We start from the raw sequence: 53,027 nt of genomic DNA, 5'->3' as shown, positions 1-53,027 counted from the left end.
ACGCTGTCAAGGTTGCCGTTGGTCTGCCGGCCGTAGGGATGATCGCCGAAGGCGACCTCCAGGAATTTGCGGCTCGCCAGCGAGGTCGGGTTGGTGGTCTCGCGGCGCAGGCCCGAGATGACCTGGGAGCGGATGCGTTCGACGTCGGCGGGGTTGAAATGCGGCGAGGTCAGCGCGCCCCGCAAGAGATCGAAGGCCTCGTCCTTGTTGTCGCGCAGCATGCGCAGGCTGCCGCGGAAGGTGTCGCGGGTGGCGCTGAAGGACAGCTCGATGGCGCGGCGGTCGAGCCGCTCGTGGAAGGTCTTGGAATCGAGATCGGCGGAGCCTTCGTCGAGTAGGTCGCCGACCAGATTGGCGACGCCAGGCTTGTCCTTGGGATCCTGGGCCGAGCCGCCGGCAAAGGAATATTCCATGGCGATCAGCGGCACGGTCGCGTCCTGCACGAACCAGGCCTCGATACCGCCGGGCGAGACCAGGCGCTGGATCTTTGCGGCAGCCAGCGACGGCGACACCGCAGCCAGCGCGAGTGCGGCGCCCGCGATGAACGAGACTGCAACGCGTCGAAGGAAGGGATAGGTCACGAACGCTTCTCCTCGCGCTTGGCAGCACTGGTGTCCTTGATCAGATAGCCCGTGACCGAGCGCTTCTTCTCGAGCCATTTCTGCGCGACGGCACGGACCTGCTCGGCGGTGACCGCGCGGATGCGGTCGGGCCAGCTCCTGATGTCCTCGATCGACAGGCCGGTGGTGAGCGCGCCGCCATACCAGCGTGCCAGCACTGCCTGGTTGTCCTGGGCGTAGATCGCTTCCGCGATGAGCTGGGTCTTCACGCGCTCCAGATCCTCGGCGCGGATCGGGTTCTGCGCCACGTTGGCGATGACGCCGTCGACCGCCTGCTCGATCTCCGCGAAGCTGACGCCGGCTTTCGGCGCGGCCGAGATCGCGAACTGGGTCGGGTCGAGCGCGATGCTGGAATAGCTGGCGTTGGCTGAGACCGCGAGCGGCTTGTCGACGACGAGGGCGCGGTAGAGATAGGAATTGCTGCCGCTGCCCATCAGCTGCGCCAGCACGTCGAGGGCCGCGCTCTCGCCGGCCGCAGCGGTGGTTGCCGAGGGCACGAGATAATAGCGCCGCATGTTCGGCTGCTCGACGCGCGGATCGGCCAGCGTCACGGTGCGCGGGGCAGCGGGCTCTGGCTCCTGCGGACGGACGCGCCGTGCCGGGATGGCAGGCTGCGCCGGGATCGAGCCGAAATTGCGCTCGACCAGCGGGCGGATTTCGGCGGCGTCGACGTCGCCGGCGATCACCAGGATCGCGTTGTTCGGGGCGTAGAAGCGGCGATAGAAGGCCAGCGCGTCCTCGCGATCGAGCTTCTCAATCTCCTGATGCCAGCCGATCACAGGCCGGCCGTAGGGATGATTGAGATAGAGCGCTGCCATGATCTGCTCGTTCAACCGCGCGTCGGGATTGTTGGCGACGCGCATGTTGTATTCTTCGAGCACGACATCGCGCTCGGGCAGCACGTTCTCGTCCTTGAGGATCAGGCCGGTCATGCGGTCGGCCTCGAACTCCATCATGGTCGGCAGCTGCTCTTTCGGCACACGCTGGTAGTAATTGGTGTAGTCGACCGAGGTCGAGGCGTTCTCGTTGCCGCCGACGCGGAGCACGGTCTGGGAGAATTCGCCGGCGGGATGCTTCGAGGTGCCCTTGAACATCAGGTGCTCGAGGAAATGCGCGAGCCCGGATTTTCCCGGCGTCTCGTCGGCCGAGCCGACCTTGTACCAGATCATCTCCGTGACCACGGGCGTGCGGTGATCCGGGATCACCACGACCTGCATGCCATTGCTGAGCGTGAAGCTGGCGGGCGGAGCGGATGTGACTGTGGTCTGGGCGGGGGCCGCACCTGATGTCAGGACACTGGTCGAGAGCAGCGCGGCAAGGAGGCAGGCAGCCGATCGGGAAGCGGACATCATGATCCTTTTGGAACGCCGAGGTCCGGATCGCCGGCTCGGAGGCACCGCATGCTACACCGTGCGGCTGAGGCTTCGCGTCACGAAGCAGAGAACGCCATTAACGCGGGAGCAGCCAAGCCGAAGCCATGCCAACGGCCGGCAGCCAGCTCCGCGGCCCAAAATGCTCGGGCTCGGACAGGAGTGCTATTGCACCTTCTCCTTGCCGGACAGGATGTCGAAATAAGTTCGCTTCGAGTTGTCCGGCCCGGAGCCGTAGGCGTAGTTCGGCGAGGGCGTCTGGTATCCCGGCGGCGGCTCCACCAGCGATTGGCGCGGCGGCTCCGACGTAAACTGCTTCGACTCGGGCTCGTTGCCTTTGAACAATTTGAACAGTCCACCGGTGTATCCGAGCTGGGCGGGGCTGAGAGTCGGATTGGCGGTGGTGCCCGGCTGAACCGGATCATTGCTGGTCTTTTGGGCGGCGGCCGTCTTGTGGGCGTTCATCTCGGCGGGCGAGAGCGGCCGGGCATTCTTCAGATACTCCGCTGCCTTGTCGCCGCCCCCCTTCTTCCGCGCGGCAATGGCGTCCTTGCGACGCTTCTCGTCGGGGTCCTTCGGCCAGTTCGGCGCAACCGCGGCCTCCGCCGCGGCCGGCGGCGGCAGGTCGAGCTTGGGCGGCACGACCAGCGGCGAACGCTCACGGTATTCGATGCCAGGCTTCTCCATGCTCTTGGCGCCGAGGCCGGACATCAGATTGTCGATGAGCTTCTCTTCGAAGGTCATGTCGTCGTCCTCGTCGTCATCACCAGCGCGGGCGGCGCCGATCGACATGACGAGGCCAATGCCGAGCGCGACAGCGGACAATTTCAAAGCCTGCCAGAACCCCGATTGAGGGCCTCGAGCCATTGAAGCGCTGGTCTTCGAGCTGCGCATTACGATACCTGTTCCATATTGTGGCAGATCGCCGCTCAAACGCGGCCAGTCCCTCGCAAAACCGGGTTCCGCCTGCCGGTCCGTATCGGCCGGGATCAGGGCGCTTTTGCGGCGGGTACCCCCAGGAAGGAATCATACAATAGCGCCGCCACCCCAGCAACGATCGCTACGTCGGCGAGGTTAAACACGTACCAATTATAGGTATTTCCACCGATCTCGATGTGGAACAGCGCGAAATCGACCACCGCGCCATGGATCAGGCGGTCGATGCCGTTGCCGATGGCGCCGCCGATGATCAGGCCCAGCGCAACCGTGGCGAGCCTGGTGTGCGAGCGGGCCATCCAGATCGCCAACGCGACCACGGCGAGCGCCTTGACCGCCATCAGCGCGAGCTGCGCCGCCTGGCTGTCGTGCTGCAGCCAGCCGAAGCTGATGCCGATATTCCAGGCCAGCACCAGATCGAAGAACGGCGTCACCCTGACGACGCCGCGCCGGGCGAGGTCGAAGACGTTCAGCAGCCAGAGCTTCGAGGCCTGGTCGGCCACGAGCGTGACGATTGCCGCGAGGATGCCGGCGCCAAGCGGGGTCATGCGGGGAATCAGACCGCCACTCCCAACGCCTTCCATTCGCGCAGCGCCTTGGCGTCGCGCGGGGTGACGTCGGGGTACTCAGGATCGTCGCCGACAAACGGCGAGATCTTCCAGGACCGGGCGCATTTGGTGCCGACCGCCTTCTCCACCACGACCGCGACACCGGGCACCGCGTCGAGACGGAACGCAGCAGCCGGCGCCTCGCCCTCACGCACCTCGTAGTTCGAGGTGATGCAGACTTCGGCCAGATCGATGTCGAACAACGTCGCCAGCATGCCGCGGTCGGCGACATAGATCACCGGCGAGGCCTCCAGCGAGGAGCCGATGTTCTTGGCGGCGCGTTCGAGTTCGAGCGCGCCGGTGACGACGCGGCGAACGTTGCGGATCGTCTCCCACTTCGCGGCGAGCCTGTCGTCACGCAAGCCTTCGAGATCGGTCGGGAACAGCGTCAGATGCACTGACGGCTCGGCGCCGGGGCGGTACATGCGCCAGGCTTCCTCCGCGGTGAAGCTGAGGATCGGCGCCAGCCATTTCAGCACCGAGGTGCACAACAGGTCGATCGTCGTGAGCGCCGCCTTGCGGGTCAGGGAGGACGGCGGATCGCAATACAGCGTGTCCTTGCGGATATCGAAATAGAACGCCGAGAGCTCGCTGTTGAGGAAGGCGGAGAGGGTCGCGACCACGGTCTTGTAGTCGAACTCCCGATAGGCCTTGTCGATGGCGGCTGCGCGCACCGCCAGCTCATGCAGCATCAGCCGCTCGAGCTCGGGCATCTCGGCGGGTGCGACCGCCTCGGCCGGCTTGTAATGATGCAGCGTGCCGAGCATCCAGCGCACCGTGTTGCGCAGCTTGCGATAGGTCTCGACGGTGTTCTTCAGGATCTCGGGACCGATGCGCTGGTCGTCGGTGTAGTCGCACGACGCGACCCAGAGCCGGAGGATGTCGGCGCCGGATTCCTTGATGACGGCCTGCGGCTCGATGGTGTTGCCGAGCGACTTCGACATCTTGCGGCCGTCCTCGGCCTGGGTGAAGCCATGGGTCAGCACGATGTCGTAAGGCGCGCGGCCGCGCGTGCCGCAGCTCTCCAGCAGCGACGAGTGGAACCAGCCGCGATGCTGGTCCGAGCCCTCGAGGTACATCACCGTGTCGGTGCCGCCGTCGACCTTGCGCTTGATGCCGGCGAGGCCGGGAAACTGCTCGGGGTCTTCCAGCACGAAAGCGTGGGTTGAGCCGGAATCGAACCAGACGTCGAGGATGTCGTCGACCTTCTGCCAATCCTCGCTCGCGCGCTCCCCGAGGAAGCGCTCGCGCGCGCCTGTCGCGTACCAGGCGTCGGCGCCTTCTTTCTCGAACGCCTCGCCGATGCGGGTGTTGACCGCCTCGTCCTGCAGGATCTCGGCTGAGCCGTCGCCCTTCTCGCGCACGAACACGGCGATCGGCACGCCCCAGGCGCGCTGGCGCGAGATCACCCAGTCGGGCCGCGCCTCGATCATGCCGTTGATGCGGTTCTCGCCCGAGGGCGGCACCCATTGCGTCACAGAGATCGCGTGCAGCGCGCGGGCGCGCAGCGTGTCGCCGCTCTTGGTCTTGCCGTTCACCGCAACGTCCTTGTCCATCGCGATGAACCATTGCGGCGTGTTGCGGAAGATAACCGGCTTCTTGGAGCGCCAGGAGTGCGGATATTGATGCTTCAGCCGGCCGCGCGCGAGCAGCATGCCTTTCTCGACGAGCACCTTGATCACGGCCTCGTTGGCGTCGCCCTTCTCGCCCTTGTCGGTGATGACGCGCTTGCCGGTAAATCCGGGCGCATGATCGGTGTAGGCGCCGTTCTCGTCGACGGTGTAGGGGATGGCCGTGTTGATGCCGCGCGCATCGAGATCGCGTGCATGCGCCATCCAGACATCGAAGTCCTCGCGGCCATGGCCGGGCGCCGTGTGCACGAAGCCGGTGCCGGTGTCGTCGGTGACGTGGTCGCCCGGCAGCAGCGGCACGATGAAGTCGTAGCCGCCGCCAACGCCCTTCAGCGGATGGGCGCATTCGATCGCGTCCATGGTGTCGCCGGGAACGTCGCGGAGCTTCTCGTAAGCGGTCACGCGCGCCTGCTTGAAGACCTCTTCAGCCAGCGCGTCGGCGAGGATCAGGAGATCGCCGGTCTTGGTCCAATTGTCGGCGGGCGCATCCGTCACCTTGTAAAGGCCGTAGGCGATCTTCGGCGAGAACGAGATGGCGCGGTTGCCGGGCAGCGTCCACGGCGTGGTGGTCCAGATCACGACGCTTGCGGAGGCGAGCGCACCGTGCGCGGGCGAGGTCACCGGGAATTTCACCCATACTGTATCGGAGGTGTGGTCCTCGTACTCGACCTCGGCCTCGGCCAGCGCCGTCTTCTCGACCACGCTCCACATCACCGGCTTGGAGCCGCGATAGAGCGTGCCGTTGGCGGCGAACTTCATCAGCTCGCGCGCGATCTGGGCTTCGGCCGGGAAGCTCATGGTGGCGTAGGGATGATCCCAGTCGCCGATCACGCCGAGGCGCTTGAACTCCTCGCGCTGCACGCCGAGCCAGTGCGTGGCGTAGGCGCGGCACTCCCGGCGGAAGTCGATCATCGCGGCGGAGTCGCGGAAGTCGGGCTTCTGCTTGCCCTTCTTGCGATAGTGCTCCTCCTCGACCTTCCACTCGATCGGCAGGCCGTGGCAGTCCCAGCCCGGCACGTAATTGGAATCGAAGCCGAGCATCTGCTGGCTCTTGGTGACGAGATCCTTGAGGATCTTGTTCAGCGCCGTGCCGATATGGATGTTGCCGTTAGCGTAGGGCGGGCCGTCATGCAGCACGAACTTGGCGCGGCCGTGGGCAGCCTCACGCAGCTTCTCGTAGAGACCGATCTCGTACCAGCGCTTGAGGATCTCCGGCTCGCGCTGCGGCAGGCCGGCGCGCATCGGGAATTCGGTCTGCGGCAGGAACAGGGTCTTCGAATAGTCTTTGGCTTCGGACTTTTGGGACTTTTGCGGCTTTTCGGACATGAGGCTGACTGGCTCGGAATGGCGCGGGAACGGATGGCGATGCGGAAATCGCGGGGGTGAAACGACCAAATCCCGGTCTTGCGCCGAGCTCTTAAGCTCAGGCGGAAGCCGGGCCGCTAATCCCTATGATGCGCCGCGCAAACATGGGCTCTCCATAGCAGGGGGCCAAAGGAAGCGCAAAGGTTCGGGAAGGCCGGATTCGGGGCTCAATCGACGGTGCCGAGCCGTGGAAACGCGTCCGGGGCGGCGGCCAGGATGGCGCGGGCGCGGGCGGAATCGTCGTCCATCTGCCGGATCAGGGCCTCGATGCCCTCGAATTTCAGCTCCTCGCGGATGAAGCCGATGAAGGCGCAATCCAGCGCCTGCCCGTAGAGATCGCCCTTGAAGTCGAACAGGAAGATCTCCAGCAGCGGGGCACCGTTGTCGAAGGTCGGGCGGCGGCCGAAGCTTGCCACCCCGTCCAGCCGCTCGGTGCCGCGGCCGACCCGGACCGCATAGATGCCGTGCTTCAGGCCGCAATTGGCATCGAGGCGGATGTTGGCGGTGGGATAGCCGAGATCGCGGCCGCGCTTCTCGCCGTGGATCACCTCGCCGGTGATGAACCAGGGTGCGCCCAGCATGGTGGTGGCCTCGTCGAGCTGGCCTTCGGCGAGGGCGATGCGGATCGCGCTGGAGGAGACCGGCCGCTCGTCGATATCGACATGCGGCTGCACGTCGACCTCGATGCCGAGCCGGGGCGCCTCGTTGACCAGCAGGCTCGGCGAGCCGACCCGTCCCTTGCCGAAATGGAAGTCGTAACCCACCGCGATGCCGCTGACGCCGAGCCGTCCGATCAGGTCTTGGTGAATGAAATCTTGCGCGCTGGTTCCGGCGCGTGCCTTGTCGAAGGTCATGACCACGGCGCCGGCAAGCCCGGTGCCGGCCAGAAGCCGCAGCTTGGCCGGTTCGTCCGTCAGGCGGAATTGCGGGGTGTTGGGGCTGAAGAACCGCCGCGGATGCGGCTCGAAGGTCAGCGCCAAAGCGGGGCGGCCATGGGTCCGGCCCATTTCCAGGGCGGCGGCGATCACGGCGCGGTGACCGAGATGAACCCCGTCGAAATTGCCCATGGCGACCACGGCGCCCCTTGGAATCGCGGAAACGGGCGTGGTGTCGCGGATAACGTTAAAATGCGGGGCCATCAGGGGAATTCTCGAACCGGCGGGACCGGCCGGGACCGTGGCGCGACCGGCCCGATGAAGTCAAGCGGAAGGGGGAGCGCCGAATCCCACGCGATTTCAGTTCTTTCGGGGGGCCCCCAATTAACGCGCTGTTTAACGCCTTGGTGCTAGTCCTTGCATCTGGAACAGGCGGGCCCCGGCCCGGCAGGTCCGATCGTAAATATTCCTGGGTATGCGTTGGGGGAGTCGAGATGGCGGTTGATTTGTCGATGCCGGTTCTGGTGGTGGATGACTACAGCACCATGATCCGCATCATCAGGAATCTGCTGAAGCAGCTTGGCTTCGAGAACATCGATGATGCCAGCGACGGTTCGGCAGCGCTGAACAAGATGCGCGGCAAGAAGTACGGGCTCGTGATCTCCGACTGGAACATGGAGCCGATGACGGGGTACGACCTTTTGCGCGAAGTGCGCGCGGATCCGAACCTCGCCACCACGCCGTTCATCATGATCACGGCGGAATCCAAGACCGAGAACGTGATCGCGGCCAAGAAGGCCGGCGTGAACAATTACATCGTCAAGCCGTTCAACGCGGCGACGCTGAAGACCAAGATCGAGGCGGTGTTCCCGGACATGGCGAGCGCGTAAGCGCGATCGAAGCGTCAGGTGAATTCGAAAGGCCCGGGCTCGTCCCGGGCCTTTCTATATTTGGGTGTCGTTCCGGGGCGCCCGAAGGGCGAACCCGGAATCTCGAGATTTCCGGGTTCCATGGTCCGCGTCGCCCCGGAATGACGGCCAACTCATTACCACTTCAATTCGCGCATCAGCGCCTTCGGCGGGTGGCCGAACAATTCCAGCACCGATGCCGGGTCGAGCTGGTCGAGCCCCTCGAACTCCTCGGCATGGATGCCGCGGGTCACGAACAGGCAGTCGATGCCGAATTCGCGCGCGCCGGTTAAGTCGGTGCGGACGGAATCGCCGATCGCCAGCACCTTCTTCCGGTCGATCTGGTGGCCCTGGCGTTCCCCCGCGAGCGCCATCGCGCGCTCGTAGATCGGCCGGTGCGGCTTGCCGTAGAAGATCACCTCGCCGCCGAGCTCGCGATAGAGCTCCGCGATCGCGCCGGCGCAGTAGATCAGCCGGTCGCCGCGTTCCACCACGATGTCGGGATTGGCGCAGACCAGCGTCAGCTTGCGCTCGCGCGCCTTCAGCATCATGCCGCGATAGTCTTCCGCCGTCTCGGTCTCGTCGTCATAGAGGCCGGTGCAGACGATGTAGTCGGCCTCCTCCAGCGGCGCGGTCTTCGCGTCGAGGCCGCGGTAGATCGAATTGTCGCGTTCGGGCCCGAGCCAGAACATCTTGCGGCCGGGATGCTCGGCGACATAGAGCCGGGTCAGGTCGCCCGACGAGACGATCGCGTCGTAGGTCTCGTCGGCGACGCCGAGCTTGCGCAATTGTCGCTGCACGGAATCTGCCGGCCGCGGCGCGTTGGTGATCAGGATCACCGTACCGCCGTGGCTGCGATAAGTGTGCAGCGCCTCGCAGGCTTCAGGGAAGGATTCGAGGCCGTTGTGGACGACGCCCCAGATGTCGCTGAGAACGACGTCCACACCGCCCACGAGCTCGCGCAGGCTTTCGGCGAAATGCAGCGTGGTCATGATAGGTGCGACCGATCAGATGCGGCGCGCCAGCGCCGCGTTGCCGGTGATGCGTTGTGCCGGAGCAGCGGCTGACGCCACGCCAGATGTCGCGCCAGTTGTCGTACCTTGGCTGGGGGGAGCGGAGCCATTGGATCCTTGCGTGTCCTGCGCCTGGTTCGGCGCGGCCCCGCCGGTAGCAGATGCCCCTTCCGGCCGCAATGGTCGGGGCGGCGCGAACAGGAAGCCCTGGCCGAACCGTACGTCATAGTCGAGCAGGTCCACGACCGCGCGCTCGCCCTCGATCCTTTCGGCAATCAGGTCGATGCCGAAACGGCCGAGCAGGTCGGAGAGGTCGGAGGGATGGATGTCCGAGGTCGACGCCTGCCTGGGGTCGAGCAGCAGCGCGGCCGGCACCTTGATGAAGCGCACCCCGCGGTCGGCCAGCTCGCGCGGCTCGATGCGGAGATCCGTGACGTGGTCCATCGAGAAGCGGAAGCCGCGCTGGGCGAGTGCGGCGAGATTCTCGGTCTCGGCCGCGCCGAGATTGCGGAAGGTCGATTGCTTGAACTCCAGCACCAGCGAGGGCGCCAGCGCCCGGTTGGCTTCGAGGAAGTCGAGGCATTGTGCGAAGGTGGTGGAATTTCCGAGCGTTGACGCCGCGACGTTGCAGAACACTCCGACGTCCTTGTTGCGCACCATCAGGCGCCGCAGCACCTGCACACAGCGCAGCATCACCATGTTGTCGATGCGCCCGATCAGCCCCGAAGCCTCTGCGATGCTGATGAACTCCTCGGCTGCGATCAGCTGGTCGCGTTCGTCGCGCAGGCGCGTCACCGCCTCGTAGAACCGCACTTTGCGCTGCGGCAGCGTCACCATCGGCTGCAGGAAGATGTCGATGCGGTTCTCGTCGATGGCATTGCGCAACGTCGCCAGCAACTGAGTCTGGTTGCGCCCGGTGGCCGTCTGAACCGGGTTGGAGGTCGGGGTCTGGATCGCCGGCGCCGGCCGCGGCTGCGCCGAGGGAGGCGGAGGCGGAGGCGGAGGTGAAGGGGCTGCGGCGAGCGGGGGAGGGGCGGCCGGCCGCTCCTCGAACGGCGCAACCAGCTCGATCGGCGCCTCCGGCTCGGACTTCAGCTCGGACTTCAGCTCGGACCTGGCGACCGGGGCGGGCGCCGCCGCGCCGCCGGCCAGCATGTCCTCATGAGCCGACACGGTGGTGGCGAGCTGTCTGACCAATCCGCCGAGCTCGTTGATCTCGCCGACCACCGACTGGATGCGGTCGGAGTTGGTCGAATTGGACGAGGCGATGCGTGCCTCGATCGCGGCCAGCCGGCGGCCGAACTCGGCCACCTGGCGGGCGAGGTCGGCGGTGCCGCGCGACAGATCCGTGATCTGGCCGCCGACGTCGCTGCGGTCACGCAGCCGCATCGACACGGCGTTGTAGAGGATCAGGAAGGTCAGCGCGGTGAGCGCCACGATCGCGGATTCGGTTCCGCTGATGCCGGCGACGGCGTAGAGCACCAGCCCGAGCGAGGCCGCGACCAGAACCATGCAGATGGCGATGAAAATCGTCGAAATGCGAATCATGCCGCGCGTTACGCCTCAAGAGCTGACTGCCTCACCCGGGAAAACACGGGTCGCGTTCGAACCCGTCGCGGCTCATGCTCCCCCAAAGCAATGCATGACCCTAACATCATTGTTGATTCGAGGGGATAGTGACTGTCTGGCGGCCTGCATCAGGCTCGTCGCGGCTCCCATCAGCAAATCAAGGCGCTCTCAGCGCAAAATAACGCTGCTCTCAAGGCCAGCGGACCGCATGCGCCCTATCGTCCCGGCGTTTTCAACCCCAGGAGATTTGCCCATGTCGACATCCGCAGCCCTCAAACAGCCCACATCCCAGCCCGATCTTGCCGCCGTCAAGCAGCGCCAGCACGGTGCCTGGTCGTCGGGCGACTATGCCGTTGTCGGCACCACCTTGCAGATCGTCGGCGAACAGCTCTGTGAGGCCATCGACTTGCGCGCCGGCAGCAAGGTGCTGGACGTCGCCGCCGGCAACGGCAATGCGACGCTGGCCGCGGCGCGGCGCTGGTGTGACGTCACATCCACCGACTATGTGCCGGCGCTGCTCAAGCGCGGCCAGGAGCGCGCGGCGGCGGACCATCTGACGGTCGAATTTCGCGAGGCTGACGCCGAAGCGCTGCCGTTTGCGGACGCGAGCTACGACGTCGTGCTCTCGACCTTCGGCGTGATGTTCACACCCGACCAGGAAAAGGCGGCCTCCGAGCTTGCGCGCGTCTGCAAATCCGGCGGCAAGATCGGACTCGCCAACTGGACCCCGCAGGGTTTCATCGGCCAGCTGTTCAAGACCATCGGCAAGCATCTGCCGCCGCCAGCCGGGGTGAAGTCTCCGGCGCTATGGGGCACGCCGGCGCGGCTCGAGGAGATGTTCAAAAGCCAGGCCTCGGATATTTCGGCCGAGCCGCGCATGTTCGTGTTCCGCTATCGCTCGCCCGAGCACTGGCTCGACGTCTTCAAGACCTTCTACGGGCCGACGCTGAAGGCGTTTGCCGCGCTCGACGAGAGCGGGCAGGCGGCGCTGAGGCGCGATCTCCTGGCACTGCTCGGCGAGTTCAACCGTGCCAATGACGGCACCATTGTCGTGCACAGCGAATATCTGGAAGCCGTCATCACCAAGCGCTGACATGCCGCTCGATCGGGCCGGGTGAGCTCCGGCCCGATCGTCGTCATGGCTAAAATGGCGCGGCGTCAGGCCGGCGCGGCGGCGCCGACGGTGTCGGCCGAGACCGCATCGCGGGTGCCGAGCGGCTTGGGCTGCCCCGCGGTCGTGTCCCTCAGCGTCTGCCGCTCGATCTCCGAATTCAGCTCGGCGCCGAACATGATGACGATCGCCGACATCCACATCCACGTCATCAGGCCGATCGCGGCGCCGAGAGAGCCATAGGTCGCGTTGTAATTGGCGAACTCGGAGAGATACCAGGACAGCAGTGCCGAGCCGGCGATCCAGAGCAGGGCGGCGGTCACCGCGCCGAGGCTCAGCCATTGCCAGCGCGGTGCATCGCGGCTGGGCGCGAAGCGGTAGAGGATCGCGAGCGCCACCAGCAGGACGAGGAACATGAGCGGCCATCGTGCCAGCGCCACGATCAGCTTGCTTTCAGGCGCCATGCCGAGATGATTGAGCGCAAGCGGGAAGGCGACGACAACGCCCACCATCACCAGCAGCGCCACGATGCCGCCGATCGTGAAGGCGAGCGACACCATGTTGAGCTTGATGAAGCTGCGCTTCTCACGCTCCTCATAGGCCACGTTGAGGGCATCAAAGATCGCCTTGACCCCGGCATTGGCGCTCCAGATCGCCAGCAGGAGGCCGAACAGGAAAGTGGCGCCCAGCGTGGTATTGCCGTTCGACACCACGCGCGCCACCTGGTCCTCGACGATCTGGAACGAGCCCTCCGGCAGCATGGTCGCCAGCGTCTGCAGGTTGGCGCTGATCGTGGCGGGATCGGCGAACAGGCCGTAAGAGGAAACCAGCGCCGTGACCGCCGGAAAGATCGCGAGCAGCCCGAAGAATACGACGCCGCCCGCGGTCGCGAGCAGACGGTCCTCGTCGATGCGCTGATAGGTCCGCCAGAAGATATCCTTCCAGCCGGCCCACGGGATCGAGAACGGGCTCTTCGCATGGCGGCCGTGGCCGGGCTGCACGGCCGCGCGCGCCGGGTGTGTTTCCGGCGAATTCGCCTCGCCTTTGCGGTGGTCTGGCGGAGGGCCCGACCCGACCAGGCCCGAGCCCTGAAAGTAACGCTCCGCCGTCAGCACGAACACGGCTGTCGCCGCCACCAGCAGCCAGGAATCGATCTGTTCGGAGCGCCGCACCAGCATCAAGCGTCCAATCGGTGACCGTGCCGCCTGCGGCGCACCGCCGTATACCCCGCCAGTCCAATCGCTGCGAGCATCAGGCCAAGCTGCACGGGCCGGTTGGTGCGAACCGGCCAGGCTCTTGCGCCATGGCGGCGCTCGCCCGGCGCCAGCGGCGCAAGGGGAATCGCGGTCGCGACCTCTTTCACAGCCTCCTTGACCGTTCCGCGGGGAATCCGCGGGGTCGCAATGGCAACGCGCAACCGGCTGGCAAGCGGCACGATCGGCTTGGTTTTGCGGTTCGTCTGCGCCATCGCCACGCCGGCGCAGACCGCCGCCAGCACCAGCAGCACGCCCGCGACGACACCGAAACCCCAGAACTGCCCGTAGCTGATGGCGACCCAGCGGTACAAGGCGATCAGGCCAACGAAGAACGCCGCCATGACGAACAGGCCCGCTGCCGCGAACAGCCCGCCGGCCACGGCGTAAGACGTCACCTTGCCGGTGGCCTGGCTGGTCTGGTCGCGCAGATAGGATTGCGCGGCGCGTTTGACGTGATTGAGCTTCAGCGCCATGCCGGCGCGCAGCAATTCGCCCGATGGCGCGAGCATCTGGACATCCTCCGAGAGCAGCAAAATTCGTTCGGGGGATGAACGTGGCCGAATTTGACTTGTTCCGACCGCGCTCCGTCCATCCCGATGAATCAGCCGAGATCGGCGGCGGCGATCCAGAACACCTCGCCCTCGGACTCCTCGGTGTCGAGCCAGAGCAGCGGCAGGTCCGGGAAAGCCTCGTCGACCAGGTCCCGGCCGCGGCCGATCTCGCAGATCAGCCCGCCGCCCGGCGTCAGGTGATCGGGCGCCTCGCGCAGGATGCGGCGCACCACGTCGAGGCCATCGGCGCCGCCATCGAAGGCGAGCTTGGGCTCGGCCCGGCATTCCGGCGGCAGCGCGGCCATGCCTTCGGCATCGACGTAAGGCGGGTTGGTGATGATCAGATCGTACCTGCTGTCACCGAGGGGAGCGAACAGGTCGCCGCGATAGAGGCTGATCCGCTCCTCGAGCCCGTAGTCGCCGACATTGCGGGCGGCGACTTCGAGCGCGCCCTTGGAGATGTCGACGGCATCGACAACGGTATTCGGGAAATGATGCGCGGCGAGGATGGCGAGGCAGCCCGACCCCGTGCAGAGATCGAGCACGCGCCCGACGGCGGTGGGATCGTCGATCAGCGAGCCTGCCTCGCCATCGCCGCCGAAATGCGAATCCAGGAGCTCGCCGATGAAGGAGCGCGGAACGATGACGCGCTCGTCGACATAGAAGGGCAGGCCGCGCATGTAGATCTTGTTGACCAGATAGGCCGCCGGTTTGCGCGTGGTCACGCGCTGGTGGATCAGATCGAGGACGGTCCTGCTTTCCGCGGCCGTGACGCGCGCGCTGGCGAAGCTCTCGAGCTGTTCGGGATGCAGATGCAGCGCCTCGCAGACCAGAAAGGCGGCTTCGGCGACCGGATCCGTCGTGCCGTGGGCAAAAGCGAGCTTGGCCTCATTGAAGCGGCTCACCGCATAGCGGACGAAATCGAGCAGCGTGAGCAGCTCGCCGCGCCCCACTTTCGCGAGCTTTGGCGCGGCGCGCCCGCGCGCGGTCTTCTTGGATGCTCTTGCCATCAGGATTTGGTCCAGCGTGCGGCGGCTTCGTCGTCACGGGCCTGGGCTTCGACCCAGCCGGTGCCGGTGGCGCTCTCTTCCTTCTTCCAGAACGGCGCGTTGGTCTTGAGGTAATCCATCAGGAACTCGGCCGCCTGGAACGCGGCCTGGCGATGCTGCGAGGCGGTCAGCACCAGCACGATGTTCTGGCCCGGCATGAAGCGGCCGACACGGTGGATCACCGTGACGCCGTTGAGCGGCCAGCGCGAAACGGCTTCGTCGGCATGACGCCCGATCTCTTCCTCGGCCATGCCGGGATAATGCTCGAGCGTCAGCGCCGCGACCTTGGCGCTGTCGTCATCAGCGCGGCAGATGCCGGAGAAGCTCACGACCGCACCGATGTCGGTACGGCTCCGGGTCAGCACCGCGATCTCGCGGGCGATGTCGAAATCGTCTTCCTGAATCCGGATGGTGACGGGGCAGGTGGCGACAGCGGAGGTCATGGGCCTAGCCGCCGGTCATCGGCGGGAAGAACGCGATCTCGCGGGCCCCGGCGATCGCGGCGTCCGACTTGACGTGGGCGTGGTCGATGGCGGCGCGGATCACCTTCGGCTTCTCGAATGCGTAGGCATAGGCCTCGCTCTGGCCGGACAGCCAGGCGATCAGCTCCTCGACGGTACGCACGGTCGGCGGCGGCTCGATGGTCTCCTCCGCCTTGCCGACGCGCTCGCGCACCCAGGCAAAATACTTCACCTTCATCCCTCGTCCTCCTTGATGAGGTGATGGATGCCGGCGCGGAAATAATCGTAGCCGGTGTAGATGGTCACGATCGCCGAGGCCCACAGCAGCGCCAATCCGATCATCGAGACCACGGGCACCACCTCGTCGCCGGCAGGTCCGGCGAGCAGGAAGCCGATCGCGACGAGCTGGACCGTGGTCTTCCACTTCGCAAGCTTGGTCACGGGTACGCTGACGCGGAGCGCGGCGAGATATTCGCGCAGGCCCGAGACCAGGATCTCGCGGCACAGGATCACGATGGCGGCCCACAGCGACCAGCCATGGATGATGCCGTCGGCGGCCAGCATCAAGAGGCAGGAGGCGACCAGCAGCTTGTCGGCGATCGGATCCAGCATCCGGCCGAAGGCCGATTGCTGATTCCAGATTCGCGCATAATAGCCGTCGAGGTAATCGGTGACCGCGGCCGCGATGAAGAGGGCGACCGCGACCCAGCGCAGCCACAGCGGCTGATCCAGAATCGACTGCGCATAGATGCACCCGACCACGACCGGGATCGCGGCGATCCGGCCATAGGTCAGGAGATTGGGGAGGGACATCGCGCGGCTGGTGGTCCCTCGTGTCGTGGCGATGTTCATCCGTCCTACCAATACCGCTGCAGCCTGAAGGTCAACCGTTCCGCTCCCCAGATGGGGTGCGGGATGCGACGACGATATGACCGAGGCTACCTTTGGGTCCCCTTTAGTTCATCCCGGCTGGGGATGGAAATACTCGAAAATCCTGCGCGCGCTCTCGGCGCTCACCCCTGGAACCTTGCCGAGATCGGCGATCGACGCGCGCTCGATCTCCTTCAGGGTCCCGAAATGATGCAGCAAGGCACGTTTGCGTGACGGGCCGATGCCCGGAATCTCCTGCAAACCGGCCTCGCGGATGTCCTTCTTGCGCAGCTTGCGGTGCGAACCGATGACGAAGCGGTGGGCCTCGTCGCGCAGACGCTGGATGAAATAGAGCACGGGGTCGCGCGGCTCCAGCTTGATGGCCTCGCGTTCGGGCATGAACAAGGTCTCGCGGCCGGCATCCCGGTCCGGACCCTTGGCCACCGACATCAGCGACACCTGGCTCAGGCCGAGATTGGCGAAGATCTCGCGGACGGCGTTGAGCTGGCCGCGACCGCCGTCGATGATGACGAGGTCGGGCCATTGCGGAAAATCGTCGTCCTTGGCCTTGGTGCCGGCATCCTCCGGCGGATTGATCAGGCGCTTGAAGCGCCGCTCCAGCACCTCGCGCATCATGGCGAAGTCGTCGCCGGGCGTGATCCCTTCCGACTTGATGTTGAACTTGCGATACTGGTTCTTCACGAAGCCGTCGGGCCCGGCGACGATCATGGCGCCGACCGCATTGGTGCCCTGGATATGGCTGTTGTCGTAGACCTCGATGCGCTTCGGGACTTGGGGCAGGCTCAGCGTCGCGGCCATGGCCTCCAGCAGCCGGCTTTGCGTGGCGGTGTCGGCGAGCTTGCGGCCGAGCGCCTCGCGCGCATTGGTCAGCGCGTGGATGACCAGCTCCTTCTTCTCGCCGCGCTTGGGCGCGGTGACCTCGACCTTGTGGCCGGCCTTGATCGCCAGCGCATTGGCGAGCAGCTCGCTCTCCTCGATCTCGTGCGAGAGCAGGATGTTCCTGGGCGGCGGCTTGTCGTCGTAGAACTGCGCGAGGAAGGAGCCGAGCACCTCTTCGGGGGTGAACGACTTCTCCGCGCGCGGAAAGTAGGCGCGGTTGCCCCAGTTCTGGCCGGTGCGGAAGAAGAACACCTCGACGCAGGAGAACCCGCCTTCCTGGTGGATGGCGAACACGTCGGCTTCCTCGACCGTGCGCGGATTGATGCCCTGCTGCGACTGGATCGCCGAGAGCGCCGCGAGGCGGTCGCGGTACAGCGCGGCGCGCTCGAACTCGAGCTCACCCGCCGCCTTCTCCATCTCGCCGGCAAGCTCCTGCTTCACCGCGTGGCTCTTGCCGGACAGGAAGTCGCTCGCCTCGCGCACCAGCGTGGTGTAGCCGCCGAAGTCGATCTCGCGGGTGCAGGGGCCGGCGCAGCGGCGGATCTGGTAGAGCAGGCAGGGCCGGGTTCGGCTCTCGAAGAAGGAATCGGTGCAGGAGCGGATCAGGAACGCGCGCTGCAGCGCCGTGATGGTGCGGTTGACCGCCCCGGCGGAAGCGAACGGACCGAAATAGCGGCCGGGCCGGCTCTGCGCGCCCCGATGTTTCAGGATCTGCGGCGCCCAATGGTCGCCGGTGATCAGGATATAGGGAAACGACTTGTCGTCGCGCAGCTGCACGTTGAAACGTGGCCGCAGCTGCTTGATGAGGTTGGCCTCCAGCAGCAGCGCTTCGGTCTCGGTGTTGGTCGAGACGATCTCCACCGTCACGGTGGCGGCGATCATGCGCAGGATGCGCGCCGGCTGCGGCGCGCTCTGGCGCGCATAGCTCGACAGGCGTTTCTTGACGTTCTTGGCCTTGCCGACATAGAGCACGTCGGCATTCGCGTTGAGCATGCGATAGACGCCGGGCGAGGTCGGGGCGAGGCGGACCGCGCGCTCGATCGCCTCATGGCCGGTCGCCAGCGGCTCCTCGCCGACCGCGCCGCTCTCCTCCAGGATATCAGGCAGCCGCGAATCATCCTCGTCGTCGCCGCCCGGGGCGGCGGGATCGACGTCCGGCGCCGTCAACGCCTCCGGCGGCACGTCGCTCGCGGCAGCGCGGGGCAATTTGCGCGCGCGATCGTCCGGATTGTCGGTGGAATCGTGAACCATGGGGCGAATTTAGGCGCTCGGGGTGCCGATTTGAAGTTCCGGCCGCGCGGCACGCACAGGACGGCGGCGGTAACGCTTCCTTAAGTCTGTTAACAGCGCGGTAACCCGGCTTAACAGCCCTTTAAGCTAAAACTCTCGATAAATCCTACGCGAAAAAGTGGTGGTTCCGTAACCATGCGGTTTGCCTCGCGCGGCAAGCGCAGGCGCCGCAGCGGCGACGGCAGTTGCGTTGGAGTGTGTGATGAAGAGGCTCGTTGTGGGCGCGGCCGCGTTGGTTGCAGCCGGCTGGACAGCTTCGGCAGAGGCCGCCGATCTCAATTACGGGCAGCGCGCCCCCTATACCGTCAACCAGCCGCTCAATGCCTATAGCTGGGCGGGTCCCTATCTCGGCGGCAACATCGGCTACGAATGGGGCTCGGTCGACAACAATCCCTCGAAGCCGTCGGGCTTCGTGGGCGGCGTGCAGGCCGGCTACAATTTCCAGAACGGCCCTTGGGTGTTCGGTGTCGAGGGCGATATCCAGGCCAGCGGTGCCGACGACACTTTCGCGCCGTGGAAGTTCTCCAATCCGTGGTTCGGCACCCTGCGCGGCCGCGCCGGCTACGCCTTCAACAACGTGCTGTTCTACGGCACCGCGGGCCTTGCGTTCGGCGAGCTGCGTGGACAGACCTTCGGCTGGGCGGAATCGCACACCACCGCCGGCTGGACCATCGGCGGCGGCGCGGAAGTTGGCCTCACTTCGAACTGGAGCGCCAAGCTCGAATATCTCTACATCGACCTGTCGACCAGCCAGTTCGCAATTACGGGGGTGTCAAACGGCTATAGCGCCAGCGTCGTTCGCGCAGGCGTGAACTATCGCTTCTGATAGCTGAAGAAGAAAATACCGGACAACACCTTCCCGGCCGCTCGCGGCCGGGATTTTTTTGCGCGAAATATTGCGCGGCGTGCTTTGCGTCAGGCCCGCTAGGAAAGGATGACCAGGTTGACCGCCTTCGGTCCCTTCCCCTTCTTGTCCGGCTCGACTTCGAAAGTAATGCGCTGTCCTTCCGCAAGGTCCTTCAGTCCGGCCCGCTCCACAGCAGTAATGTGCACGAAGACGTCGCGGCCGCCGTCGTCAGGCTTGATGAAACCGTAGCCGCGTTCGCCGTTGAAAAACTTGACCGTTCCCGTCATGGCCATCGGGAAACTCCCCCTCATTGCTCCTCCGCCGCGACGCAGACTCACGTCGCGACATGACCGGGCCTTACGAAGCCCGGGAGAGCTGGCCATCCTTGGACGGACAATGACGGTCCGGCCGGATCTTTCTTAGGCCTTCACTCCGCCGCAACCATTCGCGGAAGCGGAACGTAAAGCCAGTCACAGAAACAGCATAATACGGTTCTCTGCGGATTGACTACCGCTCCTGCATATTTTTCCCAAGAATGCCGGAGTGTTACGGCTTTGCTTTAGGGCTTGGGTACCTCCAATCGGAATCTGGCAGCGCCGCCTTGGCCGAGCGGCATTTCCAGCTCGGGCAGGATGGTCTTGAGCTCGCCCTGCAGCGTGTAGGGCGGGTTGACGATCAGCAGCCCGGCAGAGGAAAGAGCCCCGCCATCGAGCTGGGGCGCGACGCTGAATTCGAGGCGCAGGCATTTTCCGGGTGGTTTTGCTGCGGCTGCGAGCCGTGCCACTGTCTGGGCCAGCGTGTCGGTGGCACGCCGGCTCTTGGCCGGATACCAGATGACATAGATACCGGTCGGCCATTTCGCGAAGGCGGTGGAGAAGGCTTCGCCCAACCGCTCGAACTCGTCCTTGGCCTCGAACGGCGGATCGATCAGCACGAGGCCGCGCCGCTCCTTCGGCGGCACGAAGGCCGGCAGTGCCACCCAGCCGTCGAGGTCGACCACGCGGGCCTGTTCGTCGCGGCGCAGCACGCCGATCAGCGCCTTCCGCGCCTTCGGCTCGAGCTCGCAGGCCACCAGCCGGTCCTGCGGCCTGAGCAGGCCGCGCGCGATCAGCGGCGAGCCCGGATAGGCCTTGAGCTCCCCCTTCGGATTGTAGGCGCGCACGATGTCGAGATAGGGCTTGGTCAGCGCCGCGCTCTCGTTCGACAAACGGGCCTGCATCAGCCGCGCGATGCCGGTGAGCCATTCGCCGCTCCGGCGCGCCTCTTCGCTGTCGAGATCGTAGAGGCCGGCTCCGGCATGGGTATCGATGACGCGGAACGGACCCGGCTTGTCCTGCAGATAGGTGATGATGCGGGCCAGCACGATGTGCTTGATGACATCGGCGAAGTTGCCGGCGTGGAAGGCGTGGCGGTAGTTCATGCAACAGCACTACGCCACGCGAGCGCTTGAGCAAAGAGGCGCAATCATGTGTCCCGGACGCGTCGCAGCGTGCAGCGCTGCGACGCTGAGCCGGGACCCAGGGGCCACGGAGGCTAATGCAGCATGGGCCCCGGCTCTGCAGCGCACCGCCGAAGAGGCGTTGCGCTGCGTCCGGGGCACGAGAGAAGGTCGCTGCGCGCAATAATGGATCAACCGCCCCTGATCGGCGGCATCGTCACCTGCTCGCGGCGGCAGGCGCGGCGGTCGGTTTCCTCGCAGGCGCGGAATTGCAGGTCCTTGCTCAGGCAGATGCGGACCTCGGAGAGACGGGTGCGGTTGCAGGTGACGGAGACGGCGGCATTGCTGAGACCGGGGTTGGCCTTGATGAAGGCCTCCTCGACCTCCGCCGGCGCCACCGTCTTGGCCTGCGACAGATCGAGATATTCGGCCGGGATCTTGATCGCGGCGCGCGCTTTGCGGATCGTCTCGAAATAGCTGCGGCCCTCGAGCCCCGAGCAGGTGCCGTGCTTGTCCCATTCGTTGAAGATCAGGCCCGTCGCCGGCATGAGGTCGAGCATCGAGGAGACGATGTTGCGGTTCAGCCGTGGTGCCGGGCGCTGACAATATTCCGGGAAGCCGGCTTCATATTGCGGCCACAGCCCATGCACCACGAACGCATAGGGCCGTCCGCCGCATTGCATCTGGGAACGGCCGCCGCGCTCGGCCGCTTCCTCGCAGAACGAGGGCGACCACGACAGCGCCAGCACATAGAAATCGAACTCGCCCGGTGCGTTCTGCCGCTTGTCCTGGGCCATGGCGTCACCGGCGAACGAGGCCAGGCCGGCGGCCAGGATCAGGGAAAGGGCCAGCGAGATCACTAGGCGAGAGAAGGAATGCAATCCGGGATGAAACATGGCAACGCCCCTCAACTAGACTGTGCAAGGAAGCCTAGCAGGCGAAAAGAACATTTCAAGAACAAAATTCCGGCGACCGCCGTTTGACCGCTGATGGCCGACGCAGGGTGCCCCGGACTCAAGGCCTGGCGGCGCGGCAGGCCGGATTGTAGGCCCAATTGCGGTCGAGCCCGACCACGCACCATTCGACGCCGCTGCCGTAGCCGGCGAAGCCACCATCCTCGATGAGCGAGTAGTGCACCTTGCGCACCTTGCCGTCGGTGAGCATGGCGTCAGCGCTGCAATAGCGGCGCGGGATGTTGTCGGACTGCCAGGGCCGGAACGCGGTCTCGTGAACGGCGGAGAAGCCGGTGATCTTCAACGAGGAATTCCAGAACGTGCTTTCCTTTTCCCAGAACTGGGTCGCGATCGTCGGCAGCGCCCGGTCGCAACCGGCGACGGCGCCGTCATAGCGCGGTCCGCTGAGCCAGAAATTCATCTCCAGCGGATTGGCGGCCCTGGCCTCGCCGAGCGACACCGCCCCGAGCATGAGGCCGAGCACGGCGGCATAGCGGAACGATTTCAGGGAGGGGGCGCGCATGGACAATCCGGACAGCTAAGGTCTTGCGAAGGTCGGACGGTGCCGCGAAGGCCAGGGGAGGTCAAGTGCAGCGCGGCAACACTTCGCCAGGACTTGACCACAAGGTCGCGGTCGGCACGGCTTCGGTTCTTTCCACTTCCATCCCGGCACCGTAGACTGGCGGCCAGCCAATTGGAGTGACGGGAATGCGAATCATTGCGGCCGCGGGTCTTCTCGCCAGCCTGGTTGCCTCGGGTATGACGGCGAGCCAGTCGGCGCGTGCCGACTATGTGCCGCCGTTCAAGGGCAACGACACCGGCGGCATCATCGCCTATTCGATGGCCACCCAGGTCGATGCCCGGCAGGTCGCGGTCGATCACTGCGCGCGCTACGGCAAGGTGGTCAAATTCCTGGGCGTGCAGGCTTATGAGGGCGGCTACATCTCGTTCTCCTGCCGCTGGGTGCCCTACGGCGCCGCCGAGCAGCCGATCCGCACGCTCTACTGAGGCGTTGTCGTAACGTCGTAATCTCTCAGTTCGGAGACCCCATGACGCGCAAACTCGCTTTGCTCGGCTCGGTGCTTTGCCTCGCGGTGACGGCGGGCAGCGCCAGCGCCGACGATCTACCGGTGCGCAAGGCCGGCCTCTGGGAAATGAAGCTGGCCACCTCAGGCTCGCCCGTGCCCGAGATGACCATGCAGCATTGCACCGACGAGACCGTCGACAAGGAGATGAGCAACAACGTCTCCCCGATGGCCAAGCAGATCTGCGCCAAGCAGGAGATCAAGAAGACCGCCACCGGCTATGTCAGCGATTCCGAGTGCAGTGTCGCCGGCGTCAACACGACCGCACGCCGAGATCACGGGCGATTTCAACTCGGCCTATACGGTGAAGACGACATCGCACGCGAAAGGCGGCGCCGCCGGCGCTGCGGGGCGCGAGACGACCATGACGCTGCAAGCAAAATGGCTGGGGGCGTGCAAGCCGGACCAGAAGCCCGGCGACATCGTGATGCCCGGCGGCTTCAAGATGAACGTGCGCGACATGGACAAGCTGAAGGCGCTGCTGCCGAAGTAGGGTGAGTAGTCGCTCGGAAGTTGGTGCGCTCCCTCGCCCCGTTCTTACGGGGAGAGGTGAAGCGACCTACACCGGGATCCGCACGCTCGCCCGCAATCCGCCCATCGGGCTGTCGCCGAGCGTGATGTCGCCGCCGTGGGAGCGGGCGATGTCGCGGGCGATGGCAAGGCCAAGGCCGGTGCCGCCTTCGTCCTGGTTGCGGGCGTTGTCCAGCCGCAGGAACGGCTTGAACACTTCTTCGCGCAAATGCGCAGGGATGCCCGGGCCGTCGTCGTCGACCGTCACGGTCAAATAACGGTGATCGCGCTGGCCGGTGATGGCGATGTTCTTGCCGTAGCGCGCCGCGTTGGTGACGAGGTTGGCGAGGCAGCGCTTGAACGAGGCCGGCTTCACCGTCACCACCGGCAGGCCGTGGAAGGCGACGGTCGCGGTGTGGCCATGGCGCTCGGCATCGCTGCGCAGCTCCTCCAGCGCCTGCGCCATGTCGGTCGGCTGCGACTGCTCGCCGGAATCGCCGCGCGCGAAGGCGAGGTAATCCTCCAGCATCATCGACATCTCGTCGACGTCCTTGCGCATGCCTTCGAGCTCGGGGCTGTCGCCGATCAGCGCCAGCTCGAGCTTGAAGCGGGTCAGGATGGTGCGCAGATCGTGGCTGACGCCGGCGAGCATCGCGGTGCGCTGCTCCATGGTGCGCTCGATGCGCGATTTCATCTCGAGGAAGGCGACGGAGGCGCGCCGCACCTCGCGCGCGCCGCGCGGGCGGAAGTTCGGCGCCTCGCGGCCCTTGCCGAAGCTTTCGGCGGCGTCGGCAAGCCGCAGGATCGGCTTGATCTGGTTGCGCAGGAACAGCACCGCGACGATCAGCAGGATAGAGGACGTGCCGACCATCCAGAACAGGAAGATCTCCGAGTTCGAGGCATAGGCGGCGCTGCGCTGTGCGAACACGCGCATCACGGCATCGTCGAGCTGGATGCGGATCTCGACGAGGTTGGAGCGGCCGACCGTGTCGATCCAGAACGAGCGTCCGATCTGGCGGCCGAGCTGCACCGACAGGGTCTGGTCGAGCAGCGAGAAGAACGGCTTCGGCCCCGGCGGCGGCATGTCGCCGGCGGGCAGGAAATCGACCACAAGGCCGAGCCGCTGCTGGGCGATGCGGCGGATCTGGTCGCGATCCCGGTCCTGCGGATAGCCCTTGTAGACGTCGATCAGGGCGGCGATGTCCTGCACCACCGCGGCCGAGAGACGGCGCGTCACCGTGTTCCAGTGCCGCTCCATGAACACGAAGGCGACGACCGATTGCAGCACCACCATCGGCACGATCATGATGAGGAGCGCGCGGGCGTAGAGGCCGGTCGGCATCCAGCCCTTGAACGCGTTGCCCATCCAGCCATTGGCGGCGGAGACGCGGCCGGCGGCGCTCTTCAGAAGCGTCAGGCCGGTATCGATCGTGCTCATCTGGCGCGCTTCACTTGATTTATGGCGAGGCCACCAGCCGGTAGCCGATGCCGCGCACCGCCTGGAGGAACAGCGGATTGGCGGGGTCGGTCTCGATCTTGCGACGGAGGCGGTTGATCTGCACGTCGACGGCGCGCTCGTTGACGCTGCCATTGCCGGTCAGCGCGCTGCGCGGCACGGTCTCGCCCGGCGTCTCCGAGAGAATGCGCAGCATCTCGCGCTCGCGGTCGGTGAGGTGGATGACCTCCTCGCCCTGGCGCAGCTCGCCGCGCTCGAGGTGGTAGATGTAGGGACCGAAGGCGATCTTCTCGATCGTCGTGGCCTGCGGCGGCGGGGCGGCGCGCTTGAGGATGTTGTTGATGCGCAGCGCCAGCTCGCGCGGCTCGAACGGCTTTGCCACGTAGTCGTCGGCGCCGATCTGCAGGCCCTCGATGCGGGCCTCCGCCTCGTGCCGCGCCGTGAGCATCACGATCGGCACCGAGGAGGATGTGCGGATGAAGCGGGCGAGATCGAAGCCGGTCTCGCCGGGCATCATCACGTCGAGGATCAAGAGGTCGAAATGCAGACCCAGCAATTTCGATCGTGCATCGCCGGCGCTCGCGGCGGTGGTGACGCGGTAGCCCTCGCCGGCAAGGAAGCGCGAGAGCAGATCGCGGATGCGGCGGTCGTCGTCGACCAGCAGCAGATGCGGCGCGTCGTCGGCAGGGCGCGCCGGCGGGCGGGCGAGAGTGGCAGCGAGCGACACGGTCACTCCTTGGTGGTTTGATTGACGGAAGCGAAGATGGTCTCGAGCACCTTGTCCGGATCGTCCCGATCGATCATCGCGCGCAGGAAGCGCTTGACCGTCTCGGCGTCCTGCGGACCGATCTCGGCGAGCGCCTTGGTGATCCGCGTGGTCTGCAGCCCGGCGAGCTTCTGCACCAGCGCCTCGCCTTTCGGCGTCGCATAGAGCAGGCGCTGGCGGCGGTCGTTGTCACCGGTCTTCTGCACGATGTAGCCCTCGTCCAGGAGCTGCTTGAGCACGCGGCCGAGCGATTGCTTGGTGATGCGCAGGACGTCGAGCAGGTCGGCGACCTTGAGGCCGGGATAGCGGTAGACGAAGTGCATGACCCGGTGATGGGCCCGGCCGAAGCCGAAAGCCTCCAGCTCCTGGTCAGGATCGCCGACGAAATCGCGATAGGCGAAGAACAGCAGCTCGATGATATCCCAGCGCAAATTGCCTCCATCGCCTGCCGCCGGCCGGGGCTCGGCGGCGTCTTCAGCGGGACTCGCGAAATTTATGTCAGGCATATTGACGTATCTTGGGTTCAATGTTACAAAACGATCAGCCCGCACGAAATTTTAGGTCGTTTCGCGGCGGGCGGCATCGAAGCGGGACGGCGGAAAGAGCCGGACAGGCGACGACGGCCGGATCAGATCTACCGTGCGATTGTCGAGCGGCATTTCGGCAAAACATACTGGACTTCCGCCTCCCGCAAAAGCATGTCCTCAACGACATGCTGGCCACGGGAAACCGGCCGTAACAAGGCTGGCGACGGGGTCCGGCCAGAAACCAATCAAGCCGGCCGGCCCCGACGGGGCGGGCGGGCGTGAGAAACAGCGCCGTTACCGGCAGCGGGAGCCAAGGACATGAGCATGACATTCGACATCCAGCCCGCAACCCATCCGACGCCCGAGAAGGACCGCGTCGCCAAGCTGGTCGACCCCGGCTTCGGGCGGGTCTTCACCGATCACATGGCGATCGTCCGCTACAACCAGGCCAAGGGCGGCTGGTACGAGGCGAAGATCGAAGCGCGCGCCAATTTCCAGCTCGATCCGGCCGGCGCCGTGCTGCACTACGCGCAGGAGATCTTCGAAGGCCTGAAGGCTTACAAGCGCGACGATGGCGGCGTGAACCTGTTCCGGCCCGACGCCAATGCGCGCCGCTTCAGGGATTCCGCCGACCGCATGGCGATGGCGCAGCTGCCCGAGGACGTCTTCATCGAGGCGGTCGAGCAGGTCGTGCGCATCGACCGCGCCTGGATGCCGGGCGGCGAGGGCAGTCTCTATCTGCGTCCCTTTATGATCGCGAGCGAGACCTTCCTCGGCGTCAAGCCGTCGTCCGAATACATCTTCTCGGTCATCGCCTCGCCGGTCGGCTCCTATTTCAAGGGCGGCCCTGCGCCGGTCTCGATCTGGGTGTCGGAGAACTACACGCGCGCCGCGGTCGGCGGCACCGGCGCGGTCAAATGCGGCGGCAATTATGCTGCCAGCCTGCGCGCGCAGGCGGAGGCGATGCAGCACGGCTGCGATCAGGTCGTCTTCCTCGATGCGATCGAGCGCCGCTACGTCGAGGAGCTCGGCGGCATGAACATCTTCTTCGTGTTCGACGACGGCTCGCTCTCGACCCCGCCGCTCGGCACCATCCTGCCCGGCATCACCCGCGATTCCATCATCACGCTCGCCCGCGATGCCGGCAAGACCGTGCGCGAGGAGCCGTATTCGCTCGAGCAGTGGCGCAAGGATGCCGCCAGCGGCCGGCTGAAGGAAGCCTTTGCCTGCGGCACCGCCGCCGTGATCTCGCCGATCGGCAAGGTGCGTTCGGTCAGCGGCGATTTCGAGATCTCGGGCGGCGCCGCCGGCCCCGTCGCCATGGGCCTGCGCAAGCAGCTCGTCGACATCCAGTACGGCCGCACCAACGATCCGCACAACTGGATCAGGAAGGTGTTTTGAGTGTCTCCCTCTCCCCGCAAGCGGGGAGAGGCGAAAGGCCGACACCATGAACGCCCCGCCTCGATCCCGCGACAAAGCCCAGGAAACATCAAGTCATCCTGGACATCGCACTCATGGCAACCAGACTCCCCCAGCCCATCAAATGGGTCGTTCTCGCCGCAATCACCGGCATCTCGGTGTTCGGCATCCTGACGATCGGCCCCACGCACGAGGTTGTCGCGCAAGACCGCTCGCCGATCGTCGACGTGCGCACTGGCGATCCCGAGATGAATGCAGCGATGGCGCGGGCCCGCGGCACGCTGCCGGCCTTCTGGGCCTCCTACGAGGCACAGAAGCCGTCCGAAACCGGGCACGCCCTGAAGGTGCGCTTTGCGACCCGCAAGGGCGGCGAGCACATCTGGATCGGCGAGGTGAAGAAGCAGCCCGGCGGGACCTTTACCGGCCAGTTTGCCAACCAGCCCCGCGATCTGCCGGGCAAGCATGCCGGCGACAAGGTTTCGTTCACCGAGGCCGACATCTCCGACTGGATGTTCATGCGCAACGGCAAGATCGTCGGTGGCGAAACCATCAAGCCGACGCTGAAATCGCTGCCGAAGGCGGACGCCGATGCGCTGCGGGCGCGGATGGAGCAGCCGTAGGGCAGTTGCCGCCTCGCGCCCCGGCTGGTAAACGCCGCGCATGGCCGAGAAACCCAAAAAATCCCAGAAACTGAAGGCGCGTCTGCCGCGCGGGCTCGAGGATCGCGATCCCGCCGCGATCCGGGCGACGCGCGAGATGGTCGAGAAGATCCGCGCCGTCTACGAGCTCTACGGCTTCGAGCCGGTCGAGACGCCGGCGATGGAATATACCGACGCGCTCGGCAAGTTCCTGCCCGACCTGGACCGTCCGAACGAGGGCGTGTTCTCGTTCCAGGACGACGACGAGCAGTGGATCAGCCTGCGCTATGACCTGACCGCGCCGCTGGCCCGCTATGTCGGCGAGCGCTACGGCACCGACGCGCTGGTCCTTCCCTATCGCAGCTATCGCGTCGGCTATGTCTTCCGCAACGAGAAGCCGGGCCCCGGCCGCTTCCGCCAGTTCATGCAGTTCGATGCCGACACGGTCGGCTCGGCGACCCCGGCGGCGGACGCCGAGATTTGTATGATGGCCGCGGACACTATGGAAGCGCTCGGCATCGCGCGCGGCCAGTACGTGGTCAAGGTGAACAACCGGAAAGTGCTCGACGGCGTGCTGGAAGCCATTGGGCTCGCGGGTGAGGAGAACGCGGCGCGCCGGCTGACGGTGCTGCGCGCGATCGACAAGCTCGACAAGTTTTCCGCCGACGAGGTGCGCAAGCTGCTCGGTCCCGGACGCTGGGACGGCGGCGAAGAAGGCAAGGGCGACTTCACCAAGGGCGCCAATCTGAGCGAAGCCGAAGCCGACGTCGTTCTCGCCATCACAAAGCCGCGCGACGACTGGAAAGAGGCCGTTGCCGCCGCAGACACCTACCTCGCCAAGAGCCCGGTCGGTCAAGCCGGCGTGAGCGAGCTGGAAGAGATTGCCAAGCTGGTCACTGCATCTGGTTACGGCGCAGACCGCATCAAGATCGATCCCTCCGTCGTGCGCGGCCTCGAATATTACACCGGCCCGGTCTACGAGGTTGAGCTCCTGCTCGAGACCAAGGACGAGAAGGGCCGCCCGGTGCGCTTCGGCTCGGTCGGCGGCGGCGGGCGCTATGACGGCCTCGTCTCGCGCTTCCGCGGCGAGCCGGTGCCGGCGACCGGCTTCTCGATCGGCGTGTCGCGCTTGCAGGCCGCGCTGACGCTGCTCGGCAAGCTCGATACCAAGCCGGACTTCGGTCCCGTCGTCGTCACCGTGTTCGACCGCGACCGCGTCGCCGACTATCAGAAGATGGTGGCATCATTGCGCAATGCCGGCATCCGGGCGGAGCTGTATCTCGGCAACCCCAAGAACATGGGCAACCAGCTCAAATATGCCGATCGCCGCAACTCACCCTGCGTGATCATCCAGGGCTCCGACGAGAAGGCGCGCGGCGAGCTGCAGATCAAGGACCTGATCGAAGGCGCCAAGGCGGCCGCCGCGATCGCGTCCAACCAGGAATGGCGCGAGAGCCGCCCGGCGCAGTTCTCGTGCAGCGAAGCCGATCTCGTCGCGAAAGTGCGCGAGGTCCTGGCCCGCCATGACGTAAAGTGGGGATAGCCATTCCGGCTGGCCGCCACGCCCGGGCTTGTCCCGGGCATCCACGTCTTGTTTGATGGGAAGAACGTGAATGGCCGGGACACGCCCGGCCATGACGAAAGCAGCAGGGAGACAACGATGCCTGAGATCACCATCAGCATGGCCGAAGGCCGCACCGACGAGCAGAAGGCCGGCATGATGCGCGACATCACACAGGCGCTGGTGAAGAATCTCGGCGTCGATGCCGATGCCGTCGTCATCCAGATCAACGAAGCCCCGCTCCGCCACAAGATGAAGGGCGGCAAGACCTTCGTGGAACGCGCGGCGGCAGCGAAGAAGTAGCCACTTCTCAAGCGTCAATCACCACTGTCGTCCCGGACAAGCGTCAGCGCCGATCCGGGGTCCATAACCACAGGGAGTGGTTATGGGCAGGTTGGGAACCCCGGGTCTTCGCCAAACTCGATCCGGTGGTTATGGGTTCCGGATCGGCGCGCGCTTAAGGCGCGCTTGTCCGGGACGACATCGAGCAAGACCCATGGACGCACGCGATTTCATCACGATCGGCATGAGCGCCGAGCGCACGCTGGTGGTGCCGGCCGAGCGCACGGTCGGGCATTTCGTGCCCGGCATGCCCTTCGTCTACGCAACTCCGATGATGATCCTGGAGATGGAGATGACCTCGGGCGATGCGATCCGCTCAGCGCTGCAGCCGGGCTGGGTCACTGTCGGCACCGAGGTCGACATCCGCCATCTCGCGGCCGCCCTCGTCGGCGCGACGGTGCGCACCACCGCGAAGGTCGTTGCGGTCGAGCGGCGCGTCATCCGTTTCGAGGTCGAGGCGTTCGAGGGCACGCGCAAGCTCGGCGAGGGCCGCCACGCGCGCGGTCTCGTCAATGTCGAGATGTTCAACAAACGGCTTGGGGCGTAGCGAGGTACGGTGCCGTAAGGTATGCAAAGGCGCAAAGCGCGTGCCCACCAGTGCTCCGTGATGGATACAGATCGTGGACTGCCTGCCCTACGGCACTTCTAGGGCGCTCCCCGCGACGAATAAAGCGCTTCTTGCTCCCTTCGGATGCGCACGGCAGGCAGGGTCTCGTCGATCGCCACATCGGCCCAGGTGACGCAGGAATCCTTTGCGACAGCCCTGGTCAATCGCACATTGTGGGCGAGCCCGAGCGGCAAATACCCCTTTGCAAGTGACGTGCTGGCCGGCGTCAGCTTTCCGAAGACCGTGTAGCCGCCTTCTCCATCCAGCATGTCTCCCGCACGCAGATCCTTCTTGGCGGTCGCCGCAACATCGGCGTTGAACGTCGTTGCGACGCCCGTCGCCTCCTTCCGCAGCCCGATCGAGGCGACCGAAATTCCAAGCTCCAGGCCGATGAGATGCCACTTCTTGTAGGAGCTCATATAGCTGCCGCTCGGATCGGTGACGACGCTGTACTCCTGGAAGCAGTTGCGGATGTACTCGCTGTCGCCTTCGAAGCAGACCCAGACGCCCTTGCGGATGTCGTTGGGGATCGGTTTGCCGTCCGCCGCCAGACAGGATACAACTTCGACTTGGCCCTTGGATTCCAAGACGCCGCCTTCGGAGCGGGGGCGCATCAGCGTCGGGATGTCGTCGACCGATCCCGGCGGGAATGCGAGGCCTTGCGAGGGCGCTGTCAAGCCAGTTGCATTTGCGATCGCGGCGGATTCGATCGCTGGCTTGGAGCCGTCGAGGAATGCGTTGAACATCTTTGGGTTCATGCCGCCGCGCGCGGCTTGCTCGGCTGAGAGGCCCCAATGGTCCCAGACCGTCTCAGGCGTCGACTCCCGATAGTGCGGCAGCCATTTGTGGCCGCGGCCGGCCGCGACGACCGGGAAACCGCAGGCCCTTGCCCAATCGACGAGGTCGCAGGCGAGGGCCGGCTGATCGCCATAGGCGAGGCTGTAAATCACGCCGGCTTGCCTTGCTCTTTGCGCGAGGATCGGTCCGCAGAAGGCGTCGGCCTCGACGGTCACGTTGATGACGGGCTTGCCGTTGGCAAAGGCGCCAAGACAGTGTTCGACCGCCGCGACCGGATTGCCGGTGCACTCGGCGATCACCTCGATGCCGCCGCACTTCACCAGCGCTGCCCAGTCGTCGGTCAGGAACGTCGTGCCATTCTTGAGGGCGTCGTTGAGCGAGGTCGCGGCGAATTGCTCGGAACGCCAGCCGACGCGATTCAGGTTTTCGCGGGCGCGAGACGGCGCAAGGTCGGCAATTCCGACGAGATGGACGCCGGGTGTGCGCAGCACCTGATGAAGGTACATTGCACCGAATTTGCCCGCTCCGATCAGTCCGATCCTGATGGGGCGACCGCCGGCTTGTCGTTCGAGAAGTTTCGCGTAGAGGTTCACGATCGCTCTCCCTGTCGGCAGCAGCCAGGATCGCCTCGCATTCGGACTGCCCGGGGGCCGGGTCCGAACCGCTCTCTGCCTACTTTGCCAATTCCTTCGACCGCTTTGTCGCAGCCGCAATCGCGCGGATCATCAACTCGCGCAGGCCCGGCTCTCCCATCAGCACATTGAGCGCTGCGGCGGTGGTGCCGCCGGGCGAGGTGACGTTCTGGCGTAGCGTGCCGGCGGGCAGCTCGGACTGGTGCAGCAGCTCGCCGGAGCCGGAGACGGTTTGGCGCGCGAGCTTCGTCGCGAGCGCCTCGGGCAGACCCGCTTCGACGCCGGCGCGTGCCAGCTCCTCGGCGAGCAGGAACACATAGGCCGGCCCGGAGCCGGAGACGGCGGTCACCGCGTCCATCAGGCCTTCGTCCTCGACCCATTCGACCGCGCCGGTGGCGCGCAGCAGCGCGTCGGCCAGTGCGCGCTGCGCGGTGCTGACGTCGTTGGCCGCGACGGCGACGGTGATGCCGCGGCCGATCGCGGCCGGCGTGTTCGGCATCGCGCGCACCACGGCGCCGCCGCAGACCTCCTGGAGCGAGGCGATCGTGGTTCCCGCCATGATCGAGACCACCGAGGTCTTGTCCGAGACGAACGCTTTCAACCTGGCGCCGGCCTCGCGGAACATCTGCGGCTTGACCGCGACGACCAGCGTCTCGACGGGGCCTGCCGTCGTCGCATCGGGATTGAGCGCGACGCCCCTGGCGGCGAGCGCGGTGATCTGGGGGGAGAGATGCGGATCGATCACGGCGACGCGGCGCGGGTCGAGCCCGCCCGAGAGCCATCCGGTCAGCATCGCGCCGCCCATCTTGCCGACGCCGGCGAGCAGGATGGTGCCGGTGATGTTTTGAAGGGGGTTGTTTGCCATCGCCGCTGCCACACACTCAGTGTCGTCCCCGCGAAAGCGGGGACCACAGGCGGTTCTAGTGGATCGAGGTGTTGGCAACAAGCCGCGTGCCACGAGGGGCATCACGCGGTATGGATCCCGGATCGGCGCGCGCTTTGGGCGCGCTTGTCCGGGATGACGTAGGGAGGGAGCTGCGGCTCCCCATGCATTGCGAGCCCTACGCCTCTCCGACCGTGTCGAACATCGCGGCGTCCATGGCCTCGGTCGTGGTCTTGCCCGCCCACACCACGAACTGGAACGCGGGGAAATAGCGCTCGCAGGCATGGATGGCGCCGGCAAGCATGGCCTCGCATTGCGCGGTCGAGGCGGTGAGGCCGCCCGGCAGCACCAGGGCCTGGCGGTGCATCACCATGCCGGTGTTGGTCCACAGATCGAAATGACCGACCCACAGCTGCTCGTTGACGGCGGCGACGAGCCGCTGCACCTCGCCGCGGCGCGCGTGCGGAATCTTCATGTCGAAGGCGCAGGCCAGATGCAGCGCCTCGATCTCGCCCATCCAGGTGAAGGAGAGCTGGTAGTCGGTCCATTGTCCCTTCGAGACAATCGTGAGTTCGTCTTCGCCGGAGCGTTCGAACGGCCAGTTGTTGCTGGCAGCGATATCCTCGACCACCGCGAGCGGATGGCTTCTGGAATCGATAGTGCCTTCGAGCAGGGACATGCCGTCTCGACCTCTTGCCTTCTTGTTGTCCTTGATACGCACGCGGTCGGCCCGGCACGCTCTCCCTCAACGTCGCTGCTGCGATCCCTCAGGGTCGCTCTTGCGATCCCCAGGTCGCTGTTGCGATCCCCTCGGATCAGCGCGGGCCTGTCGCGGATCAAGTGATGTGATTTGCGGAATCTGCGCAACGGGGTCCGGAGTCCGTCCACAAGCCAGGACTCGTTCGTCCACAGCTCATCTCCGCCACAATTCTTAACGTCGAAAGCCTCGGATCCCGATCGAGGAGAACAAACCGGAATCGGATTCGGGGGCGCCAATCGTTAATTCCGTCCCGCGAGGGCCGGACCGCCAACAGGACCTCTACGCCGGCATGGGACCATGCGATTTGCCCATGCGGAACGCGCTTGCCGCGCCGGCACGCCGGCGGCATATTTCCGCCTAGGCCGTTCATCCCGAGCGGCCGATGTTCTCAGGGCGGGGTGAAAGTCCCCACCGGCGGTAAGGGCCGAAAGGCCCAAGCCCGCGAGCGCCTTCCCCAAGGGGTAACCCGAAGGGAAGGGTCAGCAGATTCGGTGCAACTCCGAAGCCGACGGTCAAAGTCCGGATGAAAGAGAACGGTCGGTGGCAGACGCATCGCAAGGTGCGGCTGCTTGTCGTTCCGTGTGCCCTGATTCTGGTCCTTAAACCGAGGAAAGCCATGAATCAGATGTTGCAAGACCCCCAAGTCCAAAACTCAGAAGTCCAACCGCCGCCGGTTCCGCAAGGACCCGCGACCGGGCATCCGCGCTTCGCCAAGCCGCAGCGGGTGGCTTTCGTACAGGCCTGCTGGCATCGCGACGTGGTCGAGGAGGCCCGCATCGCCTTCCTGAAGGAGGCGGAGGCAAGGCACCTCACCCATGTTGACGTGTTCGAGGTGCCGGGCTCGTTCGAGATCCCGCTGCACGCGCAGGTCCTCGCCAAGACGCGTCGCTACACCGCGATCGTCGCGGCCGGCCTCGTCGTCGACGGCGGCATCTATCGCCACGAATTCGTCGCCGACACCGTGATCAAGGCCTTGATGGACGTGCAGCTGCGCACCGAGGTGCCGGTGTTCTCAGCGGTGCTGACGCCACAGCAATTCCACGAGACCGAGGTGCACTACGACTTTTTCCGCAAGCACTTTGCCATCAAGGGCGTGGAAGTCGCGGCAGCCTGTGCCGAGACCTTGCTCGGCCTGGAGCGCCTGCGCGGTCAGGTCGCCGCGGGGATCGTGGGGTAGGCAGGCTGCCGTAGGGTGGGCAAAGCGCAAGCGTGCCCACCTTCTCTCGCAAATGAAAAAAGGTGGGCACGGCGCTTTGCGCCTTTGCCCACCCTACGAGACCTCTCGGATCGAAAAAATCAGTCGAACAGGCTCGACACCGACTCTTCCGCCGCCGTGCGCGCGATCGCATCCGAGATCAGGCTGCCGATCGGCAGCGTGCGGATGTTCGGCGCCTTGGTCACCGCCTCCGTCGGCAGGATTGAGTCGGTGATCACCAGCTCCTTCAGCTTGGAGCCGGAGATGCGGGCCGCCGCGCCGCCGGAGAGCACGCCGTGGGTGATGTAGGCGTAGACGTCCTTGGCGCCCTTGGCGAGCAGTGCGTCGGCCGCATTCACCAGCGTGCCGCCGGAATCGACGATGTCGTCGACGAGGATACAGGTGTAGCCGGCGACATCGCCGATCACGTTCATGACCTCGGATTCGCCCGGGCGCTCACGGCGCTTGTCGACGATCGCGAGCGGGGTGTTGATGCGCTTGGCGAGGCCGCGCGCGCGGGCCACGCCGCCGACGTCGGGCGAGATCACCATCACCTTGGAGAGGTCGAACTTGTCCTTGATGTCGCGCACCATCAGCGGCGCCGCATAGAGATTGTCGGTCGGAATGTCGAAGAAGCCCTGGATCTGGCCGGCATGCAGGTCGAGCGTCATGACGCGGTCGACGCCGGCCTGCGTGATCAGATTGGCGACGAGCTTGGCCGAGATCGGCGTGCGCGAGCCCGATTTGCGGTCCTGCCGGGCGTAGCCGAAATAGGGCAGCACCGCGGTGATGCGGCGCGCCGAGGAGCGGCGCAGCGCGTCGGTGATGATCAGGAGCTCCATCAGATGGTCGTTCGCGGGAAACGAGGTCGACTGGATGACGAAGGCATCCGAGCCGCGGACGTTCTCCTGGATCTCGACGAAGATCTCCATGTCGGCGAAGCGCCGCACCACCGCCTTGGTCAGCGGCAGGTCGAGGCCTTGCGCGATCGCCTGCGCGAGGGCCGGATTGGAGTTGCCGGCGACGAGCTTGATGGAGCCGTTTTTGGCCGACATAGACGCTTCCTCCCGCGCTTTGCTGGATACGACGTTCAACATCTCAGATCCCACTGGAAGCACGGTTACGACGGGCGAGGAAATATCAGGCGGGAGGCTGCAATGGCAACCCGGAAGGCTACGTTTTCCCTTCGAAAATCCTGAGTCGGGCCAACGGTTTGGCCGCAACTTGAGGCCGTGGTTTAGCGGGGGTTATCGCTCGGCATAGCCGAGCGCGGAGGACGGCATGTCCGACGTCGGCGCCTCGGGAATCACGCTCGCCACCGCCGGTCCCCGCAAGCCAGGCGCTGCGCTAGGCGTGTCCGGCGTGCCGTTGATCATGTTGGAAAGTCCGCTGAATCCGGCCTGGGCGATCTTCCGCAGCACCAGATCGTCGGCGGCCGCCCACGCGTCGCGGCCGGCCTTGACCGAGGTCGGTTCCTCGCCGGACAGGCGCAGCGCGCGCTGCTGATTGGCGTCGTAGACGTCCCAGACCCAGGCGATCACGGTCTTGCCGCGGACGATCTGGGCGGAGAGGTAGCTGCGCACGCGGTAGGCGGCCGAGCCCTCGCGGGAGACCACGGACAGGCTGCGCAGCTTGGATTCGCTGTCGAGCACGCCGACCATGCGGTCGAACACCTGCGGCGGCGGCCCGTCGATCGATTCGAACGCCACCGTCGCGCCCGAGCCGGTGCTCGGCGCCATCGCATAGGAATTGGCGGCGCCGCCACCGCCGGCACAGCCGCCAAGCGCGGTCGCAGCCGCCAGCAGCATGGCTGCCAGCACGCGCGAACCCGCACGGCCCAGGATGAATGACGCGTCCCTCATTATGGAGGGCAGCGATATCGTTAAAATCGATTAAGGTCTAGGGCGGCGGCGACACGGACACACAGTGTATCCGGGGGGCGCCGCTTGGCGCGAGCCAGGAATCCATTTCTCCGCGTGAATTGCCGCCCGATGGATTCCGGGTTCTCGCTTCGCGAGCCCCGGAATGCCACGGTGCGTTGCCCTTGTGTTCACGCTTCGAGCGCGATCGCATGGACGTGGCGGCCGTAATCCGGCTCCTTGCGATGCACCGAGCGGCGATAGCTGAAGAAGCGCTCGTCGGCATAGGTGTCGAGGCCGAGATCGTCGATCATCAGGATGCCGGCGGCCTCGAGCCGCTGGCGGATGAAGCCGGCGAGATCGAACATCGCGTGTCCCTCGCGCACCGAGGGGATGAAGAACATGGCGTTGTCCGCATCCGCCTCGACGAAGCGCGCCACGAACTCGTTGCCGACCTCGTAGCTGTCCTGCCGGATCAGCGGCCCGATCGCGGCGATGATGCCGCCGCGGGTGGCGCCGAGATCCTCCATCGCCGAGATCGTCGCCTCCAGCACGCCGGTGAGCGCGCCTTTCCAGCCGGCATGTGCGCCGCCGATCACGCGTGCATGGGGATCGACGAACAGCACCGGTCCGCAATCGGCGGTGGAGACGCCGAGCGCGATGCCGGGCGTTTTCGTCACCAGCGCATCACCCTTCGGCCGCGGCCCGCTCGGCCATGGTGTCTCGGCAACCAGCACGTCGGGCGAGTGGATCTGGTGCAGGCTGAGGAAGCGGTCCGCGCCGACACCGACATGTTCGGCCATGCGGCGGCGGTTCTCCGCAACGAGGCCCTGATCGTCGTTGGAGCCGAGCCCGCCGTTCAGCGCGGCATAGATGCCGCCGGAGACGCCGCCTTCGCGCGTGAAGAAGGCATGGCGCAGGCCGGGCACCGCTGCCAGCAGCGAGGAGGTGAGCGTCATCAATTGCCTCCGGCCTGTTCGAAATCGCTGAGGCCGGCAATGCCCGTCAGCCGCGGCTCGGAGATGCCGAGCACCTTGAACATCGAGCCCATGCCGCTGCGCCCGGTGTCGGTCAGGCGCTTGAGCGCGATCGAAATGTCGGTGGCGACTTCCGGCGTGGCCTTCTGCATCAAAGCGGCAGCCCTCGTATCGATGCCGATGCGCTTGAGGAAGTCGCCTTGCGTCACCGGCCCGTGCACGCGCGCGCCGACGTCCTCGGCCGCGCGCGCCAGCGCCTGGAAGTCGACATGGGCGGTGACGTCGGCCTGGCCAGGCGCCTTCAGGGGATCGACGAAGGTGTGGCGGGCAATCGCCTGGAAGGTGTCGCCGGCGTCGCTGCGCAGATGGCCGTAATCGATGATCAGGGCGGCGCCGTCCTGGTCGCGCACGCGGGTGGCGAGCTTCATGATCTCGCCGTCGGGCCGCCATTCGAACACGGCGCCGATAGGTGCGGCGCGCACCAGGGGCGGTAGCAGCACGTCGAAGCGCGGGGTCGGCTCCGGCGCCGCGCCGAACTGAAGCCTGCCGTTGCCGTCGATCTCGATCACGCGCTCGTGCCAGCCGTTCTCGAGGCGCACCATCTGGTGGATCGGCAGCACGTCGAAATATTCGTTGGCGAGGATAATGCTCGGCCCATCCGGCACGTCGTCGATGCTGTCGTGCCAGGAGATGTTGCGCACGGCGGACAGCGTCGCACCCTGCCGCTCGCGCAGGACCGGATTGACCTCGACCATGTGGATATGGAGGGCCTGGTACAGCGGCGGCAGCACGCGAAGCGCGCGCAGCGCATCCGCCATCATGGTGCCGCGGCCGGGGCCGAGCTCGATCAGCCGCAGGAATTGCGGCGAGCCCATCTGCTTCCACACCGAGGCGGTCCACAGGCCCAGCAGCTCGCCGAACATCTGGCTGACCTCGGGCGCGGTGGTGAAGTCGCCCTCACGGCCGAGCGGATCGCGCGAGACGTAATAGCCATGGCGCGGATGCATCAGGCACAGTTCCATGTAGCGCCAGACCGGCATCGGGCCCGACGCCTTGATCAGCGCCTTGATCTCGTCGAGTAGCGGCTGGTCGGTCACGGCGTACTTTCTCGAAATGAACTAACGAATGGCCTGGGCGGGCTGCGGCGCACCGCGCCTGACTGCCAATACAATAAGTATGAGGCCGACGATAAGCATCGGGATCGAGAGCAGCATGCCCATGGTTAACCCGCCCCAGAGGAAACCAAGCTGTGCGTCCGGTTCGCGGAAATGCTCGCCGGCGATGCGGGCCAGGCCGTAGACCAGGATGAAGGCGCCGAGGATCATGCCGGGCCGCTTCAGGGCACCGAAGCGGATCATGACCGCGAGCACGGTGAACAGCAGGATGCCTTCCATGCCGGCCTGGTAGAGCTGGCTCGGATGGCGCGGCAGCTGCGTCGGATCGTTGGGGAAGATCATGGCCCAGGGCAGGCTCGCATCGGTGGCGCGGCCCCACAATTCGCCATTGATGAAATTGGCGATCCGCCCGAGCAGCAGCCCGACCGGCGCGACTGCGGTGGTGATGTCGCCGAGCGACAGGATCGGGATCTTGTTGCGATGGGCAAACCACATCACCGCGACGACGCAGCCGAGGAAGCCGCCATGAAAGGACATGCCGCCCTCCCATAGCCTGAAGATCGCGGCGGGATGATCGATGAAGAAGGGCAGGTTGTAGAACAGCACGTAGCCGGTGCGGCCGCCGAGGATGATGCCGAGCGTCACCCAGAGGATGAAGTCGTCGATCTGGAGCAGCGAGATCGGCGCGGGTCCGCCCCACAGCCGCTTGTTCTTCAGCAGCGAGCGCGCATAGAGCCAGCCGAACACGATGCCGCAGATATAGGCCAGCGCATACCAGCGGATCGCGAACGGGCCGATCTCGAGCGCGATCGGCTTGAAGGCGGGGAAGTCGATCAGAAGAAGCTGCATCGAGCCTTCAATGTCCAAGCGAAATCGCGGCGGTCGGCGCCTTCAGGCGCCCTGTGATTCTTCTTATGCAGGGACGTCGAGTACGATTGCAAGGACACCGGGGCATGACAAGGTTACCACCCCGCGGCTCTTGAACCGCTCCGTTCGGATTGCCATTGTGTTTCGGAGAGTTCGCGCAAAGTTTATCGGAGGCCCGCCATGACCCAGACCAACAACCGGTTTTTCGACGAGATCGGCCGCCTGATGAACGACGCCGCCGGGGCCGCTCAGGGCGTCAAGCGCGAGTTCGACACGGTGATGCGGACCCAGGCGGAGAAATTCCTGCGCGATATGGATCTGGTCAAGCGCGAGGAGTTCGAGGCGGTCAAGGACATGGCGCGCCTGGCGCGCGAGGAGAACGAGGCGCTGAAGGCGCGCATCGCGGCGCTGGAAGCCAAGCTCGGCGGGTAGGGTACCCTTACCCTCCCCTGGAGGGGGAGGGTCGATCGCGCGTAGCGCGAGCGGGGTGGGGTGACGGTCCCTCCGCGTTGAACAGTGCCCGTGGGGAGAGATCACCCCACCCCGTCTCACATTTCGCTACGCTCAATGTGAGCCGACCCTCCCCCCTCCAGGGGAGGGTAAGAACCCGCTCCCGGCAGCCCATTCTCCTTGTCATTTCCGCATCTTCCGGGTAAAAGCCCGCCACGTTCGTGGCCCCCGCACCCCTGGAGGCTTGCTGCGAGCTATGCCATGGGCCGCGCTGCGGCCCATTAACTTTTGCAAAAACAAGGACTTAACGACATGGCGACGACCGTCAAGGAATTGAAGGCGACCGCACGTCCGAAGAGCGGCAAGGGGGCCGCCCGGGCTGAGCGTCGCGCCGGGCGCGTGCCCGGAGTGATCTATGGCAACAACCAGCCCCCGGTGACGATCTCGATCGAAGATCGCGAACTGCGCCAGCGCATCCTCGCCGGCCGGTTCCTGACCACGCTGGTGGACATCGATCTCGAGGGCAAGAAGCACCGCGTGATTCCGCGCGACTATCACCTCGACCCGGTCAAGGACTTCCCGATCCATGTCGACTTCATGCGGCTCGGCGAAGGCGCCACCATCCGCATCAGCGTGCCCTTGCACGTCGTGAAGGCGGAAAGCTCCCCGGGCGTGAAGCGCGGCGGCACCGTCAACATCGTCGCCCACGCGATCGAGCTCGAATGCGGCGTCGAGAGCATTCCGCAGTACATCGAGGCCGACGTCGGCGCGCTCGAAATCGGTCACTCGCTGCATCTGTCCGACGTCAAGCTGCCGGCCGGCGTGAAGGCGCTGACCCGTGAGGACGCGACCCTCGTCACCATCGTGCCGCCGTCCGGCTACGCCGAAGAGCAGAAGGCCGCGGCTGCGGCTGCGGCTCCGGGCGCTGCTGCGGCGGCTCCGGCCGCTGGCGCCGCGGCTCCGGCTGCGGGCGCTGCTGCACCTGCCGCCGCTGCCAAGGCTCCCGCCGGCGGCGACAAGAAGAAGTAATCTCTCAGATGAGCTGGCGCGCGGTTCCTGATCGCGCGCTGGCTGAGGGGCGCGCCGCGTCATGCGACTCTTTGTTGGGCTCGGCAATCCCGGCGCGAAATACGCACGTAACCGGCACAATATCGGCTTCATGGCCGTCGACGAGATCGCGCGACGCCATGGCTTTGCGCCATGGCGTCGTCGTTTTCAGGGCGAGACCTCGGAAGGCACGCTCGGACTTGAGCGCGTGATCCTGCTCAAGCCGACGACCTACATGAACGAGTCCGGCCGTAGCGTTCAGGAGGCGGCGAGCTTCTTCAAGATCGCGCCCGGCGACGTCACGGTGTTCCATGACGAGCTCGAGCTGCCGCCGGGCAAGGTGCGGGTGAAGATCGGCGGCGGTATCGCCGGCCACAACGGCCTGCGGTCGATCTCGGCGCATATCGGCAACGACTATCGCCGCGTGCGCCTCGGCATCGGTCATCCCGGCGTCAAGGAACTGGTGCACGGCCACGTGCTGTCGGACTTCGCCAAGGCCGACAACGACTGGGTGGCGACGCTGTGCGAGGCGGTGGCCGAGCACGCAGGCCTGGTTGCCAAGGGCACGGACGCGACCTTCGCCAACCGGGTGCATCTCGCCATGCAGGCCAAGGGATTTTTGACCAAGGACGACAACGGAGAGAAATCGAACTGATCTCTCTCCGTCATGGCCGGGCTTGACCCGGCCATCCACGCCTTTCTTTCTCCGCGGAGCGAAGGACGTGGATGCCCGGCACAAGGCCGGGCATGACGACTTCAACGAACGCATGCGCGCGCGGCGCGAAGACTGGAAGAGACCATGGGATTCAAATGCGGGATCGTCGGATTGCCCAATGTCGGCAAGTCGACCTTGTTCAACGCGCTGACCGAGACGGCCGCGGCGCAGGCCGCGAACTATCCGTTCTGCACCATCGAGCCGAATGTCGGCGAGGTCGCCGTGCCGGATCCGCGGCTGGAGAAGCTCGCCGCCATCGCCAAATCCGGCCAAATCATCCCGACCCGGCTGACCTTCGTCGACATCGCTGGCCTCGTCCGCGGTGCCTCCAAGGGCGAGGGCCTCGGCAACCAGTTCCTCGCCAACATCCGCGAGGTCGATGCCATCGCGCATGTGGTGCGCTGCTTCGAGGATTCCGACATCACCCATGTCGAGGGCAAGATCGCCCCGCTCGCCGACATCGAGACCATCGAGACCGAGCTGATGCTCGCCGACCTCGACAGCCTCGAGAAGCGCGTCGACAACCTCACCAAGAAGGCCAAGGGCAACGACAAGGACGCCAAGGAGCAGCTCGACCTCGTGAGCCGCACCCTGGTGCTGCTGCGCGAGGGCAAGCCCGCGCGTCTCGTCGAGCGCAAGCCGGAGGAGGAGCGCGCCTTCGCCATGCTCGGCCTGCTGTCCTCCAAGCCGGTGCTCTATGTCTGCAACGTCGAGGAAGGCTCGGCCGCATCAGGCAATGCGTTCTCCAAGGCGGTCGAAGAGCAGGCGGCCAAGGAAGGCGCGGTCGCCGTCGTCATCTCCGCCAAGATCGAATCCGAGATCGCGACGATCTCGCGCGAAGAGCGCGCCGAGTTCCTGGAGACGTTGGGCCTCGAAGAAGCCGGCCTCGATCGCCTGATCCGCGCCGGCTACCGGCTGCTCGACCTCATCACCTATTTCACCGTGGGCCCGAAGGAGGCGCGCGCCTGGACCATCCATCGCGGCACCAAGGCGCCCGCGGCGGCCGGCGTGATCCACACCGACTTCGAGAAGGGTTTCATCCGCGCCGAGACCATCGCGTATGAGGACTATGTCGCGCTCGGCGGCGAAGCCGGCGCGCGCGATGCCGGCAAGCTCCGCCTCGAAGGCAAGGACTACGTCGTCGCCGACGGCGACGTGATGCATTTCAGGTTCAATACGTAAGCCGGCAACACCGGTGCCGTAGTGCCGTAGGGTGGGCAAAGCGAAGCGTGCCCACCGCCTGTCACCATTGAGAAAGATCGTGGGCACGGCGCTGCGCGCCTTTGCCCACCCTACGGCTTCGCGCGCCCCGAAATGACGGCGCTACCGCATCCCGCCGCCCTGGTCGCGGATCGCGCCGAGATGTTCGTTGATGCGGAAGACGATCAGGATCAGCTCGGCGAGGATGCGCGAGAACACGATTCCGACGACGACGCTGGCGATCGAGGACAGCAGCACCAGGAAGCCGCCGAACGGGCTGATCGCCATCGCGGCGAGCCCGGAGAAGATGCCGGAGAGACCGAACAGGCAGATCAGCGCGATCACCAGCCAATAGAAGGTCTTGATGATCGTCGGCGTGATGAAGCGGTCCCATTGGAAAAGGTCGCTGAATGAAAACATTGCTCTCCCCAGGGCACTGGGCCTTGATAAACCGATCGCGGCCCTCGGTCGATCCGACTCGGATCAACGCCGCCACCCGGTATGTAGCACGAGCCATGCGGGCCGGCGGGTTGAGATTGCCGCAAAGTGCGGCCACAATCTGTCATTCCCGCAAAGCTTTCCCCAGATGACCCTGACCTTCGAAGATTTCCCGCCCGGCCGGTTCGGCACGTTCGGCCCGCGCCATGTCACCCGCGACGAGATTTTGGCCTTTGCCGCCGAGTTCGATCCGCAGCCGATGCACCTGGACGAGGAGGCTGCCAGCAAAAGCATGCTGCGCGGCCTGTCCGGCTCGGGCTGGCATCTCTGCTCGCTGATGATGCGGATGATGGCCGACGGCTTCATCACCCGCGCCGCATCGCTGGGATCGCCCGGCGTCGACGAAGTGCGTTGGCTCTCGCCGCTGCGGCCCGGCGACGACCTCATGCTCGAGGTCGATGTGCTGGAGGCGCGCACCTCGAAGAGCCGGCCCGAGCTCGGCATCGTCAAGTTCAAATGCACCGTGCACAACGCCAAGGGGGAGGCGCTCGCCGAGATGACGTCGCCGATCCTGATCAAGCGGCGCGAGGGAGCGGTCTGATGCGGTTCTTCGACGACATCGAGATCGGCCAGCGCCGCGAGATCGGCAGCTATACGTTCACGGCCGAGGCCATCAAGACATTCGCCGCCAAGTTCGATCCGCAGCGTTTCCATCTCGACGAGGAGGAGGGCAAGAACTCGCTGTTCGGCGGGCTTGCCGCGTCGGGCTGGCATGTCGGCTCGGCCTGCATGAGCCTGCTCGTCGCCGACGGCCAGCGTCTGGCGCGCGAGGCCGCTTCGCGCGGCGAGGAGGTCGCGGTATGGGGCCCGTCGCCGGGCTTTCGCGACCTGCGCTGGATCAGGCCGGTGCTCGCCGGCGACACCGTCGCTTATGTCAACGTCGTCACCGACAAGCGCATCTCGGCCTCGCGCCCCGGCTGGGGCATCCTGACCGCCCGCACCACCGGCACCAACCAGCGCGGCGAAGACGTCTATTCCATCACCGCTTCAGCCTTCGTGCCCAAGCGGAAGGGCGGTTAGATCTGTTCCAAGATGAACGGTCCAAATGATGCGCGAGTGTTGCCCGCGCGCTATGGACGCGATTCGGGGCGGCTGCCATAAGCCTGCGCAACATGGTTACCGCGAAGGGTTTCTGCGGAACCAGTGAGTTGCTAACTAATTATGAACCTGTCGCTGTCTATTTGAAACGAATTGGGCAGACGACAGGGGACGAGGACCATGGCAGATCGCGGCGCACTCAAGTTTGTTGGATTTATCTTCGCGACCGCGACGCTCGCAGTGATGCTGGTCGCCGGCATGGTGGTGAAGGGCTATGCCGATGGCGCCTACACCCTGGAAGCCTCGGTCGCCGAGGCGAGCCGGTAACACTTCGTTCATCTTTCGCGGCCGGCATCCGGCCGCGCCTCAGCGGCTATAGACGAACGCCAGGATGGCGATCGCAACCGCCAGCAGCCCGACAAAGCGCAGCATGATCGTGCCGAATTGATTCGGCGCGGGCCGCAACGGTATCGGGTCCGTGGTGTCGGGCCGAATGCTTTCCATCTGAAATGTCCCCCAGGCCCGGCCGCAAGGCTGCCGGCGCTGGCATTAGTCGTTGGGGATGAGCAGAGGGTTCAAGCTATACTTTTCTGTCCCGGACACGCTGCAGCGCTCTTGCGCTGCTGCGCAGAGCCAGGACCCATCGCGCCGCGCATGCGTCCGGGGCACGAAACCTCCCCGAATCAAAACCGCCGCGCTCTCTTCCGAGAACGCGGCGGCCGGTGATGCGGTGCTTGGCGATCAGCTGTTGCGCAGGCCGTCCGCGGCGCGCTTCCACTGCGCGACGTTGTCGGCGATCATGCGGGTCGACTTCATCGCGGCCTGGCTGAGCTGGGCATAGCCGGAGATCTCGCGCTGGACGCGCTGGCCTTCGGCATGGAGCAGGTCGCGCAGGCTCTCCAGCTCGGAGATCAGGTTCTCGATCTCGGCGAGCGAGGTGCCGGCGACGCGCTGGATCAGCGAGTTGACGTTGTTGACGGTGGCCTCCGCGCTCGGGTCGAGCGGCGGTGCGTCGGTGGTGGTCGACGCCGGGCGGCGCAGATAAGCGATATCGTTGCGGACGAAGTCGCGGATGCCGGCCTCGACCTCGGTCACGGCGGCGAGGTTGGTGTCGACCGTCTCGGTCTCGGTGGCTTCGATCTTTTCCGGACGCATGGCGTTCATCGTTGTTCCCCTGTTCGCGTTGAGCGCAGCGCGAGTGTCCCCCGCACGACGACGTCTGTGAGGCTTCCTTATCAGGGCGTCCGATTTTGACCGCAAATGGGCCGAGATGCGGCAAGGGCGGACCATTCGGGGGTTTTGCCGTGGCGTATGGTTAGGAGAGTGTGAACGCTGTTGCGCGCATCGGAACCCATCCCCTCATGGTGAGGAGCGCGCCCTTCGCGCGCGCCCTCGAACCATGCAGGCCCCGCTGTGGCAGAGGGCCTCGATCCCCTTCGAGACGCGCTCCTTCGGAGCGCCCTCAGGATGAAAGGTGGAGCGCGGGACTACCAGCTCTTCTTGAAGCCGGCCGTCACGCTCTTGTTGACCGCGCCTTGCGAGGTCTCGCCGACCGAGCCGGAGACGGTGACGTTGTCGAACAGCTTTTGCTCGGCGCCGACCTTGCGCAGCCATTTGTCGTCGGTGGTCGACAGCGTCTGGCCGGCGGTGATGCTGGTGCCGGTGTCGGTGAGGGTGACCCTGGCGGACTGGTCGGTTTCGTAATTGCGGATGATGTGGCCGCCGATGCCGGGCACGGCGCCGGTGCCCTGCTGGTTGACGCTGTAGCCGTTCTGGAGCGTCAGCGAGGTTTCGCCCGACAGCGGCATCGCTTTGGTCAGCGAGGCCCCGATCCTGCTCTGCTCGGCGCCGGGATCGACGCGGGCTTCCACCGCGGTCTTGTCCCAGATCGCGCCCGCGCCGGGCGCGGTTGCCGTCGCCCAGGCGCTGCCGGAGGATTGCGGCAGGTTGCCGCCGTTGCCGGCCTTTTGCGCCAGCAGCTCGGACATCGTCCGCGGCTCGCTCGTCACCGTCATGTCGGCGCCGATCCGCGTGTCCCAGAACGGGGACACGGACTGCTTCACCGTCACCGCCGAGGAGCCGTTCGCGTTGGCATTGGACGACCAGTCCAGCCCGTCCCTGGCGGCGGCCTGGGCGCGCTTCTTGGCGGCCATGGGATCGATGCCGGTGCCGGCGTCGACCGCGAGCTGGCTCCAGTCGAGCTTGTCGACGTCGATGTCCTTCATCACGTCGGGGTCGCTGACGTCGGGGGCCTCCGCCACGGCCTCTGGCTCGGCTGCCTCGTCGTCAGCTGCGGCCGCTGGAGGGGAGAAGGGCGGGATGATCTGCGCCTGTAACGTCAGGACCGAGCCCAAAATGAATGCGGTCGCCAGCATAGGCAGCCTGGTCCAGCCAAACCCTGTCGAGAATTCCATCGTCCTGCCCGCGAGCCCCAACGCATGCTGCCGAATCAATATATATCGGCCGTCGGCAAAGACCATGCGCCATTCCGCGCGGAAAATGCTGACCCATCGTTGCGAAATTGTGGCGCTGAAATTCAAGCGGCGAACCAACGGGCCGCGCGAGAGGCGCGCGCCCGATGACGAGCTTCTGGCGCGACGGCATCCGGCGGGGCTGGAGGCCAGGACGTCGCGGCCGGCATCGTCATCGGTCCCGAACGGCGGGGCCCGTTGGCGTCCCCCCTGGAGCGCGATGATCGTCATCGCGCTTCAGGTTGTCGTTTGCGCATGATCTTTTTGGAGAACCGCTGCGCACTTTGCGCTAACGCGGCCCTTCGGGTCCGGATCACGCGTCAGCCGACGCGGGTCATCTTCGGCAGATGAATGGCGCGGCCGAGCGCCTGCTCGACCAGGTCGAACGTGTCGATCAGGACGCGCATGCTGACGAGCTTGCCTGCCCTGAACTGGGCGAACTGCGCGACCCGCAGGCTGATCGGCTTGTTGGAATCCAGGGCCGTGAGCGAATAGCGCACCATCGAGGCGGCGGAATCGACGCCGAGCATGATGCTCTCGCGGTCGAAGCGGTGCACCTGGAAATTGTCGGCGAGCTGGTGGATGACCTCGAGCACGGCCGCCTTGCCCCGGCGTGCGCCGAGGAACGGAAACATGTCGATCGGGCCGTAGAGCGCCCACTCGACGTCCTCGTCGATCAGGGCCTCGATATCCTCGAAATGCCGGTCGTTGATCGCGCGGTGCAACGCGCGCGAGAAACGCCAGAGGCTGTGCTCTGTCATTTTGGGCAGTCCTGAAGCTGGCTTGCGAAAGGAAACGAAAACATCCCCACGCGCAGTCAGGCGCCGGGGATCAACTCATTTGTATACGAACAATGTAGCGGGCTTCGGCCAAAACGCAATTCACGTTTTTGCAATGCACCATTGAACGGATTTTGTGATATTTACAATAGAACCCCGTAATCTTCCGGGTTCGGTTCCGGGTTCCAGGCAAGCAGGGATCAATCCGCCTGCACGCCCGTGATCAACGGCCCGATCTCGCGCTCCAGCACCTGCTGCACCAGATCGTAGGAATCGATGATCTCGCGGATCTCGGCCACCAGCCCGCCCCGGAAAGTGTAGAACACCGCCATGTCGAACTGCACGATGCGGTCGTTGCTGCGCTTCCTGAAATAGGTCTGCATGTAGGTCGCGACCGCCTCGCCCTCGGCGACGATGTGCGGCGCCTTGTAGCGGATTTCGGAATAGCGCGACCAGATCGTCTCCCACAGCTCGCGCAATTCGGCCTTGCCGTGGCGCGGCACCATGTGCGGCAGCACGTCGATCGGCGCGTGGGTGAGGAAGTCGACGTCGTCGGTGCAGCATGCCAGCGCCGTCTCGATGTCCCCGCGGGCGAAGGCGTCGAGCAGATGCACGACCCGCTGGCGATTGAGCTTCTCGATCGACATTCCGCCCATCCTTTTTCTTGGCCGTTGTGCAACGCTAGCGCGTGGTCCCGCGCACCGGCAATCCGCGAAATCACAGGGATGTTCCTATGACGCGCCGGCGCAATGCCAGGTTCATGGCGTACAATTAAAAGTTGCGTTATGGGCCGGGTGCACGAATTGGTGCCGGATCAGCTGCGTGGTACGCCACGGCCCAGTGCGTAATGCGCAACTCGGCTCCGCGCAGCCGCCCTGAACCGCAAGTTGTAGTCTGTCATTCCGGGGCGCCGCGGAGCGGCGAGCCCGGAATCCATCGTGGGACAGGCGGCTATGGGGCGTGACCCGCCTCACATCACCCCATGGCCGGCAGGAGTAGCGTTATCCCATGTCATCAGGGAGACGTGCCATGGCTGCCATCGCCAGAGTCCGAAAGTCCCGTCTGCACAACGCGCTCGAAGGCCTCGCGCTGACCACGATCCTGCAGAGTTTTCCGACCTTCGCCCTGGCCGCCTTCCTGCTCAAGCTCTGCGGCGACCACGACCTCGCCGGCGACCCCGGCGTCGCCATCTTCGTCGCCATCGCCTCGCTCGCCCACGCGCTGCTGGCCGTGAGCTTCGGCCCCAGCGTCCCGCATTTGTTCAAGACCGTCTACGAGCCGAAATTCTTCGAGGCCCATCTGTCGCTGTCCGACAAGATCACCGCCTGGCGAACCCAGCCGGTCGCCTCGCTGCAACTCGTGACCATCGTGCTGCTGCTGTCGGTGATGGCCGTGGTGACGGCGAGCTTGGGGTAGGATGGCCCTCGTCATTCCGGAGCGCCGCAGAGCGGCGACGGCGCTAATGAACCTGCGCCGCCTACCTCTTCTTCCAGCCCCCGCGCCGCCCCGGCATCCCGCCCGTCGACTTCGGCGCCGGCCCGAACTCCGGTCCGGACTGCCTTGAGTCCGTCGGCTGGATGATCCGGCTGGTGCTGCCGAACGGCTTTGCCGGCAGGCTCGGCTTCTCGCGGTAGGGCAGGGATTCCGGGCCGTGCATCTCGTCGAGATGCGGCTTGTGCACCTTCGAGCCGCTGCTGCCGCCGCTTGCCTTCAGCGCGGAGCTCACGGTCTTCTTCTTCATCGCGCTGACGGGCAGGTTGGCGGCATCGCCGTATTTCCTCGTACCCGCATAGGCGCCGGCCTTGCCGGCGACGGTGCGCTGCTTGGCGGTGGGATCGTCGACCACCGCGAGCTCGGTGGCGCGCAGGCGCTTGACCTCGTCGCGCAGGCGGGCGGCCTCCTCGAAGTTCAGGTCGGCGGCGGCCTCGCGCATCCGCGTTTCCAGGTCGGCGAGCACGGCTTCGAAATTGTGGCCGATCGAGATGACGTCGTCGGTCATGTCGTGGCCGCCGACCTCGACCAGCACGTGGTCGCGCTCGTAGACGGAGTTGAGGATGTCGCCGATCTGCTTCTTCACGCTCTCCGGCGTGATGCCGTTGGCGTTGTTGTACTCGACCTGCTTCTCGCGGCGCCGGTTGGTCTCGGCGATGGCGCGCTCCATCGAGCCGGTCATCTGGTCGGCGTAGAGGATCACCTTGCCGTCGACGTTGCGCGCGGCGCGGCCGATGGTCTGGATCAGCGAGGTCTCGCTGCGCAGAAAACCTTCCTTGTCGGCATCGAGGATCGCGACCAGCGCGCATTCGGGGATGTCGAGGCCTTCGCGCAGCAGGTTGATGCCGACCAGCGCGTCGAAGGCGCCGAGGCGCAAATCCCTGATGATCTCGATGCGCTCGATGGTGTCGATGTCGCTGTGCATGTAGCGGACGCGGATGCCCTGCTCGTGCAAGTACTCGGTGAGGTCCTCCGCCATGCGCTTGGTCAGCACCGTGATCAGCGAGCGATAGCCGGCCTGCGCGGTCGCACGCACCTCGCCGACGAGATCGTCGACCTGGGTACGGGCCGGGCGAATGTCGACCGGCGGATCGATCAGTCCGGTCGGGCGAATGACCTGCTCGACGAACACGCCGCCGCTCTCGTTCAGCTCCCAGCCGCTCGGCGTTGCCGAGACCGCGATGGTCTGCGGCCGCATCATGTCCCATTCCTCGAAGCGGAGCGGGCGGTTGTCCATGCAGGAGGGCAGGCGGAAGCCGTATTCGGCCAGCGTCGCCTTGCGGCGGAAGTCGCCGCGGAACATGGCGCCGATCTGCGGAATGGTGACGTGGCTCTCGTCGGCGAAGATCAACGCGTTGTCGGGGACGTATTCGAACAGCGTCGGCGGCGGCTCGCCGGGACGGCGCCCGGTGAGGTAGCGCGAATAGTTCTCGATGCCGGCGCAGCTTCCGGTCGCCTCCATCATCTCGAGGTCGAAGGTGGTGCGCTGCTCCAGCCGCTGCGCCTCGAGCAGGCGCCCCTGGTTGTGGAGCTGGTCGAGCCGCTGCTTCAGCTCCGACTTGATCGACTTGATCGCCTGCACCAGCGTCGGGCGCGGCGTCACATAATGCGAGTTGGCGTACATCTTGATGAATTCGAGCTCGTCCTGCTTGTGGCCGGTGAGCGGATCGAACTCCTCGATGGACTCGATGGTGTCGCCGAACAGGTTCACGCGCCAGGCGCGGTCCTCATAGTGCGCCGGGAAGATGTCGATGACGTCGCCGCGCACGCGGAAGGTGCCGCGGGTGAAATCGGCCTGGGTCCGCTTGTACTGCAACGCGACGAGGTCGGCGATCAGCTGGCGCTGGTCGATGCGCTCGCCCTTCTTCAGCGCGAAGGTCATCGCGGTGTAGGTCTCGACCGAGCCGATACCGTAGATGCAGGACACCGAGGCGACGATGATGACGTCGTCGCGTTCGAGCAGCGCGCGCGTCGCCGAGTGGCGCATGCGGTCGATCTGCTCGTTGATCGAGGAATCCTTCTCGATATAGGTGTCGGTGCGCGGGACGTAGGCTTCCGGCTGGTAGTAATCGTAATACGAGACGAAATACTCGACCGCGTTATCAGGGAAGAAGTTCTTGAACTCGCCGTAGAGCTGGGCGGCCAGCGTCTTGTTCGGCGCCAGGATCAGCGCCGGGCGCTGCGTCTTCTCGATGACCTGCGCCATGGTGTAGGTCTTGCCCGAGCCGGTGACGCCGAGCAGCACCTGGGTGCGGTCGTTGCGATTGATGCCCTCGACCAGTTCGTCGATCGCGGTCGGCTGGTCGCCGCGCGGCTCGTAGGACGACTTGATCTCGAAGCGCACGCCGCCTTCGGACTTTTCCGGGCGCGGCGGCCGGTGCGGCGTCCACACCTTGGTGGAGCCGTCGTCCTTGCGGAATTCCGGCCGGCCCTCGCGGATCAGCGATTCCAGGGCATCGGCGGTGGCCTTGACGCCGAGCGCTTCCATCTTGCTGCGCGGCGGCCGCGCCAGCGCCTCGGCATCGTCCTCCTCGGTGGGAAGCCCGAGCTGCCGCGCCAGTTCCGGATCGAGCGTCGGGATGGTGGCCGCCGTGCCGTAATTGGCCTGCGGCGCCTCGTCGAAGCCTTCGGCCGACGCGCGGGCGCCCGCTGGCTGCGGATTTGGGCGCAGCGGCATCGGGCGTGCGGTATCTTGCGGAAACTCCTTCGGTGTCGAAGCCCGCGCGCGATGCGCCGCGGCCTCGCCGCCTGAGCGGCGGTCGCGCGAATTGTCCGGCGGCGGCTGCAATCCGGTGCCCGATCCGAGCCCGGCGTCGCCGCGATTGATCGCGGGATTAAGCAATTCGGCCAGCGCCGGCCCGATCGGCTGCACGTCGGGCCGATGCGCCTTCGAGTTCGGAGTCTTGGGGGATTTGCCGGATTTTTCGGGGGATGCAGGTTTCTTCGCCATGAGGCGAATATGGGACGAGTCCGCCTCCCGATAAAGGGCGAATGGCCGTCGCCATGCAGGCTGCTGACAGCAGGTTGTCAGCAGGAAGGAACCTTACGCCGCCGGCAGCGGGCCCTCGCCGTCCTCGTTCGCTTGATAGGGTTCGAGGATGTCGAGATGGAGGCCGCCGCAATCGGTGCAGCGCATGGCCCAGTACTCGCAGCCGGCGCGCCCGCCAATGACCCGGAGCACGGTGAGATCGCCGTCGCATTCCGGGCATTTGGACAGCACGGCGCGGGCGTAGATCCTCGGCCGCGACGGGTCTTCGAATTCGATGACTGACATGACCGGTTGCCCCTTCTTGACCTGCGCTGTCCCTGGTTGCCTGTCGTCCGGCCCGCTCATTCGTCGTCGCTGTCGGTCCGCCGGCGGAAGCGGTCGATGTGGTGCTTGGCGTCGGCGATCGCGGCGTTCTGATCCGGCCAGGCGAAACCGACCTCCATGGCCGGAAACAGCACGCCGTCGATGGCGAGGGGGCTGAGATCGGCGCGGCGGATGCGGGCGTGCCAGAGGCCTTTGCCAGCCTCGAAGGATTCGATGTCAAAGCCGTCGTAGAGGGTCGTCATGGTCGTCCCCGAAAGTGTTCCGTACGTGTCTTGTTGGAGGGTCAGGGGACCACGATTGCGATTTTCGGGATGTGAAGCCGTTCACAAGTGGGCGGCTTTTTTGCCCAAGGGGCCGATCAGGCGTCAGTTCCGCGCCGCCGTACGGCCGCTCCGCTTCACCGGCCG

The 53,027-nt window shown here is 65.8% G+C and carries 59 protein-coding genes, 1 pseudogene and 1 riboswitch (2 of these 61 only partly in view); of the genes and pseudogenes, 20 read left to right on the top strand and 40 right to left on the bottom strand.

Translation table 11 applies throughout. The features are described from left to right. The 6 genes from WI560_RS28020 to WI560_RS27995 form a co-directional block, all read right to left on the bottom strand. Window positions 1-581, bottom strand: the 5' portion of a protein-coding gene (locus WI560_RS28020) for a M16 family metallopeptidase (RefSeq protein WP_375305769.1). It extends 787 nt beyond the left edge of the window; only the first 581 of its 1,368 coding nucleotides appear in the window; the start codon lies at window positions 579-581; its stop codon lies beyond the left edge, outside the window. Beyond that, a complete protein-coding gene (locus WI560_RS28015) occupies window positions 578-1,969 on the bottom strand; it encodes a M16 family metallopeptidase (protein ID WP_373568124.1) in 1,392 nt (463 codons plus the stop codon). Before WI560_RS28015 ends, WI560_RS28020 begins: the two co-directional genes overlap by 4 nt. Window positions 1,970-2,155: 186 nt before the next feature. Further along, a complete protein-coding gene (locus WI560_RS28010) occupies window positions 2,156-2,884 on the bottom strand; it encodes a hypothetical protein (protein WP_375305768.1) in 729 nt (242 codons plus the stop codon). A 95-nt stretch (window positions 2,885-2,979) separates the two neighbouring features. Beyond that, window positions 2,980-3,474: a signal peptidase II gene (lspA, locus tag WI560_RS28005; RefSeq protein WP_375305767.1), complete on the bottom strand. Its 495-nt coding sequence runs from the start codon at window positions 3,472-3,474 to the stop codon at window positions 2,980-2,982. 8 nt (window positions 3,475-3,482) lie between these two features. Beyond that, window positions 3,483-6,491 carry an isoleucine--tRNA ligase gene (ileS, locus tag WI560_RS28000; RefSeq protein WP_375305766.1) on the bottom strand — a complete coding sequence of 1,003 codons (3,009 nt, stop codon included), beginning with the start codon at window positions 6,489-6,491 and terminating at the stop codon, window positions 3,483-3,485. A 206-nt stretch (window positions 6,492-6,697) separates the two neighbouring features. Further along, on the bottom strand, window positions 6,698-7,669 hold the full coding sequence (locus WI560_RS27995) for a bifunctional riboflavin kinase/FAD synthetase (protein WP_375305765.1): 972 nt from the start codon (window positions 7,667-7,669) through the stop codon (window positions 6,698-6,700). Window positions 7,670-7,899: 230 nt separating this feature from the next. Here WI560_RS27995 and WI560_RS27990 point away from each other — a divergent pair, with 230 nt between their 5' ends. After that, window positions 7,900-8,295, top strand: a complete 396-nt coding sequence (locus WI560_RS27990) for a response regulator (RefSeq protein WP_008567674.1) — start codon at window positions 7,900-7,902, stop codon at window positions 8,293-8,295. Window positions 8,296-8,450: 155 nt separating this feature from the next. Here WI560_RS27990 and WI560_RS27985 read toward each other — a convergent pair whose 3' ends face one another. Further along, complete coding sequence (locus tag WI560_RS27985; RefSeq protein ID WP_257176486.1) at window positions 8,451-9,305, bottom strand: TIGR01459 family HAD-type hydrolase; 855 nt, start codon at window positions 9,303-9,305, stop codon at window positions 8,451-8,453. Between the two features lie 15 nt (window positions 9,306-9,320). Beyond that, window positions 9,321-10,874 (bottom strand): EAL domain-containing protein, encoded by a 1,554-nt coding sequence (locus WI560_RS27980; protein ID WP_375305764.1) that lies wholly within the window; start codon window positions 10,872-10,874, stop codon window positions 9,321-9,323. Between the two features lie 274 nt (window positions 10,875-11,148). Between WI560_RS27980 and WI560_RS27975 the strand changes: the two genes are divergently transcribed. Next, complete coding sequence (locus WI560_RS27975) at window positions 11,149-11,988, top strand: class I SAM-dependent methyltransferase (protein WP_375305763.1); 840 nt, start codon at window positions 11,149-11,151, stop codon at window positions 11,986-11,988. Window positions 11,989-12,053: 65 nt separating this feature from the next. Here WI560_RS27975 and WI560_RS27970 read toward each other — a convergent pair whose 3' ends face one another. The 7 genes from WI560_RS27970 to uvrC form a co-directional block, all read right to left on the bottom strand. After that, window positions 12,054-13,184, bottom strand: coding sequence for a YihY/virulence factor BrkB family protein (locus tag WI560_RS27970; protein ID WP_375305762.1), 1,131 nt, complete (start codon window positions 13,182-13,184; stop codon window positions 12,054-12,056). Continuing rightward, window positions 13,184-13,771 (bottom strand): phage holin family protein, encoded by a 588-nt coding sequence (locus WI560_RS27965; protein WP_375305761.1) that lies wholly within the window; start codon window positions 13,769-13,771, stop codon window positions 13,184-13,186. The genes WI560_RS27970 and WI560_RS27965 overlap by 1 nt, the downstream gene beginning before the upstream one ends. 92 nt (window positions 13,772-13,863) lie before the next feature. After that, a complete protein-coding gene (gene prmB, locus WI560_RS27960) occupies window positions 13,864-14,823 on the bottom strand; it encodes a 50S ribosomal protein L3 N(5)-glutamine methyltransferase (protein ID WP_375305760.1) in 960 nt (319 codons plus the stop codon). Beyond that, complete coding sequence (locus WI560_RS27955) at window positions 14,823-15,305, bottom strand: molybdenum cofactor biosynthesis protein MoaE (RefSeq protein ID WP_375305759.1); 483 nt, start codon at window positions 15,303-15,305, stop codon at window positions 14,823-14,825. Before WI560_RS27955 ends, prmB begins: the two co-directional genes overlap by 1 nt. A 4-nt stretch (window positions 15,306-15,309) precedes the next feature. Next, the gene (gene moaD, locus WI560_RS27950; protein WP_375157252.1) at window positions 15,310-15,561 is read right to left on the bottom strand and encodes a molybdopterin converting factor subunit 1; all 252 of its coding nucleotides are present in this window, start codon (window positions 15,559-15,561) and stop codon (window positions 15,310-15,312) included. Beyond that, the gene (gene pgsA, locus WI560_RS27945; RefSeq protein WP_028134375.1) at window positions 15,558-16,175 is read right to left on the bottom strand and encodes a CDP-diacylglycerol--glycerol-3-phosphate 3-phosphatidyltransferase; all 618 of its coding nucleotides are present in this window, start codon (window positions 16,173-16,175) and stop codon (window positions 15,558-15,560) included. Before pgsA ends, moaD begins: the two co-directional genes overlap by 4 nt. 108 nt (window positions 16,176-16,283) lie before the next feature. Then, window positions 16,284-18,344 (bottom strand): excinuclease ABC subunit UvrC, encoded by a 2,061-nt coding sequence (gene uvrC, locus WI560_RS27940; protein ID WP_375305758.1) that lies wholly within the window; start codon window positions 18,342-18,344, stop codon window positions 16,284-16,286. 241 nt (window positions 18,345-18,585) lie between these two features. Between uvrC and WI560_RS27935 the strand changes: the two genes are divergently transcribed. Next, complete coding sequence (locus WI560_RS27935; protein ID WP_375157250.1) at window positions 18,586-19,209, top strand: outer membrane protein; 624 nt, start codon at window positions 18,586-18,588, stop codon at window positions 19,207-19,209. A gap of 98 nt (window positions 19,210-19,307) precedes the next feature. On the opposite strand, the gene WI560_RS27930 is transcribed toward WI560_RS27935, so the two are convergent. From WI560_RS27930 to WI560_RS27915, 4 genes are all read right to left on the bottom strand, one after another. Continuing rightward, entirely contained in the window at window positions 19,308-19,523 is a 216-nt protein-coding gene (locus WI560_RS27930) for a cold-shock protein (protein ID WP_008544396.1), read from the bottom strand. Between the two features lie 266 nt (window positions 19,524-19,789). Next, a complete protein-coding gene (locus tag WI560_RS27925) occupies window positions 19,790-20,650 on the bottom strand; it encodes a 23S rRNA (adenine(2030)-N(6))-methyltransferase RlmJ (RefSeq protein WP_375305757.1) in 861 nt (286 codons plus the stop codon). Window positions 20,651-20,859: 209 nt separating this feature from the next. Further along, entirely contained in the window at window positions 20,860-21,564 is a 705-nt protein-coding gene (locus WI560_RS27920; protein ID WP_028134379.1) for a ribonuclease T2, read from the bottom strand. 118 nt (window positions 21,565-21,682) lie between these two features. Further along, window positions 21,683-22,144 (bottom strand): hypothetical protein, encoded by a 462-nt coding sequence (locus tag WI560_RS27915; protein WP_028134380.1) that lies wholly within the window; start codon window positions 22,142-22,144, stop codon window positions 21,683-21,685. A gap of 185 nt (window positions 22,145-22,329) precedes the next feature. Here WI560_RS27915 and WI560_RS27910 point away from each other — a divergent pair, with 185 nt between their 5' ends. Together WI560_RS27910 and WI560_RS27905 are read left to right on the top strand one after the other, a co-directional pair. Next, window positions 22,330-22,629 (top strand): hypothetical protein, encoded by a 300-nt coding sequence (locus WI560_RS27910; RefSeq protein WP_028134381.1) that lies wholly within the window; start codon window positions 22,330-22,332, stop codon window positions 22,627-22,629. A gap of 41 nt (window positions 22,630-22,670) precedes the next feature. Further along, a pseudogene (locus tag WI560_RS27905) lies at window positions 22,671-23,199 on the top strand (DUF3617 domain-containing protein). Window positions 23,200-23,265: 66 nt separating this feature from the next. Here the strand turns inward: WI560_RS27905 and WI560_RS27900 are convergent. The 3 genes from WI560_RS27900 to WI560_RS27890 are packed head-to-tail and all read right to left on the bottom strand — an operon-like array spanning window position 23,266 to window position 25,944. Next, window positions 23,266-24,654, bottom strand: a complete 1,389-nt coding sequence (locus tag WI560_RS27900) for an ATP-binding protein (protein WP_375305756.1) — start codon at window positions 24,652-24,654, stop codon at window positions 23,266-23,268. 19 nt (window positions 24,655-24,673) lie between these two features. Continuing rightward, window positions 24,674-25,405 (bottom strand): response regulator, encoded by a 732-nt coding sequence (locus WI560_RS27895; RefSeq protein ID WP_257176499.1) that lies wholly within the window; start codon window positions 25,403-25,405, stop codon window positions 24,674-24,676. Then, on the bottom strand, window positions 25,402-25,944 hold the full coding sequence (locus WI560_RS27890) for a MarR family winged helix-turn-helix transcriptional regulator (protein WP_028134385.1): 543 nt from the start codon (window positions 25,942-25,944) through the stop codon (window positions 25,402-25,404). The genes WI560_RS27895 and WI560_RS27890 overlap by 4 nt, the downstream gene beginning before the upstream one ends. A 339-nt stretch (window positions 25,945-26,283) precedes the next feature. Between WI560_RS27890 and WI560_RS27885 the strand changes: the two genes are divergently transcribed. The 5 genes from WI560_RS27885 (at window position 26,284) to WI560_RS27865 (ending at window position 30,472) form a co-directional block, all read left to right on the top strand. Beyond that, a complete protein-coding gene (locus WI560_RS27885; RefSeq protein WP_375305755.1) occupies window positions 26,284-27,366 on the top strand; it encodes a branched-chain amino acid aminotransferase in 1,083 nt (360 codons plus the stop codon). 113 nt (window positions 27,367-27,479) lie between these two features. Then, window positions 27,480-28,004 (top strand): YegJ family protein, encoded by a 525-nt coding sequence (locus WI560_RS27880; RefSeq protein ID WP_375305754.1) that lies wholly within the window; start codon window positions 27,480-27,482, stop codon window positions 28,002-28,004. 40 nt (window positions 28,005-28,044) lie between these two features. After that, window positions 28,045-29,565 carry a histidine--tRNA ligase gene (hisS, locus tag WI560_RS27875; protein WP_375305753.1) on the top strand — a complete coding sequence of 507 codons (1,521 nt, stop codon included), beginning with the start codon at window positions 28,045-28,047 and terminating at the stop codon, window positions 29,563-29,565. A gap of 117 nt (window positions 29,566-29,682) precedes the next feature. Further along, on the top strand, window positions 29,683-29,886 hold the full coding sequence (locus tag WI560_RS27870) for a tautomerase family protein (protein ID WP_025033847.1): 204 nt from the start codon (window positions 29,683-29,685) through the stop codon (window positions 29,884-29,886). A gap of 193 nt (window positions 29,887-30,079) precedes the next feature. Further along, entirely contained in the window at window positions 30,080-30,472 is a 393-nt protein-coding gene (locus tag WI560_RS27865; RefSeq protein WP_375305752.1) for a thioesterase family protein, read from the top strand. A 98-nt stretch (window positions 30,473-30,570) separates the two neighbouring features. On the opposite strand, the gene WI560_RS27860 is transcribed toward WI560_RS27865, so the two are convergent. From WI560_RS27860 to WI560_RS27850, 3 genes are all read right to left on the bottom strand, one after another. After that, window positions 30,571-31,923, bottom strand: a complete 1,353-nt coding sequence (locus WI560_RS27860; protein WP_375308929.1) for an NAD(P)H-dependent oxidoreductase — start codon at window positions 31,921-31,923, stop codon at window positions 30,571-30,573. Between the two features lie 79 nt (window positions 31,924-32,002). Then, window positions 32,003-32,827, bottom strand: coding sequence for a pyrroline-5-carboxylate reductase (gene proC / locus WI560_RS27855; RefSeq protein WP_375305751.1), 825 nt, complete (start codon window positions 32,825-32,827; stop codon window positions 32,003-32,005). Between the two features lie 196 nt (window positions 32,828-33,023). Next, window positions 33,024-33,524 (bottom strand): YbjN domain-containing protein, encoded by a 501-nt coding sequence (locus WI560_RS27850; RefSeq protein WP_257176507.1) that lies wholly within the window; start codon window positions 33,522-33,524, stop codon window positions 33,024-33,026. 461 nt (window positions 33,525-33,985) lie between these two features. Next, window positions 33,986-34,144, top strand: a riboswitch (FMN riboswitch). A 77-nt stretch (window positions 34,145-34,221) separates the two neighbouring features. Between WI560_RS27850 and WI560_RS27845 the strand changes: the two genes are divergently transcribed. Next, window positions 34,222-34,782, top strand: a complete 561-nt coding sequence (locus tag WI560_RS27845; RefSeq protein WP_375308928.1) for a 6,7-dimethyl-8-ribityllumazine synthase — start codon at window positions 34,222-34,224, stop codon at window positions 34,780-34,782. A 119-nt stretch (window positions 34,783-34,901) separates the two neighbouring features. On the opposite strand, the gene WI560_RS27840 is transcribed toward WI560_RS27845, so the two are convergent. From WI560_RS27840 to lgt, 5 genes are all read right to left on the bottom strand, one after another. Further along, the gene (locus tag WI560_RS27840; RefSeq protein ID WP_257176509.1) at window positions 34,902-35,855 is read right to left on the bottom strand and encodes a ribose-phosphate pyrophosphokinase; all 954 of its coding nucleotides are present in this window, start codon (window positions 35,853-35,855) and stop codon (window positions 34,902-34,904) included. 192 nt (window positions 35,856-36,047) lie between these two features. Further along, window positions 36,048-36,662 carry a hypothetical protein gene (locus WI560_RS27835; protein ID WP_375305750.1) on the bottom strand — a complete coding sequence of 205 codons (615 nt, stop codon included), beginning with the start codon at window positions 36,660-36,662 and terminating at the stop codon, window positions 36,048-36,050. Between the two features lie 188 nt (window positions 36,663-36,850). Next, the gene (gene pgeF, locus WI560_RS27830) at window positions 36,851-37,618 is read right to left on the bottom strand and encodes a peptidoglycan editing factor PgeF (RefSeq protein WP_375305749.1); all 768 of its coding nucleotides are present in this window, start codon (window positions 37,616-37,618) and stop codon (window positions 36,851-36,853) included. Further along, on the bottom strand, window positions 37,618-38,733 hold the full coding sequence (locus WI560_RS27825; protein ID WP_257176512.1) for a class I SAM-dependent methyltransferase: 1,116 nt from the start codon (window positions 38,731-38,733) through the stop codon (window positions 37,618-37,620). The genes pgeF and WI560_RS27825 overlap by 1 nt, the downstream gene beginning before the upstream one ends. 21 nt (window positions 38,734-38,754) lie before the next feature. Then, the gene (lgt, locus tag WI560_RS27820) at window positions 38,755-39,600 is read right to left on the bottom strand and encodes a prolipoprotein diacylglyceryl transferase (protein WP_375305748.1); all 846 of its coding nucleotides are present in this window, start codon (window positions 39,598-39,600) and stop codon (window positions 38,755-38,757) included. 198 nt (window positions 39,601-39,798) lie between these two features. Here lgt and WI560_RS27815 point away from each other — a divergent pair, with 198 nt between their 5' ends. The 4 genes from WI560_RS27815 (at window position 39,799) to ychF (ending at window position 43,012) form a co-directional block, all read left to right on the top strand. Further along, complete coding sequence (locus tag WI560_RS27815) at window positions 39,799-40,050, top strand: accessory factor UbiK family protein (protein WP_007596812.1); 252 nt, start codon at window positions 39,799-39,801, stop codon at window positions 40,048-40,050. Window positions 40,051-40,380: 330 nt separating this feature from the next. Next, window positions 40,381-41,097 (top strand): 50S ribosomal protein L25/general stress protein Ctc, encoded by a 717-nt coding sequence (locus WI560_RS27810; protein ID WP_257176514.1) that lies wholly within the window; start codon window positions 40,381-40,383, stop codon window positions 41,095-41,097. A gap of 61 nt (window positions 41,098-41,158) precedes the next feature. Further along, complete coding sequence (gene pth / locus WI560_RS27805) at window positions 41,159-41,770, top strand: aminoacyl-tRNA hydrolase (protein ID WP_375305747.1); 612 nt, start codon at window positions 41,159-41,161, stop codon at window positions 41,768-41,770. A 144-nt stretch (window positions 41,771-41,914) separates the two neighbouring features. Next, the gene (gene ychF / locus WI560_RS27800) at window positions 41,915-43,012 is read left to right on the top strand and encodes a redox-regulated ATPase YchF (protein WP_375305746.1); all 1,098 of its coding nucleotides are present in this window, start codon (window positions 41,915-41,917) and stop codon (window positions 43,010-43,012) included. Between the two features lie 141 nt (window positions 43,013-43,153). Here the strand turns inward: ychF and WI560_RS27795 are convergent, their stop codons facing one another. Then, complete coding sequence (locus WI560_RS27795) at window positions 43,154-43,450, bottom strand: DUF4282 domain-containing protein (RefSeq protein WP_126259079.1); 297 nt, start codon at window positions 43,448-43,450, stop codon at window positions 43,154-43,156. 166 nt (window positions 43,451-43,616) lie between these two features. Between WI560_RS27795 and WI560_RS27790 the strand changes: the two genes are divergently transcribed. From WI560_RS27790 to WI560_RS27780, 3 genes are all read left to right on the top strand, one after another. Continuing rightward, on the top strand, window positions 43,617-44,069 hold the full coding sequence (locus WI560_RS27790) for a MaoC family dehydratase (RefSeq protein WP_257192733.1): 453 nt from the start codon (window positions 43,617-43,619) through the stop codon (window positions 44,067-44,069). Beyond that, window positions 44,069-44,548: a MaoC family dehydratase gene (locus WI560_RS27785; RefSeq protein ID WP_028134405.1), complete on the top strand. Its 480-nt coding sequence runs from the start codon at window positions 44,069-44,071 to the stop codon at window positions 44,546-44,548. The genes WI560_RS27790 and WI560_RS27785 overlap by 1 nt, the downstream gene beginning before the upstream one ends. 198 nt (window positions 44,549-44,746) lie before the next feature. Further along, entirely contained in the window at window positions 44,747-44,893 is a 147-nt protein-coding gene (locus WI560_RS27780; protein ID WP_028134406.1) for a hypothetical protein, read from the top strand. A 39-nt stretch (window positions 44,894-44,932) separates the two neighbouring features. Here the strand turns inward: WI560_RS27780 and WI560_RS27775 are convergent, their stop codons facing one another. The 3 genes from WI560_RS27775 to WI560_RS27765 form a co-directional block, all read right to left on the bottom strand. Next, a complete protein-coding gene (locus tag WI560_RS27775; RefSeq protein ID WP_007614812.1) occupies window positions 44,933-45,070 on the bottom strand; it encodes a hypothetical protein in 138 nt (45 codons plus the stop codon). A gap of 237 nt (window positions 45,071-45,307) precedes the next feature. Then, the gene (locus WI560_RS27770) at window positions 45,308-45,730 is read right to left on the bottom strand and encodes a hypothetical protein (protein ID WP_097657569.1); all 423 of its coding nucleotides are present in this window, start codon (window positions 45,728-45,730) and stop codon (window positions 45,308-45,310) included. A gap of 323 nt (window positions 45,731-46,053) precedes the next feature. Beyond that, window positions 46,054-46,980: a hypothetical protein gene (locus WI560_RS27765; protein WP_375305745.1), complete on the bottom strand. Its 927-nt coding sequence runs from the start codon at window positions 46,978-46,980 to the stop codon at window positions 46,054-46,056. Here WI560_RS27765 and WI560_RS27760 point away from each other — a divergent pair. After that, window positions 46,922-47,296, top strand: coding sequence for a hypothetical protein (locus WI560_RS27760; protein ID WP_375308975.1), 375 nt, complete (start codon window positions 46,922-46,924; stop codon window positions 47,294-47,296). The two genes, WI560_RS27765 and WI560_RS27760, sit on opposite strands and share 59 nt — an antisense overlap. A gap of 61 nt (window positions 47,297-47,357) precedes the next feature. Here the strand turns inward: WI560_RS27760 and WI560_RS27755 are convergent, their stop codons facing one another. Continuing rightward, on the bottom strand, window positions 47,358-47,798 hold the full coding sequence (locus tag WI560_RS27755) for a nuclear transport factor 2 family protein (RefSeq protein ID WP_257176521.1): 441 nt from the start codon (window positions 47,796-47,798) through the stop codon (window positions 47,358-47,360). 218 nt (window positions 47,799-48,016) lie between these two features. Continuing rightward, window positions 48,017-48,463, bottom strand: a complete 447-nt coding sequence (locus tag WI560_RS27750; protein WP_375305744.1) for a nuclear transport factor 2 family protein — start codon at window positions 48,461-48,463, stop codon at window positions 48,017-48,019. A gap of 382 nt (window positions 48,464-48,845) precedes the next feature. On the opposite strand from WI560_RS27750, the gene WI560_RS27745 reads away from it, so the two are divergent. After that, window positions 48,846-49,232: a hypothetical protein gene (locus WI560_RS27745; protein WP_375305743.1), complete on the top strand. Its 387-nt coding sequence runs from the start codon at window positions 48,846-48,848 to the stop codon at window positions 49,230-49,232. 61 nt (window positions 49,233-49,293) lie between these two features. Here WI560_RS27745 and uvrB read toward each other — a convergent pair whose 3' ends face one another. From uvrB to WI560_RS27725, 4 genes are all read right to left on the bottom strand, one after another. Continuing rightward, window positions 49,294-52,257, bottom strand: coding sequence for an excinuclease ABC subunit UvrB (uvrB, locus tag WI560_RS27740; protein WP_375305742.1), 2,964 nt, complete (start codon window positions 52,255-52,257; stop codon window positions 49,294-49,296). Between the two features lie 93 nt (window positions 52,258-52,350). Continuing rightward, window positions 52,351-52,581 carry a hypothetical protein gene (locus WI560_RS27735; protein WP_375305741.1) on the bottom strand — a complete coding sequence of 77 codons (231 nt, stop codon included), beginning with the start codon at window positions 52,579-52,581 and terminating at the stop codon, window positions 52,351-52,353. Window positions 52,582-52,637: 56 nt separating this feature from the next. Next, entirely contained in the window at window positions 52,638-52,862 is a 225-nt protein-coding gene (locus WI560_RS27730; RefSeq protein WP_028134417.1) for a hypothetical protein, read from the bottom strand. 123 nt (window positions 52,863-52,985) lie between these two features. Further along, window positions 52,986-53,027: the end of a LysR substrate-binding domain-containing protein gene (locus WI560_RS27725; RefSeq protein WP_375305740.1), read on the bottom strand. Its footprint extends 876 nt past the window's final position; 42 of the gene's 918 nt are visible here — the last part of the coding sequence; the start codon falls outside the window, past its right edge; its stop codon occupies window positions 52,986-52,988.

Origin of the sequence: Bradyrhizobium sp. A11 (assembly GCF_042077125.1) — a bacterium.
GTDB lineage: Bacteria > Pseudomonadota > Alphaproteobacteria > Rhizobiales > Xanthobacteraceae > Bradyrhizobium > Bradyrhizobium japonicum_B.
The sequence above is the reverse complement of the archived record's forward strand: the minus strand, read 5'-3'. Positions and strand labels throughout refer to the sequence as shown.

Excerpts from the sequence above, each read along its gene's own strand:
- WI560_RS27795 (WP_126259079.1), bottom strand. The coding sequence starts at position 43,450 with ATGTTTTCATTCAGCGACCTTTTCCAATGGGACCGCTTCATCACGCCG.
- WI560_RS27780 (WP_028134406.1), top strand. The coding sequence starts at position 44,747 with ATGGCAGATCGCGGCGCACTCAAGTTTGTTGGATTTATCTTCGCGACC.
- WI560_RS27765 (WP_375305745.1), bottom strand. The coding sequence starts at position 46,980 with ATGGAATTCTCGACAGGGTTTGGCTGGACCAGGCTGCCTATGCTGGCG.
- WI560_RS27835 (WP_375305750.1), bottom strand. The coding sequence starts at position 36,662 with ATGAGGGACGCGTCATTCATCCTGGGCCGTGCGGGTTCGCGCGTGCTG.
- WI560_RS27915 (WP_028134380.1), bottom strand. The coding sequence starts at position 22,144 with ATGCGCGCCCCCTCCCTGAAATCGTTCCGCTATGCCGCCGTGCTCGGC.
- WI560_RS27990 (WP_008567674.1), top strand. The coding sequence starts at position 7,900 with ATGGCGGTTGATTTGTCGATGCCGGTTCTGGTGGTGGATGACTACAGC.
- WI560_RS27770 (WP_097657569.1), bottom strand. The coding sequence starts at position 45,730 with ATGAACGCCATGCGTCCGGAAAAGATCGAAGCCACCGAGACCGAGACG.
- WI560_RS27965 (WP_375305761.1), bottom strand. The coding sequence starts at position 13,771 with ATGCTCGCGCCATCGGGCGAATTGCTGCGCGCCGGCATGGCGCTGAAG.
- WI560_RS28010 (WP_375305768.1), bottom strand. The coding sequence starts at position 2,884 with ATGCGCAGCTCGAAGACCAGCGCTTCAATGGCTCGAGGCCCTCAATCG.
- WI560_RS27890 (WP_028134385.1), bottom strand. The coding sequence starts at position 25,944 with ATGCCTGACATAAATTTCGCGAGTCCCGCTGAAGACGCCGCCGAGCCC.
- WI560_RS27995 (WP_375305765.1), bottom strand. The coding sequence starts at position 7,669 with ATGGCCCCGCATTTTAACGTTATCCGCGACACCACGCCCGTTTCCGCG.
- WI560_RS27930 (WP_008544396.1), bottom strand. The coding sequence starts at position 19,523 with ATGGCCATGACGGGAACGGTCAAGTTTTTCAACGGCGAACGCGGCTAC.
- WI560_RS27985 (WP_257176486.1), bottom strand. The coding sequence starts at position 9,305 with ATGACCACGCTGCATTTCGCCGAAAGCCTGCGCGAGCTCGTGGGCGGT.
- lspA (WP_375305767.1), bottom strand. The coding sequence starts at position 3,474 with ATGACCCCGCTTGGCGCCGGCATCCTCGCGGCAATCGTCACGCTCGTG.
- prmB (WP_375305760.1), bottom strand. The coding sequence starts at position 14,823 with ATGGCAAGAGCATCCAAGAAGACCGCGCGCGGGCGCGCCGCGCCAAAG.
- WI560_RS27870 (WP_025033847.1), top strand. The coding sequence starts at position 29,683 with ATGCCTGAGATCACCATCAGCATGGCCGAAGGCCGCACCGACGAGCAG.
- WI560_RS27865 (WP_375305752.1), top strand. The coding sequence starts at position 30,080 with ATGGACGCACGCGATTTCATCACGATCGGCATGAGCGCCGAGCGCACG.
- WI560_RS27750 (WP_375305744.1), bottom strand. The coding sequence starts at position 48,463 with ATGTCGATCGAGAAGCTCAATCGCCAGCGGGTCGTGCATCTGCTCGAC.
- WI560_RS27955 (WP_375305759.1), bottom strand. The coding sequence starts at position 15,305 with ATGACCTCCGCTGTCGCCACCTGCCCCGTCACCATCCGGATTCAGGAA.
- uvrB (WP_375305742.1), bottom strand. The coding sequence starts at position 52,257 with ATGGCGAAGAAACCTGCATCCCCCGAAAAATCCGGCAAATCCCCCAAG.
- WI560_RS27790 (WP_257192733.1), top strand. The coding sequence starts at position 43,617 with ATGACCCTGACCTTCGAAGATTTCCCGCCCGGCCGGTTCGGCACGTTC.
- WI560_RS27815 (WP_007596812.1), top strand. The coding sequence starts at position 39,799 with ATGACCCAGACCAACAACCGGTTTTTCGACGAGATCGGCCGCCTGATG.
- WI560_RS27885 (WP_375305755.1), top strand. The coding sequence starts at position 26,284 with ATGAGCATGACATTCGACATCCAGCCCGCAACCCATCCGACGCCCGAG.
- proC (WP_375305751.1), bottom strand. The coding sequence starts at position 32,827 with ATGGCAAACAACCCCCTTCAAAACATCACCGGCACCATCCTGCTCGCC.
- WI560_RS28015 (WP_373568124.1), bottom strand. The coding sequence starts at position 1,969 with ATGTCCGCTTCCCGATCGGCTGCCTGCCTCCTTGCCGCGCTGCTCTCG.
- WI560_RS27760 (WP_375308975.1), top strand. The coding sequence starts at position 46,922 with ATGAATGCGGTCGCCAGCATAGGCAGCCTGGTCCAGCCAAACCCTGTC.
- WI560_RS27975 (WP_375305763.1), top strand. The coding sequence starts at position 11,149 with ATGTCGACATCCGCAGCCCTCAAACAGCCCACATCCCAGCCCGATCTT.
- WI560_RS27935 (WP_375157250.1), top strand. The coding sequence starts at position 18,586 with ATGAAGAGGCTCGTTGTGGGCGCGGCCGCGTTGGTTGCAGCCGGCTGG.
- pgeF (WP_375305749.1), bottom strand. The coding sequence starts at position 37,618 with ATGACGCTCACCTCCTCGCTGCTGGCAGCGGTGCCCGGCCTGCGCCAT.
- lgt (WP_375305748.1), bottom strand. The coding sequence starts at position 39,600 with ATGCAGCTTCTTCTGATCGACTTCCCCGCCTTCAAGCCGATCGCGCTC.
- ileS (WP_375305766.1), bottom strand. The coding sequence starts at position 6,491 with ATGTCCGAAAAGCCGCAAAAGTCCCAAAAGTCCGAAGCCAAAGACTAT.
- WI560_RS27970 (WP_375305762.1), bottom strand. The coding sequence starts at position 13,184 with ATGCTGGTGCGGCGCTCCGAACAGATCGATTCCTGGCTGCTGGTGGCG.
- pgsA (WP_028134375.1), bottom strand. The coding sequence starts at position 16,175 with ATGAACATCGCCACGACACGAGGGACCACCAGCCGCGCGATGTCCCTC.
- hisS (WP_375305753.1), top strand. The coding sequence starts at position 28,045 with ATGGCCGAGAAACCCAAAAAATCCCAGAAACTGAAGGCGCGTCTGCCG.
- WI560_RS27880 (WP_375305754.1), top strand. The coding sequence starts at position 27,480 with ATGGCAACCAGACTCCCCCAGCCCATCAAATGGGTCGTTCTCGCCGCA.
- WI560_RS27775 (WP_007614812.1), bottom strand. The coding sequence starts at position 45,070 with ATGGAAAGCATTCGGCCCGACACCACGGACCCGATACCGTTGCGGCCC.
- pth (WP_375305747.1), top strand. The coding sequence starts at position 41,159 with ATGCGACTCTTTGTTGGGCTCGGCAATCCCGGCGCGAAATACGCACGT.
- WI560_RS27920 (WP_028134379.1), bottom strand. The coding sequence starts at position 21,564 with ATGTTTCATCCCGGATTGCATTCCTTCTCTCGCCTAGTGATCTCGCTG.
- WI560_RS27845 (WP_375308928.1), top strand. The coding sequence starts at position 34,222 with ATGAATCAGATGTTGCAAGACCCCCAAGTCCAAAACTCAGAAGTCCAA.
- WI560_RS27980 (WP_375305764.1), bottom strand. The coding sequence starts at position 10,874 with ATGATTCGCATTTCGACGATTTTCATCGCCATCTGCATGGTTCTGGTC.
- WI560_RS27810 (WP_257176514.1), top strand. The coding sequence starts at position 40,381 with ATGGCGACGACCGTCAAGGAATTGAAGGCGACCGCACGTCCGAAGAGC.
- WI560_RS27900 (WP_375305756.1), bottom strand. The coding sequence starts at position 24,654 with ATGAGCACGATCGATACCGGCCTGACGCTTCTGAAGAGCGCCGCCGGC.
- WI560_RS27755 (WP_257176521.1), bottom strand. The coding sequence starts at position 47,798 with ATGACAGAGCACAGCCTCTGGCGTTTCTCGCGCGCGTTGCACCGCGCG.
- WI560_RS27785 (WP_028134405.1), top strand. The coding sequence starts at position 44,069 with ATGCGGTTCTTCGACGACATCGAGATCGGCCAGCGCCGCGAGATCGGC.
- WI560_RS27840 (WP_257176509.1), bottom strand. The coding sequence starts at position 35,855 with ATGTCGGCCAAAAACGGCTCCATCAAGCTCGTCGCCGGCAACTCCAAT.
- WI560_RS27850 (WP_257176507.1), bottom strand. The coding sequence starts at position 33,524 with ATGTCCCTGCTCGAAGGCACTATCGATTCCAGAAGCCATCCGCTCGCG.
- WI560_RS27910 (WP_028134381.1), top strand. The coding sequence starts at position 22,330 with ATGCGAATCATTGCGGCCGCGGGTCTTCTCGCCAGCCTGGTTGCCTCG.
- uvrC (WP_375305758.1), bottom strand. The coding sequence starts at position 18,344 with ATGGTTCACGATTCCACCGACAATCCGGACGATCGCGCGCGCAAATTG.
- WI560_RS27925 (WP_375305757.1), bottom strand. The coding sequence starts at position 20,650 with ATGAACTACCGCCACGCCTTCCACGCCGGCAACTTCGCCGATGTCATC.
- moaD (WP_375157252.1), bottom strand. The coding sequence starts at position 15,561 with ATGAAGGTGAAGTATTTTGCCTGGGTGCGCGAGCGCGTCGGCAAGGCG.
- WI560_RS27735 (WP_375305741.1), bottom strand. The coding sequence starts at position 52,581 with ATGTCAGTCATCGAATTCGAAGACCCGTCGCGGCCGAGGATCTACGCC.
- WI560_RS27730 (WP_028134417.1), bottom strand. The coding sequence starts at position 52,862 with ATGACGACCCTCTACGACGGCTTTGACATCGAATCCTTCGAGGCTGGC.
- WI560_RS27745 (WP_375305743.1), top strand. The coding sequence starts at position 48,846 with ATGGCTGCCATCGCCAGAGTCCGAAAGTCCCGTCTGCACAACGCGCTC.
- ychF (WP_375305746.1), top strand. The coding sequence starts at position 41,915 with ATGGGATTCAAATGCGGGATCGTCGGATTGCCCAATGTCGGCAAGTCG.